The 55,716-nt window shown below is 72.1% G+C and carries 54 protein-coding genes and 1 tRNA gene (2 of these 55 running past the window's edge); 27 read left to right on the plus strand and 28 right to left on the minus strand.

Annotated elements, in window-relative coordinates; genetic code table 11:
* Window positions 1-114 carry the beginning of a MarR family winged helix-turn-helix transcriptional regulator gene (locus HCJ93_RS20125; RefSeq protein ID WP_167997141.1) on the minus strand. The gene continues 318 nt to the left of window position 1, outside the view, so the window shows 114 of its 432 coding nt (coding positions 1-114); its start codon is at window positions 112-114; its stop codon lies off the left edge, out of view.
* Between the two features lie 99 nt (window positions 115-213).
* Here HCJ93_RS20125 and HCJ93_RS20130 point away from each other — a divergent pair, with 99 nt between their 5' ends.
* Both HCJ93_RS20130 and HCJ93_RS20135 read left to right on the plus strand, forming a co-directional pair.
* Window positions 214-1,236 carry an NADP-dependent oxidoreductase gene (locus HCJ93_RS20130; protein WP_167997142.1) on the plus strand — a complete coding sequence of 341 codons (1,023 nt, stop codon included), beginning with the start codon at window positions 214-216 and terminating at the stop codon, window positions 1,234-1,236.
* A 93-nt stretch (window positions 1,237-1,329) separates the two neighbouring features.
* Entirely contained in the window at window positions 1,330-1,749 is a 420-nt protein-coding gene (locus HCJ93_RS20135) for an organic hydroperoxide resistance protein (protein WP_167997143.1), read from the plus strand.
* Window positions 1,750-1,785: 36 nt separating this feature from the next.
* Here HCJ93_RS20135 and HCJ93_RS20140 read toward each other — a convergent pair whose 3' ends face one another.
* Window positions 1,786-2,958, minus strand: a complete 1,173-nt coding sequence (locus tag HCJ93_RS20140) for a serine hydrolase domain-containing protein (protein WP_167997144.1) — start codon at window positions 2,956-2,958, stop codon at window positions 1,786-1,788.
* 71 nt (window positions 2,959-3,029) lie between these two features.
* Here HCJ93_RS20140 and HCJ93_RS20145 point away from each other — a divergent pair, with 71 nt between their 5' ends.
* Both HCJ93_RS20145 and HCJ93_RS20150 read left to right on the plus strand, forming a co-directional pair.
* The gene (locus HCJ93_RS20145) at window positions 3,030-3,824 is read left to right on the plus strand and encodes an EI24 domain-containing protein (protein ID WP_167997145.1); all 795 of its coding nucleotides are present in this window, start codon (window positions 3,030-3,032) and stop codon (window positions 3,822-3,824) included.
* Window positions 3,821-4,435, plus strand: coding sequence for a LysE family translocator (locus HCJ93_RS20150; protein WP_167997146.1), 615 nt, complete (start codon window positions 3,821-3,823; stop codon window positions 4,433-4,435). Before HCJ93_RS20145 ends, HCJ93_RS20150 begins: the two co-directional genes overlap by 4 nt.
* Here HCJ93_RS20150 and HCJ93_RS20155 read toward each other — a convergent pair.
* Entirely contained in the window at window positions 4,407-5,663 is a 1,257-nt protein-coding gene (locus HCJ93_RS20155; RefSeq protein ID WP_167997147.1) for a pyroglutamyl-peptidase I, read from the minus strand. The genes HCJ93_RS20150 and HCJ93_RS20155 overlap by 29 nt on opposite strands.
* A 375-nt stretch (window positions 5,664-6,038) precedes the next feature.
* Window positions 6,039-6,947: an SGNH/GDSL hydrolase family protein gene (locus tag HCJ93_RS20160; RefSeq protein ID WP_167997148.1), complete on the minus strand. Its 909-nt coding sequence runs from the start codon at window positions 6,945-6,947 to the stop codon at window positions 6,039-6,041.
* 256 nt (window positions 6,948-7,203) lie between these two features.
* Here HCJ93_RS20160 and HCJ93_RS20165 point away from each other — a divergent pair, with 256 nt between their 5' ends.
* Complete coding sequence (locus HCJ93_RS20165) at window positions 7,204-7,698, plus strand: DUF3145 domain-containing protein (RefSeq protein ID WP_167997149.1); 495 nt, start codon at window positions 7,204-7,206, stop codon at window positions 7,696-7,698.
* A gap of 170 nt (window positions 7,699-7,868) precedes the next feature.
* Here the strand turns inward: HCJ93_RS20165 and fabF are convergent, their stop codons facing one another.
* The 5 genes from fabF to fasR form a co-directional block, all read right to left on the minus strand.
* On the minus strand, window positions 7,869-9,140 hold the full coding sequence (gene fabF / locus HCJ93_RS20170) for a beta-ketoacyl-ACP synthase II (protein WP_167997150.1): 1,272 nt from the start codon (window positions 9,138-9,140) through the stop codon (window positions 7,869-7,871).
* 134 nt (window positions 9,141-9,274) lie between these two features.
* Window positions 9,275-9,523, minus strand: coding sequence for an acyl carrier protein (locus tag HCJ93_RS20175; RefSeq protein ID WP_004988657.1), 249 nt, complete (start codon window positions 9,521-9,523; stop codon window positions 9,275-9,277).
* Window positions 9,524-9,601: 78 nt separating this feature from the next.
* A complete protein-coding gene (locus tag HCJ93_RS20180; protein WP_167997151.1) occupies window positions 9,602-10,603 on the minus strand; it encodes a ketoacyl-ACP synthase III in 1,002 nt (333 codons plus the stop codon).
* Between the two features lie 21 nt (window positions 10,604-10,624).
* Complete coding sequence (locus HCJ93_RS20185; RefSeq protein ID WP_167997152.1) at window positions 10,625-11,539, minus strand: ACP S-malonyltransferase; 915 nt, start codon at window positions 11,537-11,539, stop codon at window positions 10,625-10,627.
* A gap of 89 nt (window positions 11,540-11,628) precedes the next feature.
* Window positions 11,629-12,834: a fatty acid biosynthesis transcriptional regulator FasR gene (gene fasR, locus HCJ93_RS20190; protein WP_167997153.1), complete on the minus strand. Its 1,206-nt coding sequence runs from the start codon at window positions 12,832-12,834 to the stop codon at window positions 11,629-11,631.
* A 155-nt stretch (window positions 12,835-12,989) separates the two neighbouring features.
* Here fasR and HCJ93_RS20195 point away from each other — a divergent pair, with 155 nt between their 5' ends.
* Window positions 12,990-13,655 carry a pirin family protein gene (locus tag HCJ93_RS20195; protein WP_167997211.1) on the plus strand — a complete coding sequence of 222 codons (666 nt, stop codon included), beginning with the start codon at window positions 12,990-12,992 and terminating at the stop codon, window positions 13,653-13,655.
* On the opposite strand, the gene HCJ93_RS20200 is transcribed toward HCJ93_RS20195, so the two are convergent.
* A complete protein-coding gene (locus HCJ93_RS20200) occupies window positions 13,656-14,480 on the minus strand; it encodes a serine hydrolase domain-containing protein (protein WP_167997154.1) in 825 nt (274 codons plus the stop codon).
* A gap of 122 nt (window positions 14,481-14,602) precedes the next feature.
* On the opposite strand from HCJ93_RS20200, the gene HCJ93_RS20205 reads away from it, so the two are divergent.
* Complete coding sequence (locus HCJ93_RS20205) at window positions 14,603-15,070, plus strand: MerR family transcriptional regulator (protein ID WP_167997155.1); 468 nt, start codon at window positions 14,603-14,605, stop codon at window positions 15,068-15,070.
* On the plus strand, window positions 15,067-16,083 hold the full coding sequence (locus HCJ93_RS20210; RefSeq protein WP_167997156.1) for an aldo/keto reductase: 1,017 nt from the start codon (window positions 15,067-15,069) through the stop codon (window positions 16,081-16,083). Before HCJ93_RS20205 ends, HCJ93_RS20210 begins: the two co-directional genes overlap by 4 nt.
* 85 nt (window positions 16,084-16,168) lie before the next feature.
* On the opposite strand, the gene HCJ93_RS20215 is transcribed toward HCJ93_RS20210, so the two are convergent.
* The 3 genes from HCJ93_RS20215 to HCJ93_RS20225 all read right to left on the minus strand — a co-directional run bounded on the left by HCJ93_RS20215 (window position 16,169) and on the right by HCJ93_RS20225 (window position 19,089).
* On the minus strand, window positions 16,169-17,017 hold the full coding sequence (locus HCJ93_RS20215; RefSeq protein WP_167997157.1) for a DUF4429 domain-containing protein: 849 nt from the start codon (window positions 17,015-17,017) through the stop codon (window positions 16,169-16,171).
* Window positions 17,018-17,083: 66 nt separating this feature from the next.
* On the minus strand, window positions 17,084-18,301 hold the full coding sequence (locus tag HCJ93_RS20220) for an alpha/beta hydrolase (protein WP_167997158.1): 1,218 nt from the start codon (window positions 18,299-18,301) through the stop codon (window positions 17,084-17,086).
* Between the two features lie 128 nt (window positions 18,302-18,429).
* Entirely contained in the window at window positions 18,430-19,089 is a 660-nt protein-coding gene (locus HCJ93_RS20225) for a TetR family transcriptional regulator (protein WP_167997159.1), read from the minus strand.
* Between the two features lie 112 nt (window positions 19,090-19,201).
* On the opposite strand from HCJ93_RS20225, the gene HCJ93_RS20230 reads away from it, so the two are divergent.
* The gene (locus HCJ93_RS20230) at window positions 19,202-20,821 is read left to right on the plus strand and encodes an MFS transporter (RefSeq protein ID WP_167997160.1); all 1,620 of its coding nucleotides are present in this window, start codon (window positions 19,202-19,204) and stop codon (window positions 20,819-20,821) included.
* 699 nt (window positions 20,822-21,520) lie between these two features.
* Here HCJ93_RS20230 and aceE read toward each other — a convergent pair.
* Complete coding sequence (gene aceE, locus HCJ93_RS20235; RefSeq protein ID WP_167997161.1) at window positions 21,521-24,268, minus strand: pyruvate dehydrogenase (acetyl-transferring), homodimeric type; 2,748 nt, start codon at window positions 24,266-24,268, stop codon at window positions 21,521-21,523.
* A gap of 412 nt (window positions 24,269-24,680) precedes the next feature.
* Here aceE and HCJ93_RS20240 point away from each other — a divergent pair, with 412 nt between their 5' ends.
* The 6 genes from HCJ93_RS20240 (at window position 24,681) to HCJ93_RS20265 (ending at window position 29,184) form a co-directional block, all read left to right on the plus strand.
* On the plus strand, window positions 24,681-25,118 hold the full coding sequence (locus tag HCJ93_RS20240) for a DUF3052 domain-containing protein (RefSeq protein WP_167997162.1): 438 nt from the start codon (window positions 24,681-24,683) through the stop codon (window positions 25,116-25,118).
* A 207-nt stretch (window positions 25,119-25,325) separates the two neighbouring features.
* Entirely contained in the window at window positions 25,326-25,784 is a 459-nt protein-coding gene (locus HCJ93_RS20245; protein WP_167997212.1) for a peroxiredoxin, read from the plus strand.
* 113 nt (window positions 25,785-25,897) lie between these two features.
* Window positions 25,898-26,473 (plus strand): TerD family protein, encoded by a 576-nt coding sequence (locus HCJ93_RS20250; protein WP_167997163.1) that lies wholly within the window; start codon window positions 25,898-25,900, stop codon window positions 26,471-26,473.
* A 98-nt stretch (window positions 26,474-26,571) separates the two neighbouring features.
* The gene (locus tag HCJ93_RS20255; RefSeq protein WP_167997164.1) at window positions 26,572-27,147 is read left to right on the plus strand and encodes a TerD family protein; all 576 of its coding nucleotides are present in this window, start codon (window positions 26,572-26,574) and stop codon (window positions 27,145-27,147) included.
* 50 nt (window positions 27,148-27,197) lie between these two features.
* Window positions 27,198-28,337, plus strand: coding sequence for a DUF475 domain-containing protein (locus HCJ93_RS20260; RefSeq protein WP_167997165.1), 1,140 nt, complete (start codon window positions 27,198-27,200; stop codon window positions 28,335-28,337).
* 109 nt (window positions 28,338-28,446) lie between these two features.
* Entirely contained in the window at window positions 28,447-29,184 is a 738-nt protein-coding gene (locus tag HCJ93_RS20265) for a TerD family protein (RefSeq protein WP_167997167.1), read from the plus strand.
* Window positions 29,185-29,242: 58 nt separating this feature from the next.
* Here HCJ93_RS20265 and HCJ93_RS20270 read toward each other — a convergent pair whose 3' ends face one another.
* The gene (locus HCJ93_RS20270; RefSeq protein ID WP_167997168.1) at window positions 29,243-30,103 is read right to left on the minus strand and encodes a TerD family protein; all 861 of its coding nucleotides are present in this window, start codon (window positions 30,101-30,103) and stop codon (window positions 29,243-29,245) included.
* Between the two features lie 155 nt (window positions 30,104-30,258).
* On the opposite strand from HCJ93_RS20270, the gene HCJ93_RS20275 reads away from it, so the two are divergent.
* The 3 genes from HCJ93_RS20275 to HCJ93_RS20285 all read left to right on the plus strand — a co-directional run bounded on the left by HCJ93_RS20275 (window position 30,259) and on the right by HCJ93_RS20285 (window position 34,831).
* The gene (locus HCJ93_RS20275; protein WP_167997169.1) at window positions 30,259-31,425 is read left to right on the plus strand and encodes an HpcH/HpaI aldolase/citrate lyase family protein; all 1,167 of its coding nucleotides are present in this window, start codon (window positions 30,259-30,261) and stop codon (window positions 31,423-31,425) included.
* Between the two features lie 74 nt (window positions 31,426-31,499).
* Window positions 31,500-34,019: a phosphoribosyltransferase gene (locus tag HCJ93_RS20280; protein WP_167997170.1), complete on the plus strand. Its 2,520-nt coding sequence runs from the start codon at window positions 31,500-31,502 to the stop codon at window positions 34,017-34,019.
* Window positions 34,019-34,831 carry an HAD family hydrolase gene (locus HCJ93_RS20285; protein WP_167997171.1) on the plus strand — a complete coding sequence of 271 codons (813 nt, stop codon included), beginning with the start codon at window positions 34,019-34,021 and terminating at the stop codon, window positions 34,829-34,831. The genes HCJ93_RS20280 and HCJ93_RS20285 overlap by 1 nt, the downstream gene beginning before the upstream one ends.
* A gap of 40 nt (window positions 34,832-34,871) precedes the next feature.
* On the opposite strand, the gene HCJ93_RS20290 is transcribed toward HCJ93_RS20285, so the two are convergent.
* From HCJ93_RS20290 to HCJ93_RS20300, 3 genes are all read right to left on the minus strand, one after another.
* Window positions 34,872-35,093: an FmdB family zinc ribbon protein gene (locus HCJ93_RS20290; RefSeq protein ID WP_167997173.1), complete on the minus strand. Its 222-nt coding sequence runs from the start codon at window positions 35,091-35,093 to the stop codon at window positions 34,872-34,874.
* 18 nt (window positions 35,094-35,111) lie between these two features.
* The gene (locus HCJ93_RS20295) at window positions 35,112-36,509 is read right to left on the minus strand and encodes a hypothetical protein (protein WP_167997175.1); all 1,398 of its coding nucleotides are present in this window, start codon (window positions 36,507-36,509) and stop codon (window positions 35,112-35,114) included.
* Between the two features lie 75 nt (window positions 36,510-36,584).
* Complete coding sequence (locus HCJ93_RS20300) at window positions 36,585-37,313, minus strand: DUF4097 family beta strand repeat-containing protein (RefSeq protein WP_240967725.1); 729 nt, start codon at window positions 37,311-37,313, stop codon at window positions 36,585-36,587.
* 305 nt (window positions 37,314-37,618) lie between these two features.
* Between HCJ93_RS20300 and HCJ93_RS20305 the strand changes: the two genes are divergently transcribed.
* Window positions 37,619-37,690: transfer RNA gene (locus tag HCJ93_RS20305), tRNA-Val, on the plus strand.
* 99 nt (window positions 37,691-37,789) lie between these two features.
* On the opposite strand, the gene HCJ93_RS20310 is transcribed toward HCJ93_RS20305, so the two are convergent.
* Window positions 37,790-38,149 (minus strand): DUF8825 domain-containing protein, encoded by a 360-nt coding sequence (locus HCJ93_RS20310; protein ID WP_167997178.1) that lies wholly within the window; start codon window positions 38,147-38,149, stop codon window positions 37,790-37,792.
* Between the two features lie 108 nt (window positions 38,150-38,257).
* Here HCJ93_RS20310 and HCJ93_RS20315 point away from each other — a divergent pair, with 108 nt between their 5' ends.
* Entirely contained in the window at window positions 38,258-38,491 is a 234-nt protein-coding gene (locus HCJ93_RS20315; protein ID WP_167997180.1) for a DUF2277 domain-containing protein, read from the plus strand.
* A gap of 79 nt (window positions 38,492-38,570) precedes the next feature.
* Here HCJ93_RS20315 and HCJ93_RS20320 read toward each other — a convergent pair whose 3' ends face one another.
* The 4 genes from HCJ93_RS20320 to HCJ93_RS20335 form a co-directional block, all read right to left on the minus strand.
* Entirely contained in the window at window positions 38,571-39,173 is a 603-nt protein-coding gene (locus HCJ93_RS20320; protein WP_167997182.1) for a DedA family protein, read from the minus strand.
* Window positions 39,174-39,430: 257 nt separating this feature from the next.
* On the minus strand, window positions 39,431-39,880 hold the full coding sequence (locus HCJ93_RS20325) for a DoxX family protein (RefSeq protein ID WP_167997184.1): 450 nt from the start codon (window positions 39,878-39,880) through the stop codon (window positions 39,431-39,433).
* Window positions 39,881-40,153: 273 nt separating this feature from the next.
* Window positions 40,154-41,809 (minus strand): alkaline phosphatase D family protein, encoded by a 1,656-nt coding sequence (locus tag HCJ93_RS20330; protein ID WP_167997185.1) that lies wholly within the window; start codon window positions 41,807-41,809, stop codon window positions 40,154-40,156.
* Between the two features lie 100 nt (window positions 41,810-41,909).
* Window positions 41,910-42,554, minus strand: coding sequence for an HNH endonuclease family protein (locus HCJ93_RS20335; protein ID WP_167997186.1), 645 nt, complete (start codon window positions 42,552-42,554; stop codon window positions 41,910-41,912).
* 421 nt (window positions 42,555-42,975) lie between these two features.
* Between HCJ93_RS20335 and HCJ93_RS20340 the strand changes: the two genes are divergently transcribed.
* Together HCJ93_RS20340 and HCJ93_RS20345 are read left to right on the plus strand one after the other, a co-directional pair.
* A complete protein-coding gene (locus HCJ93_RS20340) occupies window positions 42,976-43,557 on the plus strand; it encodes a TMEM165/GDT1 family protein (protein ID WP_167997187.1) in 582 nt (193 codons plus the stop codon).
* 181 nt (window positions 43,558-43,738) lie between these two features.
* Window positions 43,739-44,398, plus strand: a complete 660-nt coding sequence (locus tag HCJ93_RS20345) for an HAD-IA family hydrolase (RefSeq protein ID WP_167997213.1) — start codon at window positions 43,739-43,741, stop codon at window positions 44,396-44,398.
* Between the two features lie 169 nt (window positions 44,399-44,567).
* Here HCJ93_RS20345 and HCJ93_RS20350 read toward each other — a convergent pair whose 3' ends face one another.
* Entirely contained in the window at window positions 44,568-45,572 is a 1,005-nt protein-coding gene (locus tag HCJ93_RS20350; protein ID WP_309141459.1) for a peptidoglycan-binding protein, read from the minus strand.
* Between the two features lie 159 nt (window positions 45,573-45,731).
* On the opposite strand from HCJ93_RS20350, the gene HCJ93_RS20355 reads away from it, so the two are divergent.
* The 3 genes from HCJ93_RS20355 (at window position 45,732) to HCJ93_RS20370 (ending at window position 49,613) form a co-directional block, all read left to right on the plus strand.
* Window positions 45,732-47,837: an MDR family MFS transporter gene (locus tag HCJ93_RS20355; protein WP_167997189.1), complete on the plus strand. Its 2,106-nt coding sequence runs from the start codon at window positions 45,732-45,734 to the stop codon at window positions 47,835-47,837.
* A gap of 522 nt (window positions 47,838-48,359) precedes the next feature.
* Window positions 48,360-49,031, plus strand: coding sequence for a hypothetical protein (locus HCJ93_RS20365; RefSeq protein ID WP_167997190.1), 672 nt, complete (start codon window positions 48,360-48,362; stop codon window positions 49,029-49,031).
* A gap of 3 nt (window positions 49,032-49,034) precedes the next feature.
* On the plus strand, window positions 49,035-49,613 hold the full coding sequence (locus HCJ93_RS20370; RefSeq protein WP_167997191.1) for a hypothetical protein: 579 nt from the start codon (window positions 49,035-49,037) through the stop codon (window positions 49,611-49,613).
* A 58-nt stretch (window positions 49,614-49,671) separates the two neighbouring features.
* Here HCJ93_RS20370 and HCJ93_RS20375 read toward each other — a convergent pair whose 3' ends face one another.
* The gene (locus HCJ93_RS20375) at window positions 49,672-50,106 is read right to left on the minus strand and encodes a DnaJ family domain-containing protein (RefSeq protein WP_167997192.1); all 435 of its coding nucleotides are present in this window, start codon (window positions 50,104-50,106) and stop codon (window positions 49,672-49,674) included.
* Window positions 50,107-50,192: 86 nt separating this feature from the next.
* On the opposite strand from HCJ93_RS20375, the gene HCJ93_RS20380 reads away from it, so the two are divergent.
* Window positions 50,193-50,585 carry an FHA domain-containing protein gene (locus HCJ93_RS20380; protein ID WP_167997193.1) on the plus strand — a complete coding sequence of 131 codons (393 nt, stop codon included), beginning with the start codon at window positions 50,193-50,195 and terminating at the stop codon, window positions 50,583-50,585.
* Between the two features lie 27 nt (window positions 50,586-50,612).
* Here HCJ93_RS20380 and HCJ93_RS20385 read toward each other — a convergent pair whose 3' ends face one another.
* Together HCJ93_RS20385 and proP are read right to left on the minus strand one after the other, a co-directional pair.
* The gene (locus HCJ93_RS20385) at window positions 50,613-51,284 is read right to left on the minus strand and encodes an O-methyltransferase (RefSeq protein ID WP_167997194.1); all 672 of its coding nucleotides are present in this window, start codon (window positions 51,282-51,284) and stop codon (window positions 50,613-50,615) included.
* Between the two features lie 24 nt (window positions 51,285-51,308).
* A complete protein-coding gene (gene proP, locus HCJ93_RS20390; RefSeq protein ID WP_167997195.1) occupies window positions 51,309-52,739 on the minus strand; it encodes a glycine betaine/L-proline transporter ProP in 1,431 nt (476 codons plus the stop codon).
* A 426-nt stretch (window positions 52,740-53,165) separates the two neighbouring features.
* Here proP and HCJ93_RS20395 point away from each other — a divergent pair, with 426 nt between their 5' ends.
* Window positions 53,166-55,217: a bifunctional glycosyltransferase 87/phosphatase PAP2 family protein gene (locus HCJ93_RS20395; protein WP_167997196.1), complete on the plus strand. Its 2,052-nt coding sequence runs from the start codon at window positions 53,166-53,168 to the stop codon at window positions 55,215-55,217.
* On the opposite strand, the gene HCJ93_RS20400 is transcribed toward HCJ93_RS20395, so the two are convergent.
* Window positions 55,171-55,716: the end of a hypothetical protein gene (locus HCJ93_RS20400; RefSeq protein WP_167997197.1), read on the minus strand. It continues 1,137 nt past the right edge of the window; 546 of the gene's 1,683 nt are visible here — the last part of the coding sequence; the start codon falls outside the window, past its right edge; the stop codon is at window positions 55,171-55,173. The genes HCJ93_RS20395 and HCJ93_RS20400 overlap by 47 nt on opposite strands.

A 55,716-nucleotide genomic window follows, 5' to 3' on the forward strand; every position in this document is an offset into this window, starting at 1 on the left:
CAGCGCATGTCCGGCCGCCGCCGACTCGTACTCCTCGTGATAGCGGGCCACGACCGAGCCGATGAGGTCGACGACCTCCAGGGTCAGCGGATCGGGGGTGCGAGGTGTGGGCATGGTCTCCAGGGTACCCGTTTGCTTGACAGCCTGAAATATTCAGTCGCATGGTTGTTTCAGGTGCTGAAGTATTTTGCCGAACCCCGAGGAAGGCACTCCATGACCGACACCCCCGCACTCCCCGCCACCGGCCGTGAGTGGCATCTGCTGAGCCGGCCGGTCGGCTGGCCGAAGCCCGAGAACTTCGCCCTGGTCGAGGCGGAGGTCCCCGCCCCCGGCGAGGGCCAGGTGCTGGTGCGGAACAAGTACCTCTCGGTCGACCCCTACATGCGCGGCCGGATGAGCGCCGCCAAGTCCTACGCGGCCCCCTTCGAGCTGGGCAAGGTCATGCAGGGCGGGGCCGTGGGCGAGGTCATCGCCTCCGACGCGGAGGGGGTGGCGGTCGGCGATCACGTGCTGCACTTCTTCGGCTGGCGCGAGTACGCCGTCATGGCCGCGAAGAACGCCGTCAAGGTGGACCCGGACGCCGCGCCCCTGTCCGCGTATCTGGGCGTGCTCGGCATGACCGGGCTCACCGCCTACGCGGGCCTGCTGCGCACCGCCGCCTTCAAGGAGGGCGACTCGGTCTTCGTCTCCGGGGCCGCGGGCGCCGTCGGCAGTCAGGTGGGCCAGATCGCGAGGCTCAAGGGCGCCTCCCGGGTGATCGGGTCGGCCGGGTCCGACGAGAAGGTCAGGCTCCTGACCGAGGAGTACGGCTTCGACGCGGCCTTCAACTACAAGAACGGCCCGGTGTCCGAGCAGCTGCGGGCCGCCGCCCCGGACGGCATCGACGTGTACTTCGACAACGTGGGCGGCGAGCACCTGGAGGCCGCCATCGGCTCCCTCAACGAGGGCGGCCGCGTCGCGGTGTGCGGAATGATCTCCGTCTACAACGACACCGAGCCCGCGCCCGGCCCGCGCAACCTCGCCCGGCTCATCCAGACCCGCGGCCGCATCGAGGGCTTCCTCGTCGGCGACCACTACGACCTGCAGCCGCGGTTCGTGCAGGAGGTCGGCGCCTGGGTGCGCAGCGGCGAGCTGAAGTACCGGGAGACCGTGGTCGAGGGCATCGAGAACAACCTCGAGGCGTTCCTCGGTGTCCTGCGCGGCGACAACACCGGGAAGATGATCGTCAAGCTCTGAACGTTCCCGGCTCTTTCGTCATGCGGTAAGTTCTTTCCGAAACCGTCGTGATCGTGGGCGCGAGTCACGGCGGACCCAGGAGGAACGCACCGTATGCCCATTCAGCAGTCCGACGTTCTCTACACGGCCGTCGCCACCGCGCACGGTGGCCGGGACGGGCGGGTCGCCACCGACGACGGCAGGCTCGACGTGACCGTCAGCCCGCCGAAGGAGCTGGGCGGCAGCGGCACCGGCACCAACCCGGAGCAGCTGTTCGCCGCCGGGTACAGCGCCTGCTTCCAGGGCGCCCTCGGTGTGGTCGCCCGTCAGGAGGGCGCCGACGTCTCCGGCTCGACCGTCACCGCACGGGTCGGCATCGGCAAGAACGACGACGGCTTCGGGATCATCGTCGAGATCGAGGCGGAGATCCCGGACATGGACGCCGCGGACGCCCGCGCGCTGCTGGAGAAGGCGCACCAGGTGTGCCCGTACTCCAAGGCCACGCGCGGCAACATCAGCGTGACACTGCTCTGACCGCACGTCCCGTCCGCCGTGCGGGCCCGGCCCTTCCTAGGCGGCCCGCGCCGCGGACGCCTCCGCCGCCAGGGCGGCCCGGTGCACCGCCGGCACCAGGCGCTCGTTCTCGGGGGCCGGGCCGGGCGGGTAGGCGCAGCGGCGCCTGGTGTAGCCGTAGGCGACACCGGTGCGCGGGTCGGCGAAGCCCTGGGAGCCCGCCGTCCCGCTGTGCCCGAACGACCCGGCGCTCAGGCACGGGTACCAGGTCTCGGCCGTCGCCTCGAAGCCGAGCGCGTAGGCGCGGTGCGTGCCGGTCACCAGGTCGTGGCCGGCCGCGTGCAGCTGGCCCAGCTCCGCGATGGTGTCCGGCTTCAGCAGCGCCTGGCGCTCCCCGGTCTGCCCGATCGCCGCCGCGTACAGCTCGGCCAGCCCGCGCGCCGAAGCGACCCCGCCCACCGACGCCGGGCCGCGGGAGCGGATCAGCGGGTCGTTGGGCAGGCTCGCCACGTCGGTGGGGTCGGGCGCGTTGCGGTTGTGCGCGATCGCCCTCAGACTGCCCGGGCCGTCCGTGGCCGCCTCGAGCTCGATCCGCTGGGTCGGGGTGGGCTCCAGGAGACGCACCGGGCGGAAGCGGGGCTCGTGCGCGGCGGGCAGGCCCAGGAACAGGTCCAGGGCGTAGGGGGCCCGGATGCGCTCCTCGTAGACCCGCTGCAGCGTGTGGCCCGTGGCGCGGCGCACCACCTCGGCGGCGAGGGCGCCGATGACCAGCTCGTGCCGGCCGAAGGCGCTGCCGGGGCGCCAGAACGGGCGCTGATCGGCCAGCCGCTCGGCCAGGGCACGGTCGTCGGCCAGCTCGGCGAGGGTGAAGCCGCCGTCGGTGCCGACCACGCCCGCGCGGTGGGTGAGCAGGTCCCGCAGCGTCAGCCCGCCCTTGCCCTCCGCGGCGAACTCCGGCCAGTAGTAGGTCACTTTGCGGTCCAGCTCCAGGGTGCCGTCCTGCACGAGCAGGGCCACCGTGAGGAAGGCGGCACCCGCGGTCGAACCGTGCACGGCGTAGAGGGTGTCGGGGCCGCTGCCGGCCGACCACAGGTCGACCACCCTCCGGCCGCCCACCCAGACGCACAACTGACCCTCGTAGTCGGGGCGTTCCGCCGCCACGAGAGCCGCGAACTCCTCCCGTACCGCCTCGAAGCCGTCGGCCACGGTGCCATGGATCTCCTGCGTCATCCGCCACCTCCTGGGCTCTGTACAGAGCGGTACGCAGGCGACAGGGCGTTCGACTCACATATGGTTTCCCCATGCGCGATCTTGGGGTGGGTCTCCGGTTCCTGCTGAGGGGACAGCGGTGGGTGGTCCGGCACGGCAAGCAGTTCGGATTCGGGCTGCTGCCCGGGCTCATCACCCTCGTCCTGTACGCGGCGGCGCTGGTCGCGCTCGCCCTGTGGGGCGAGGATCTCGTCGCCTGGGCGACGCCGTTCGCCGACGACTGGCCGAGCCCGTGGCCGGGGCTGTTCCGGGGCTTCCTCACCGTGGTGCTGTTCGCCCTGGGCCTGCTGCTCTCGGTGCTCACCTTCACCGCGGTGACGCTGCTCATCGGGCAGCCCTTCTACGAGAGCCTGTCGGAGAAGGTCGACGAGGACGTCTCGCCCGACGGCCACGCGCCCGAGTCGGACCTGCCGCTGTGGCGGGAGCTGTGGATCTCCGCCCGGGACAGCCTGCGGATCGTGCTGCGGGCGCTGATGTGGGCCGTGCTGCTCTTCGCGCTCGGCTTCATCCCCGTCGTGGGCCAGACGGTCGTCCCGGTGATCGGCTTCTTCGTCACCGGCTTCTTCCTCACCGAGGAACTCACCGCCATCGCCCTGCAGCGCCGCAGCCTCGAACTGCGCGACCGGCTGGCCCTGCTGCGGTCCCGCAAGACGCTGGTGTGGGGCTTCGGCACCCCGCTGGGTCTTGCGTTCCTCGTCCCGTTCGTCGCCGTGTTCCTGATGCCGGGCGCGGTCGCCGGAGCAACCCTGATGGCACGCGAGCTGCTGGGTGAGGAGATCGCCGAGGAGGGGGCGGAGGAGAAGGACGAAGAAGAGGTCCCCCGGTGACCGAGGTGCTCGCGGTCGCCGCCATCACCGTCCTCGCCGTGATCGCGCCCGGCGCCGATTTCGCCATGATCGTGCGCAACAGCTACCTCCACGGCCGGCGGACCGGGCTGCTCAGCGCGGCCGGCGTCGCCGCCGGGGTGCTGGTGCACGTCACCTACACGATGCTCGGCGTCGGCCTGCTGATCGCCTCCTCCGCCTTCCTGTTCACCGTCATCAAGCTCACCGGCGCTGCCTATCTGGTCTGGATCGGCGTCCGCACCTTCCGCACCCGGGCCGAGGTCACCGTCGACCTGGAGCGGCGGGGCGGCCTCACCCCGTTCGCGGCGCTGCGCACCGGCTTCCTGACCAATGTGCTCAACCCCAAGACGACCCTCTTCGTCGTCTCCACGTACGCGCAGGTCGTCGGACCGGACACACCGGTCGTGCAGCAGGTGGGCTACGGGCTGTTCATGTCGCTGGCCCACCTGCTGTGGTTCGGCGTCGTCGCGGTGTTCTTCTCCCACGACCGGATGCGCACCCTGATGCTGCGCGGGCAGAAGGTCCTCAACAAGCTCATCGGATCCGCCCTGGCCGGCCTGGGCGTCAGCCTCGCGTTCGCGCCTTCCCACTAGCGGACGCCGCCACGGTCACGACGGCGCGCACCTGGGCGATGATGTCCAGCCGGTTGCGCACGAACACCGGGTCGGTCACCTCGGTGGTGTTGCCGGCGCCGAACTGCAGCACGGGCGTGTGCACATGGCCGCCGGGCAGCTGCCCGTGCAGGCCGAGACGGTCGCGCAGCAGGGTGGCCCGGTAGGCGATCTCGTTGGACAGGTAGTCACCGCCGCCGCCCGCGCGGGCCGTGGAGCCGGGCGTGGGCCCGTCGGGCCGGACGACCGGCTCGGTGCCGCCGGCCGGGATCTCGGTCACGCTGGTGTTGTCGTACACCGGGAAGCGCCCCGTGTCCGCGGCGACGATCTCCGCGTACGGCAGGGTGGTCGTGGTCCACTGGGGCTGCGCGGCCGGGTCGGTGACCGGGACGGTCCCGGTGCGGGAGACGTTCTCGTTGTCCGGGAAGCCGCCCCGCCAGGCCCCGTTGAAGCGCTCCACGTCGAAACGGCCCGGCCGGCCCTGGCTGACCGTGGTGAACAGGTCGACCCGCGGCAGATGCGGCGTCAGGGCCCGCTCCACCGTCTGCTCGGCGAAGTCCCGCCAGCGCACCGGGAACACGGCCGTCTCGATCCGCGCCGGACCGCCGGCGGTCTCGATCACGGTGCCGTCCAGGGCGAGTGCGGCGGCCCCCGACGGGTTGGAGATGCGGATGTCACGGTCCAGGGTGAACGGGTCGAACCCGGTGACCAGGATCCGCCGCAGCCTGCCCCCGTCCGGGTAGCGGATCGTGGTCTGGCCGCGCGAGGTGCGCTCCAGCCTTTCGAGCAGCCGCGCACGCTCGGCGTCGGCGAGCCGGAAGGACGGCTCCCAGGTCCGCAGCTCGCGCGTCATGCTCAGCCGCGCCCAGTACAGCGGCCGGTCGTCGTCCGCGCTGAGGTCGCCGCCCGCCGGGCCGCGCCCCTGCGCCCGCGCCACCGACCCGCGCCACAGCGCCGTGCCCTCCTGCTCCACGACCCGCCGGGCCTGCTCGAAGGAGGCCGCCCGGTGCAGCCGCCGGGTGAAGCCCGCGGCCACCGCGTCGAATCCGGAGCGCCGCAGGATCTCCTGCGGGGCGGCATGGTCCAGGCGCTGCTCCTCCACGGTGGGGGAGGGCACGGCCGCTCCGGCGGCGCTCGCGGTCACCGGCGCGGTGAGCGAGGTGAGCAGGGCCAGACCGAGAGCACCGACACCAACGCGTAAAGACAGCACTGCGGTCGGACCTTCCGTCGTCGTGGGATGCGTACCGGGGGCCCGCAGTATGCCAGCCGCCCGCCCGGCCCGGCAGAGGCCCGCAGGACGCCCTCGGCGGGACGTCGGGCGGTCTCCGGGCGACCTCGAACGACCACCGGACGCCAGAGTGCCGGCAGCGGTGCGCGTCTTCGGTCATGTGTGTGAAAACTTCGTACGAATTCCGGCCAGGGTCCCGATCGGAGGGCACGGGCCCGGCGGGACGGTTAACGTCGGTGGCCGGGGCGCCCAGGAGCAGCCCCGGTCCGGGACCCTGACCTCGGGCCGGGGCTCAGGGCTTCCCGGTCCGGGGCTTCCGCTCAGGACTTCGTCCGGACCTTCGTCCAGTACCTTCGTTCAGGGCTTCTTCGCCGTGACCGTCCGGTAGGCGATCTCCGCGAGCCGCGCCTGCCCGTCGATGCTCGGATGGAACCAGTCCCAGCGGCTCAGCTGCGCGGTCCCGAAGCGGTACGCGTGCACCGCGCCGCCGTCGAACCGGCACCGCGGGTCCTCGGCGCACACCTCGGCCAGCACCTCGTTGTAGTCCTCGACCCGCCGGCTCACCGTCTCCCGCCGCTCGACGGCCGCCGCGTCCAGCGCGTCCGGATCGCCCAGCATCGACGGGCAGATGCCGAGCTTCCACACCTGCTTGCCCAGCGTGCTGGTCCGCCCCGTCGACCACAGCCGCTTCAGATCCGGCACGCTCGCCACATACACCTGCGCCTTCGGCAGCGCCGTGCGCAGGGTGCGCAGCGCCTCCTCGAAGTCGGCGCGGAACTCCTCCACCGGGGTCATCTTCGAGGTGCTGGACCGGCAGGCGTCATTGGCCCCGGCCATCACCGCCACCAGTTGCGGCTTGCGCCGCACCGCGCGGGCCATCTGACCGGGCAGATCCGCCATCCGGGCCCCGGTCACCGCGTAGTTCCAGCTGCGCTCGGCCGCACCCGCCTTCCCGAGCAGCCGCACGGCCAGGCTGTTCACCTTCTCGCTGCTGCCCGTCGCCCAGGACACCTCGGGGCAGTCCGTGAGCACAGCGCAGGCGTCGAAACCCGTGGTGATGGAGTCCCCGACCGCGGCGATCGAGGACGGGCTGGTGTCCCACACCGGAGGCTTCGGCCTCGGCGACGGCCCGCCCAGCCTCCCCTCCGTACCCGAGGGGGCCGGCTCGCCGCCGCCGGACGCGTCGCACCCCGCCACGCCGAGCAGACCGGCCGTCAGTACGGCCGCGACAGCCCGTGCGCCGCGCCTGAGCCTGCCCCGGTGCATGCTCGCCTCCCCGCGCGTCGTGACAACACCGTCCCCCACCCATTAACAACGCACGGGGGTTCCCGCTCGACCGGAGGGAACGCCCGGCACCCGTACAAGCGTCCTGCCGGGTGAATGGTGAACGTTTCCCGGCGCCGGGACCGACGGTACGTCACACTCCTTGCGCCGTCGCAGGGTAGCCTCGCCATCAACGTGGCCCGCCCGGCCACCGCCGCCAGCCCGTTGTCAAGATGTCCCGCTCAGCCCGGAGGTTCCGGTGACGACACGTGGAGTTCTGTACGTGCACTCCGCTCCGCGCGCGCTGTGCCCGCACGTCGAGTGGGCCGTCGCCGGTGTGCTCGGCACGCGCGTCAGCCTGGACTGGATCCGCCAGCCGGCCGCCCCCGGCACCTGGCGCTCGGAGTTCTCCTGGCAGGGCCAGCCCGGCACCGCCTCCAAACTCGCCTCCGCCCTGCGCGGCTGGCAGCTGCTGCGCTTCGAGGTCACCGCCGAACCGTCGGCCGGCGCCGAGGGCGAGCGCTACAGCTGCACCCCCGACCTGGGCATCTTCCACGCCGTCACCGGCATCCACGGCGACATCCTCATCCCCGAGGACCGGCTGCGCGCCGCCCTGCAGCGGGCCAGAACCGAGGAGACCGACCTGGAGGCGGAGATCGCCAAGCTCCTCGGCAAGCCCTGGGACGACGAGCTGGAGCCCTTCCGCTACGCCGGCGAGGGCGCCCCGGTCCGCTGGCTGCACCAGGTGGTCTGACGCCCCACCGGACGACCCCGCCGGCCGAGGACGCCCGTCACCGGCCCCGTGGAACGGCCGCCCCGGCGGCCCAGGGCACCCCCGTCACCGGCCCCGCGAACGCCCCATGGCCCGGCCTCCGCACGGAGACCGGGCCATGATCAGTCGGGCAGGCCGTCACACGGCCGTGCTCACACGGTACGGAACGCCAGCACCACGTTGTGGCCGCCGAAGCCGAACGAGTCGTTGAGCGCGGCGATCCGCCCGTCGACCGGCAGCTTGCGCGCCTCGCCCCGCACGACGTCCGCGTTCGCCTCGGCCTCGGGGTCGATGTTCTCCACGTTGATGGTGGGCGGAGCCACCCGGTGGTACAGCGCCAGCACGGTGGCGACCGTCTCGACACCGCCCGCGCCGCCCAGCAGGTGACCGGTCATCGACTTGGTCGCGGAGACCGCGATGTGGTCGGTGTCGTCGCCGAACACCTTCCGCAGTGCCTTCAGCTCGGCGATGTCACCGGCCGGCGTGGAGGTGGCGTGCGCGTTCACGTGCACGATCTCCGCCGGGTTCAGGTCGGTGCGCTCCAGCAGGTTCTGCAGCGCGTGCGAGATGCCCCGGCCCTCCGGCTCCGGCTGCACGATGTCGTGGCTGTCGGCGGAGATGCCCTGCCCGACCGCCTCCGCGTACACCCGGGCGCCGCGCCGGGCGGCGTGCTCGGCGGACTCCAGGACGATCACACCGGCGCCCTCGCCGAGGACGAAGCCGTCGCGGGCCACGTCGTAGGGGCGGGAGGCGCCCTGCGGGTCGTCGTTGTTCTTCGACATCGCCATCATGTTGCCGAACGCGGCGATGGGCAGCGGGTGGATCGCCGCCTCCGTGCCGCCCGCGACGACGACGTCGGCACGGCCGGTGCGGATCATCTCGATGGCGTAGCCGATGGCCTCCGCGCCCGACGCGCACGCCGAGACCGGCGTGTGCACGCCCGCGCGGGCGCCCACGAACAGGCCCACATTGGCGGAGGGGCTGTTCGGCATCAGCATGGGCACGGTGTGCGGGGAGACGCGGCGGACGCCCTTCTCCTTCAGCACGTCGTACTGGTCCAGCAGGGTCGTCACGCCGCCGATGCCGGAGGCGATGACCGCGCCCAGCCGGTCGGGATCGACGTCGGCGCCCTCCCCGGCCTTCGCCTCGAAACCGGCGTCGGCCCACGCCTCCTTCGCCGCGACCAGCGCGAACTGCGCCGAGCGGTCCAGGCGGCGGGCCTGCGGCCGGGGGATGACCTCGGTGGGCTCCACGGCCACGGGGGCCGCGATACGGACCGCCTGCTCGGCGGCCCACTCCTGCGTCAGGGGCTTGACACCGGAACGTCCGGCGACCAGGCCCTCCCAGGTAGAGGCTGCGTCGCCACCCAGCGGTGTGGTTGCGCCGATACCGGTGACGACCACGGTGCGATTGGTCGAGCTCACGGGAATTCTTTCTCCAACGGATACGAGGATTCGTACGGCGCCACCGCCGGGTGGCGGGGCCGGGGCTCCCGGCCGCCTCGGGCCGTGCCGCGCGGATCCGCGCGGACCCGGGCGGACGGAAGGCCCGGCAGGGCTCAGGCCTGGTGCTTGAGGATGTATTCGGTCGCGTCGCCGACGGTCTTGAGGTTCTTGACGTCGTCGTCCGGGATCTTGACGTCGAAGCGCTCTTCGGCAGCGACGACGACCTCGACCATGGACAGCGAGTCGACGTCCAGGTCGTCGGTGAAGGACTTGTCCAGCTGGACGTCCTCAACCGGGATGCCGGCGATCTCGTTCACGATCTCCGCGAGACCGGCGACGATCTCTTCCTGAGTGGCGGCCATGATGGCGCTCCTTCGTTGTGATTCCAGAGGGTGTGGCGTTGATGTCCGTGCCGGACCATCCGGTCCGGCACGGAGTGCCTAGGGGAGGGTAACGACAGTCGCGGCGTAGACGAGACCCGCCCCGAAGCCGATGACGAGCGCGGTGTCGCCGCTCTTCGCCTCGCCGGTCGCCAGGAGCCGCTCCATCGCGAGCGGGATCGAGGCGGCCGAGGTGTTGCCGGTGGTGCGGATGTCACGGGCGACCGTGACGTGCTCCGGCAGCTTGAGGGTCTTCACCATCGAGTCGATGATCCGCACATTGGCCTGGTGCGGGATGAAGACGTCCAGGTCGTCCGGCGAAAGCCCGGCGGCGTCCAGCGCCTCCTTGGCGACCTTCGCCATCTCGAACACGGCCCAGCGGAACACCGCCTGGCCCTCCTGCGTGATCGCAGGGAACTTGTCCACCGTGCCGTCGCGGTAGTCCGTCCACGGCACGGTCTGCTTGATGGTGTCGGACTTGTCGCCCTCGGAGCCCCACACCGTCGGGCCGATCGCGGGCTCCTCGGAGGGGCCCACCACGACCGCACCCGCGCCGTCGCCGAACAGGAAGGCCGTGGCCCGGTCCTCCAGGTCGGTCAGGTCGCTCAGGCGCTCCACGCCGATGACGAGGACGTACTGCGCGGAGCCCTCGGAAATCATGCCCTTGGCGAGGGTGAGGCCGTAGCCGAAGCCGGCGCAGCCGGCGGAGATGTCGAAGGCGGCGGCCTTGTCGGTGCCCAGCTTGTCGGCGATCTCGGTGGCGACCGCGGGGGTCTGCCTGAAGTGCGAGACCGTGGAGACGATCACGCCGCCGATCTGCTCGGCGGAGATGCCCGCGTCGGCGAGGGCCTTGCCGGACGCCTCCAGCGACATCGCGGTGACGGTCTCCTCGGGACCCGCCCAGTGCCGGGTCTCGATGCCGGAGCGGGAGCGGATCCACTCGTCGGAGGAGTCGATGCGCTCCAGGATCACCTCGTTGGGCACGACCCGGGTGGGCCGGTAGCCGCCCACGCCGAGGATGCGCGCGTACGGGGCGCCCTTGCTGGGCTTGATCTTCGCCATGCGGGAGCTCCTTAAGGGCGATCAGGCGGTGTGCTCGGCGATGAGCTCGCGGGCCGCGTCGAGGTCGGCGGGGGTCTTCAGGGCCAGCGTCCTGACGCCGGGCAGCGCGCGCTTGGCGAGACCGGTCAGGGTGCCGCCCGGGCAGACCTCGAGCAGCGCGGTGACGCCCAGCTCCTTGAAGGTCTCCATGCACAGGTCCCAGCGCACCGGGTTGGCCACCTGGCCGACCAGGCGCTCGAGCACCTCGGCGCCGGACGTGACGGCCTTGCCGTCCTTGTTCGACACGTACGTGACCCCCGGGTCGGCCGGGGTGAGGTCCGCGGCGGCCTTGGCCAGCGTGTCGACCGCGGGGGCCATGTGGTGCGTGTGGAAGGCGCCGGCGACCTTCAGGGCGACGACCTTGCGCACGCCCTCGGGCTTGTCCGCCTCCAGGGCGGCCAGCTGCTCCTTGGTGCCGGCGGCCACGATCTGGCCCGCGCCGTTGATGTTCGCCGGGGTCAGGCCCAGCTTCTCCAGGTGCGGCACGGTCACCTCGGGGTCGCCGCCGAGCAGCGCCGCCATGCCGGTCTCGGTGATCGCGGCGGCGTCGGCCATCGCCAGACCCCGCTTGCGGACCAGGCCGAGGGCGGCCTTGTCGTCGAGGACACCGGCGAACGCGGCGGCCGTGATCTCACCGACGCTGTGACCGGCGACCGCGCCCGGGGTGATGTCACCGAGTGCCGCGGCGGACAGCAGTCCGGCGGCGACCAGCAGCGGCTGGGCGACGGCCGTGTCGCGGATCGCGTCCGCGTCGGCCTTGGTGCCGTAGTGGGCGAGGTCGAGGCCGATGGCATCGGACCAGGCGGCCACACGGTCGGCGGCACCGGGAAGGTCGAGCCATTCAGTCAGGAAGCCGGGCGTCTGAGCGCCCTGGCCGGGAGCGACGAGTACGAGCACTCTCACACTCTCTCTTGGGGACGGCCGAAGCCGCCCGTGAGGACAGGGACGAAGAACACGAAGGGGTTTTGTGGAGCCCCGACAAAAGACTAGAGCTGGAGATCGCTATCGGCCAGACGCCCCAGGATCAGGGCGATGCGCAGCGTGAACGCGGAGCGTACGTCGGAGGGCGACCAGCCGGTGACATCAGTCACACGTCGGAGCCGGTAGCGCACGGTGTTGGGGTGCACGAACAGCATCCGCGCGGCGCCCTCGAGACTGCTCGCCTGCTCCAGGAAGACGCTCAGCGTCTCCAGCAGTGCGGCCCCGGCCTCCTCCAGCGGTCTGTAGATCTCCTCCACCAGCTGCTCGCGGGCGCTGGGGTCTCCGGCGATCGCGCGCTCCGGCAGCAGATCGTCCGCCAGCACCGGACGCGGGGCGTCCTGCCAGGCGGAACACGCCTTCAGACCGGCCGCCGCGGCCTGCGCCGACCTGGTCGCGGCCTGCAGATCCGGCACCACCGGGCCCGCCACCACGGGGCCCGGCGCGAACGGGCCGATCAGCGACTTGGCCACGGCCAGCGGGTTGTCGCTGCCGCCCGCGATCACCACCAGACGGTCGCCGAGCACCCCGGTGAGCACCTGGAGCTTGGCGTGCCGGGCGGCCCGCCGGATCGCCTCCACGGTCAGCTCGGAGTCGCCGTCCGGCGCGGTGCCCAGCACCACGCAGACGTGCTCGGGCGAGTTCCAGCCCAGCGCGGCGGCCCGCGAGACGGCACCCTCGTCGGCCTCGCCGCTGAGCACGGCGTTGACCACCAGCGACTCCAGGCGCGCGTCCCAGGCACCCCGTGCCTCGGCGGCCTGCGCGTACACCTGTGCGGTGGCGAAGGCGATCTCCCGCGCGTACACCAGCAGCGCCTCGCGCAGCACGCTCTCGTCGCCGGGCGCCGCCACCTCGTCGATGGCGGACTCCATCACCTCGATGGTGGTCCGCACCATCTCCACGGTCTGCCGCAGCGTGATCGCCCGGGTCAGCTCGCGCGGGGCGGTGCCGAAGACGTCGGTGGAGATCGCCTGCGGCGCGTCCGGGTGCCGGAACCACTCCGTGAACGCGGCGATGCCGGCCTGCGCCACCAGTCCGATCCAGGAACGGTTCTCCGGTGGCATCGCCCGGTACCAGGGCAGCGTCTCGTCCATCCGCGCGATCGCCTGCGCGGCGAGCGAGCCGGACGACTTCTCCAGCCGCTTCAGCGTCGCGGCGTGCGGATGGGCGGGCCGTGCGGACGAATGGGGCTTGCTGGTCTCTGGTTCGGGCACGGGACAAGACTGCCTCATCAGGACGGGTGCGTGTCGTGCCGGGGCCGGAGAAGGGCCGGAGAAGACGGTGCCGGGTGCGGGCCGGCACACCCCGCGGCACACCCGGGGGGCCCGGTCCTGGGCGGGCGCCGGCGGGGACTACCGTGGGGCGTGTGATGGACGTGCGGAGGGCCGGTGAGCGCTACCGGGGCGGGGACCCCGAGGCGGGGATCGAGAGCCTGCACGCCTTCTCCTTCGGGTCCCACTACGACCCGGACAACCTGCGCTTCGGGGCCGTGATCGCCTGCAACGAGGAGCGGCTCGCCCCCGGGGCCGGCTTCGGCGAGCACCCGCACAGCCACACCGAGATCGTGACCTGGGTGGTGCGGGGCGAGCTGACCCACCGGGACTCGGCGGGCAACGAGAGCGTGGTGCGCCCCGGGGACGTGCAGCGGCTCAGCGCCGCCTCCGGCGTCCGGCACGTGGAGCGCAACGACGGGCCGGAACCGCTGACCTTCCTGCAGATGTGGCTGGCCCCGCTGGAGCCCGGCGGCGAGCCGTTCTACGAGGTCGTCCGCGGCATCGCCGACGCCACCCCCTACGCCGTGCCGGAGGCGGGAGCCATGCTGCATGTGCGGCGCCTCGCGCCCGGCGAGCGCACCGCGGTCCCCGACGCCGCCCACGTCTACGCCCACGTGGTGCGCGGCGAGGTGACCCTCGGCGGCGAGCTGCTGGGCGCCGGCGACGCCGCCCGCATCACGGACGCCGACGGCCTCGAGGCGGTCGCCGCGGGCGCCCCCGCCGAACTGCTCCTCTGGGAGATGCAGCCCCCTGGGCGCTGATCAGTCCGCTCGCAGCTCCGCCAGCACCGCGTCGGTGAACGGCGGCCAGGCCTCGATCGCCCAGTGATCGAAGGCCCGGTCGGTCAGCGCCGCACAGGCCACGCCCGCGTCCGGGTCGATCCACAGGAACGTGCCCGACTGCCCGAAGTGACCGAAGGTGCGGGCGCTGGAGGAGGCACCCGTCCAGTGGGGGGACTTGCCGTCGCGGATCTCGAAGCCCAGACCCCAGTCGTTGGGGTTCTGGTGGCCGTAGCCCGGCAGCACGCCCTTGGTGCCCGGGTACTGCACCGTCATCGCCTCGGCGACCGTGCGCGGGTCGAGCAGCCGCGGCGCCTGCACCTCCGCCGCGAACCGCAGCAGATCCCCGACCGTCGACACGCCGTCCTTGGCGGGCGAGCCCTCCAGCGACGTCGAGGCCATCCCCAGCGGCTCGAGCACCGCCTGCCGCAGATACTCGGCGAACGGGATCTCCGTCGCCTTCGCCACATGGTCGCCGAGCTGCTCGAACCCGGCGTTGGAGTACAGGCGCCGCTCCCCGGGCGCGGAGGTGACCCGGTGCTCGTCGAACGCCAGGCCCGAGGTGTGCGCCAGCAGATGCCGCACCGTCGAGCCCTGCGGACCGGCCGGCTCGTCCAGCTCGATCGCGCCCTCCTCGTACGCCACCAGCACCGCGTACGCCGCCAGCGGCTTGGTGACCGAGGCCAGCGGGAAGGGCCGGTCGGCCGGGCCGTGGGTGCCCAGGACGGTGCCGTCCGCCCGTACGACACCCGCCGCAGCGGTGGGAACCGGCCAGTTCTCGATCGACGCCAGACTCTTCAACGACATGGCGTCGAGCCTAAGCGCTTCCGGCGCGCACTCCGGCAAGGGGGCCACCGGCCGTCGTCCCGGCCGATTTCCCGCCGGTCTCGCTTGCCTGGAGTGCACTCCAGGGTTCTAGCGTTGAGCTCATGACGGTGACGGAGACCACGGGCCCCACGACCGACACCTGCGCCGGACCACCGGAACACGGAGACCGGCGGCCGGACGGCGCGGACAGGTACACGATCAGCGAGGTCGCCGCCCTCACCGGGCTCTCGGCCCACACCCTGCGCTGGTACGAGCGCATCGGCCTGATGCCGCACGTCGACCGCTCCCACACCGGCCAGCGACGCTACACCAACCGCGACCTGGACTGGCTCGCCCTGGTCGGCAAGCTCCGGCTGACCGGGATGCCGGTCGCCGACATGGTGCGCTACGCCGAGCTGGTGCGCGCCGGCGACCACACCTACCGGGAGCGCTACGAACTGCTCAAGGCGACCCGCGAGGACGTCCTCGCCCGGATCGCCGAACTGCAGGGCACGCTCGCCGTGCTCGACCGGAAGATCAGCTTCTACGCGGACGCCGGGCAGCCCCCGGCGCTGGAGAGGACCCGATGACCGCCGAACGGATCACCACCGCACCCCTCGGCACCGACGGAACCCGGGCGGGCGTCCAGGGCCTCGGCTGCATGGGCATGAGCTTCGCCTACGGCCCCGCCGACGCGGACGCCTCCCGCGCCACCCTGGAACGCGCCCTCGAACTCGGCGTCACCCTCTACGACACCGCCGACATGTACGGCTCGGGGGAGAACGAGCGCTTTCTCGCGCCCTTCTTCAAGGCCCACCGGGACGAACTGCTCGTCGCGACCAAGTTCGCCCTGGTCCTCGACCCCGCGGACCCCGCCCGCCGCATCATCCGCAACGACGGGCCCTACATCCGCCAGGCCGTCGAGGCCAGCCTCGAGCGCCTCGGCGTCGATGTCATCGACCTCTACTACATGCACCGGCGCGACGTGAACGTGCCGATCGAGGAGACCGTCGGCGTGATGGCCGAGCTGGTGCGGGAGGGCAAGGTCAAGCAGCTGGGCCTGAGCGAGGTCACCGCCGACGAACTGCGTGCCGCCCACGCCGTCCACCCCATCGCGGCGGTGCAGTCGGAGTGGTCGCTGTTCAGCCGCGACATCGAGGCCAAGGTCGTCCCCGCGGCCCGCGAACTGGGCGTCACCCTCGTCCCGTACTCACCCCTCGGCCGGGGCTTCCTCACCGGCTCCTTCGCCGACGCCGACAAGGACCTGACCCCGGACGACTTCCGCCGTACGATGCCGCGCTACACCGGCGAGAACGCGGCCGCCAACCGGGCGCTCCTCGCCCCCCTGCGCACCATCGCCGACTCCCGCGGCGCCACCCCCGCCCAGATCGCCCTCGCGTGGGTCCACCAGCAGTCCCGGATCCACGACGTCCCCGTGATCCCCATCCCGGGGACGCGCAAGCCGGAACGCGTGGAGGAGAACACGGCCGCGACCCGCATCCACCTCACCGAGGAGGAGCTGGACCTCCTGGCCCCCATCGCCGCCCAGGTGGCAGGCACTCGCTACGCGGACATGTCCTTCACCTCCGCGGGCAGGGAGTAGCGCGACGTCCCCTCAGGGGCGCGGGGAACCGCGCGACCAGCCACCACGCACCCGCACGGGCCGCTGCACCGGACCCGGCAGCGGCCTACAGCTCCGCCAGCAACTCCGCCTTCTTGGAGGCGAACTCCTCGTCCGTCACCAACCCGGCCTGGTGAAGCTCCCCCAGGTGACGGATCCGCTCGGCGATGTCCGCCGGATCGCGCCGCGCCTGCGGCGCGATCCCCACCGGCACCGGCTCACAGGTCCGCACCGCGGCCAGCACCGCCGCCGCGAACGGCAGTGACTCGTGCACCGGCCCGTACCCGAGCCCGAACACCACTGCCGCCGGGTCCTGGTCCGGCTGCGCCGGACTCGCCCCCGCGTTCCTGCGGAGCAGCCGCAGATGCCCCTCGAACACCTCCGGGGACCGCCACTCCACTCCGCTCAGCTCGCCGACCGGGAAGCGCTGGTCGCCGGCCTTCCACTTCGCCGACGAGGCCCCCGTCCAGAACCACCGGAAGGAGACGGCGGAGCCGTCGAACGAGGCCTTTCCGTCGTACGCCTTGAAGCTCAGCGGCGGCTTGGGCGCGTCCACCAGATGGCGTTCCGCGGGGCCCGACTCGGTCAGCGCGGAGCGCAACTCGTCGGCGTAGTACTCGGCGAGTGTCTCCCGTTCGGCGGGCAGCACCAGGCGGTACGGGTCGCTGCTCTCCTTCAGCTGCCCGGCCGCCGCCTCCATCAGCGGGTCCGCTCCGGGCCGTGGCTCCATCCGCAGGACCACCGTGCCGCGTCTGCCCGGCGTGAGAGTCACTCCCTCGACCGCCTCCAGCGGCACCCGCCGCTCCCCGAGCGCCTGGAACAGCTTGGGTGTTCGAATCCCCCGTTCGTAGCGGATGAGCACGGAGTCGGACTCGAACTCCCAGGCGGCATGAAATCCGGCCAGTACGTCACCCATGCGGCTCATCGTATGCGGCACGTGCTTCTTCGTCCCCTCCCCGCGCAGACCGCAGTTTCTCCGTCTCTACGCGCGTCCGGATGCCGTCGTGGTGGACAAATTCGCCCGGCAGTCCCCGCTTTCGTCGGCGCAGTCCACCGAGCGATATGCGCCAACTCCGATTTCTGCAAAATTGCGCAGACTGTCCGTGTTCGGCTCGAAATATCCGCCGTGTCCCTTGGCTTGACGGGCCGACAGCACCCGCGCCCCGAAGGCGGGGGACACCGGATCGGCACCGTGGCCCAGACCGCCGACCTCCAGGTACGGCACGTCCTGCACCCAGTCGTCGGCGTCCCGCATCGCCCACACCTGCGCGGAGGTGCGCAGCTGGGAGGCGCGCTCCACGCGCATGCCGGGACTGCCGGCCACCGCGATGTCGGCGACCCGCGAGGGCAGCTCGGGGGCGGCCAGCCCGCACACCACGGAGCCGTAGCTGTGGCAGAACAGCGAGACGGGGGACCTGCCGGGCAGTCCGCGCAGCATCGCGTTCAGCCGCACCGCGCCGTCCTGCGCCCGCATCGCGGTGGCGGCGTCCATGCCCAGGCCGCTGGGCGCGGTGTAGTCGGCCCAGGCGATGACCGCGGTGCGGGTGCCCGGGGCCGCGTCGCGCTGCGCGGCGTAGAGGGACCTGGCCATGCCGACGGGGGCCGAGTACTTGCGGTGGGTGCGCTGGAAGGTGAGCAGATCGGTGTCGACGCCGGGGACGACCACCGAGACGCGTTCCGCCTTGCGGAGATTGCCGATGACCTCCGCGACCCGGCCCGGGCCGGAGGGGTCGAAGGCGAGGATGTGGCGGCCGGGGCGCATCAGCGCCTCCAGGCGGTTGAGCCTCCGGGCGGCCTGGCGCTTGCCCTCGGCTGTCAGGCGCTCGTCGTGGAGGCGTTCACGCTCGACCTCGCGGGCCTTGGCCAGGGCGAAGCGGTTGGCGCGGTAGCGCAGATCGACGGGTGCGCCGTTCATGTTGCCCACGGCGAGCGGGTAGCGGCGGGCGAGGGCGCTGCGCTGTCCGTCCGTGAGCGAGGCGAAGAAGCGGGACAGCCGGGACGGCGCCGAGTCCGGGTCCGGCAGCTGCCGCCCCGCTATCCGGCCGCGCTCCCAGGCGAGCAGCGATTTCTCCAGCTCCGTGGCCTCGCGGTGATGGCGCATGACGGTCCAGCCGGTGGTCGTCAGCATCACGAACACGACGGCCAGCGCCAGCAGTGCGCGCCAGACGTTGAGTTGCGGGGTGGTGTCGAAAGAAGTCACTGGGAGGACACACTAGGAGAACGAGACGGTCTCTCGTTAATCAAGTGACTGGTATCACGTTTCAGTGTGTCGGTACGGGGACCGGTGCGGGGCTCACCATGGAATCGCCCCCCTGTGCCCGCTCCCGGTCAGCCCGTACGCCAGTCCCCCGCGAGGGCGGGGCCCACCTGGTCCAGGTAAGTCGCCATCAGATCGCGCATGGCGGCGAGGCTCAGGTCCTCGCCCGCGGACCACACCCGCTCGGTGACCCGAAGCACTCCGCCGAACGCGGCGACCAGGATGCGCGGCCGGGGGTCGGCGTCCACGTCGAGTCCCTCACGCCGGGCGATGATGCGGGCCAGCTCCTCCTCCAGCTCCGCCGAGCGGCGCAGATGCGCGGCGAACAGCGCCGGCGTCGACTCGATGACCCGGTACACCCGCAGATGCAGCTCCAGCGGGACGACCTGCTCGACGGCGGCGTTGATCTCGTCCCAGCTGTCCAGCACGGACCGGCGCAGCGCCTCCAGGGGCGGCTCGGCGGGCGGGCGGGAGCGCAGCGCCTCCGCCACCCGGGACTCGGCGAGCCGCGGGACGAAGAAGGCCACCTCCTCCTTGCTGGCGAAGTAGCGGAAGAAGGTGCGCTGCGAGACGTCCACGGCCGCCACGATGTCGTCGACCGTGGTGCCCTCCCAGCCGCGGGTGGCGAACAGCTCGAGGGCGGCCCGCACCAGGGCGTCCCGGGTGCGCTGCTTCTTGCGCTCCCGCAGACCCGGCCGCGGCACCGCTTCGACGGCCCCGACCGTCTCCATGTGTTCCTCCTCGAACTGTTTCCCCAGCTCAGGCTAATCGGGTGTGGCGTGTCAGTTACCGACAGCTGAATTGGTTTGTCAACTGTCAGTCGCTGACATTAGCCTCTTCCGCATGACGAGTCAGACCACCATCGACAAGGCGGGGCCGGGAGACGGAGCACCGGCAGCCCCGTCGGAGGCGAAGCCGGGCGGGGGGCTGCGCGGCCACCCCTGGTTCACGCTGATAACCGTCGCCGTGGGGGTCATGATGGTGGCCCTCGACGGCACCATCGTGGCCATCGCGAACCCGGCGATCGGCAAGGACCTCGGCGCCAGCCTGGCGCAGCTCCAGTGGATCACCAACGCCTACTTCCTCGCCCTCGCGGTCGCCCTGATCACCGCGGGCAAGCTCGGTGACCGCTTCGGCCACCGCCAGACCTTCCTCATCGGCGTCGCCGGCTTCGCCGCCGCCTCGGCCGCGATCGGCCTGTCCGACAGCATCGCGCTGGTCGTCACCTTCCGGGTCTTCCAGGGCCTGTTCGGCGCGCTGCTGATGCCGGCCGCGCTCGGTCTGCTGCGGGCCACCTTCCCGGCCGAGAAGCTCAACATGGCCATCGGCATCTGGGGCATGGTCATCGGCGCCTCCACGGCCGGCGGCCCGATCCTCGGCGGCGTCCTCGTCGAGCACGTGAACTGGCAGTCGGTCTTCTTCATCAATGTGCCGGTCGGCATCCTCGCCGTGCTGCTCGGCGTGTGGATCCTGCTCGACCACCGGGCCGAGAACGCCCCGCGCTCCTTCGACATCGCCGGGATCGTGCTGCTGTCGGGGGCCATGTTCTGCCTGGTGTGGGCCCTGATCAAGGCCCCCGAGTGGGGCTGGGGCGACGGTGAGACCTGGCTCTACATCCTTGCCTCGGGCGTCGGCTTCCTCCTCTTCGCCCTCTGGGAGACGAGGGTCAAGGAGCCGCTCGTCCCGCTGACCCTGTTCCGCTCCGTGCCGCTGTCCGCCGGTGTGGTCCTGATGGTCCTGATGGCCATCGCGTTCATGGGCGGGCTGTTCTTCGTCACCTTCTATCTGCAGAACGTGCACGGCATGGGTCCGGTGGACGCCGGTCTGCACCTGCTGCCGCTCACCGGCATGATGATCGTCGCCTCGCCGCTGGCGGGCGCACTGATCACCAAGGCGGGCCCGCGGATCCCGCTGGCCGGCGGCATGGCCTGCACCGCGATCGCCATGTTCGGCATGTCGACGCTGGAGAAGGGCACCGGCAGCGGTCTGATGTCGCTCTGGTTCGCCGTGCTCGGCCTCGGTCTCGCCCCGGTCATGGTCGGCGCCACCGAGGTCATCGTGGGCAACGCGCCGATGGAGCTGTCCGGTGTCGCGGGGGGTCTGCAGCAGTCCGCCATGCAGATCGGCGGCAGCCTCGGCACCGCCGTTCTCGGTGCGGTGATGGCCTCCAAGGTCGACTCCGACCTGGAGGGCAACTGGACGAAGGCGGGGCTCCCGCCGCTCGGCCCGGGACAGGCGGACCAGATGGCGGAGGCCGTCCAGGTCGGTGTGGCGCCGGTCTCGCCGGACATGCCCGAGGCGATCGCCGCCAAGGTCACGGGCGTCGCCCACGACACCTTCATCTCCGGCATGCACCTGGCCTCCCTGGTGGCCGCCGGGGTCGCCGTGGTGGCGGTGCTGGTCGCGTTCCTCACCAAGCGGGGCGCGAACGCGGAGGCCGGCGCAGGGGTCGGCCACATCTGACGGACCCTCGGGACCGAGTTCGCTCGTCCGGGTGAACGCTTGCGGTGATCCCTCCTCGGGGAGGGCCCGCGGGTCACAGTGGGTCACGTCCTCCGCAAAGCCGGGGGGCAACGGCTGCGGCGCGCTGCTGGAGGGGGGCAGCGCGCCTCGCAGCATTCCGGCCGCCGTCTCCCGGCGGGCCGGCAGGCGGGCATGCACCGCCCGGTCCGGGCACCCGCCATGTCGAACACCGCGACATGCCAACGGATCACGGACGTCAGGGAGTTGACGACGGCGAACCTCGGCGGCGGCACCCGCGGGCATCCCCGTTCACTCGGTCGTGTCACTCGGTCGTGTCTGGTCACGGAGGGCGGAAGGGGACCGGGCGGCGATCGGCGCCGCCGGCGTCGTCTGCGCCCTCGCCGGATTCCTCACGCTCGGCATCGTGCTCGCCCCGGCGCCATGATCTGCGGCCGGCTCGCCATGGGGCAGCGGCTGGTCCGGCGCCCGCCCGGGGCCCGCGCCGGCCGCCCTCGTCCTGGGCACCCTCGACACCTCGCCGGCGTTTCTCCGGCTCGCCGGCACGGCCCCGCAGGGCGCCGGACTCCGCTGACTCCGGCCGCGGGCCGACGGCGGACAGCTCCGGACAGCACGAAGGGGCGGGCCCCGGCGCACTGCCGGGGCCCGCCCCTCGTCCGTCGCCGTCCCGGCCCCGCGGGGTCAGGCGTCGCCGCCCGCGGCCCCCGGATCGGCCGCGGAGACGTCCAGCAGCTGGTAGCGGTCGATGGCCTGCTTGAGCACCGACCGGTCCACCTTGCCCTCCCGGGCCAGCTCGGTGAGCACCGCCACCACGATCGACTGCGCGTCGATGTGGAAGAAGCGCCGGGCCGCACCCCGCGTGTCGGCGAAGCCGAAGCCGTCCGCGCCCAGCGACTGGTACGTCCCCGGCACCCAGCGCGCGATCTGGTCCGGCACCGACCGCATCCAGTCGGACACCGCGACCACCGGGCCCTGCGCCCCGCTCAGCTTCCGCGTCACATACGGCACCCGCTGCTCCTCCTCCGGGTGCAGCAGGTTGTGCTCCTCGCAGGCCACCGCCTCGCGCCGCAGCTCGTTCCAGGAGGTCGCCGACCAGACGTCGGCCCTGACGTCCCACTCCTCGGCGAGGATCTTCTGCGCCTCGATCGCCCACGGGACGGCCACGCCGGAGGCGAGGATCTGCGCCGGCGTCGAGCCCGAGGTGCCCTCGCTGAAGCGGTACAGGCCCTTGAGGATGCCCTCCACGTCCACGTTCTCCGGCTCGGCCGGATGCTGGATCGGCTCGTTGTAGACGGTCAGGTAGTAGAAGACGTCCTCGCCGTGCGGGTGCTCCTCGTCGCCGCCGTACATCCGGCGCAGACCGTCCTTGACGATGTGCGCGATCTCGTAGGCGAAGGCCGGGTCGTAGGCGACGCAGGCCGGATTGGTGGAGGCCAGCAGCTGCGAGTGGCCGTCCGCGTGCTGCAGACCCTCACCGGTCAGCGTGGTGCGGCCCGCGGTGGCGCCCAGCACGAAGCCGCGCGCCAGCTGGTCCGCCATCTGCCAGAACTGGTCGCCGGTGCGCTGGAAGCCGAACATCGAGTAGAAGACGTACACCGGGATCAGCGGCTCGCCGTGCGTGGCGTACGCCGAGCCCGCGGCGATCAGCGAGGCCGTGCAGCCCGCCTCGGAGATGCCGTCGTGCAGCATCTGCCCGTTCGGCGACTCCTTGTAGGCGAGCAGCAGGTCCCGGTCCACCGACTCGTACTGCTGGCCGAGCGGGTTGTAGATCTTGGCGCTCGGGAAGAACGAGTCCATGCCGAAGGTGCGGTACTCGTCCGGCGCGATCAGCACGAACCGCTTGCCGATCTCCTTGTCCCGCATCAGGTCCTTCAGCAGGCGGACGAACGCCATGGTGGTGGCGATCGACTGCTGGCCGGAGCCCTTCTTGACCGTCGCGTACACGGGGTCGCCGGGCAGCTTCAGCGGCTTGGAGCGGACCACCCGCGTCGGCACATAGCCGCCGAGCGCCTTGCGGCGGTCGTGCATGTACTGGATCTCCTCGCTGTCCCGGCCCGGGTGGTAGTAGGGCGGGAGGCCGGACTCGAGGTCCTTGTCGGGGATCGGCAGGTGCAGGCGGTCCCGGAAGCGCTTGAGGTCGTCGACCGTCAGCTTCTTCATCTGGTGGGTGGCGTTGCGGCCCTCGAAGTTCGGGCCCAGCGTCCAGCCCTTGACGGTCTTGGCGAGGATGACCGTCGGCTGGCCCTTGTGCTCGAGGGCCGCCTTGTACGCGGCGTAGATCTTGCGGTGGTCGTGACCGCCGCGGCCCAGGTGCAGGATCTGGTCGTCGGTCATGTTCTCGACCATGGCGCGCAGCCGGTGGTCGTCGCCGAAGAAGTGCTCGCGGATGTAGGCGCCGGTCTCGGTGGCGTACGTCTGGAACTGGCCGTCCGGCGTGATGTTCATCTTGTTGACCAGGATCCCGTCCCGGTCCTGCGCCAGCAGCGGGTCCCAGGAGCGGTCCCAGATCAGCTTGATCACGTTCCAGCCGGCGCCCCGGAAGACCGACTCCAGTTCCTGGATGATCTTGCCGTTGCCGCGTACCGGGCCGTCCAGGCGCTGCAGGTTGCAGTTGACCACGAAGGTCAGGTTGTCCAGGCCCTCCCGCGCGGCGAGGGTGAGCTGGCCCAGGGACTCCGGCTCGTCCATCTCGCCGTCGCCGAGGAACGCCCACACGTGCGACCTGGAGGTGTCCGCGATGCCGCGGGCGTGCATGTAGCGGTTCATCCGGGCCTGGTAGATCGCGCCGATCGGGCCGAGGCCCATCGACACCGTCGGGAACTCCCAGAACTCCGGCATCAGCCGCGGGTGCGGGTACGAGGACAGACCGTAGGGCGACTTCGACTTCTCCTGGCGGAAGCCGTCCAGGTGCTGCTCGGTCAGCCGGTCCAGCAGGAAGGCGCGGGCGTAGATGCCGGGGGAGGCGTGCCCCTGGAAGAAGACCTGGTCGCCGCCGTCGCCCTCGTCCTTGCCGCGGAAGAAGTGGTTGAAGCCCACGTCGTACAGCGAGGCGGAGGAGGCGAAGGTGGCGATGTGGCCGCCCACGCCGATGCCGGGCCGCTGGGCCCTGGACACCATCACGGCCGCGTTCCAGCGGGTGGCGTTGAGGATCTTGCGCTCGATCTCCTCGTTGCCGGGGAAGAACGGTTCCGCGCTGGTGGGGATGGTGTTGACGTAGTCCGTGCTGCGCATCTCGGGCACGGCCACGCGCTTCTCGCGGGCCCGCTCGATCAGCCGCAGCATCAGGTAGCGGGCCCGCTCCCTGCCGCGTGCGTCCACCGCGGCGTCCAGGGAGTCGAGCCACTCCTGCGTTTCCTCGGGGTCGAAGTCAGGAACCTGACTCGGAAGGCCGCCAATGATGATCGGGTTGCGATCGGATGCGGAAGCCACGCTGTTCCTTACCTGTCGAAGGGCCGTAAGGACGGCCGCTGCTTCGCTCTTGTCGCCGGACATGGCCGGGTCTGCGCCGCTCCCATGGTCCACCTCGGCGCGGTGTACGTCATCTCTACTGCGAGGTAACCCGTGGCCGGACCGGTGGGGGAACGTAAGGGGCGAACTCATTCGAGTCTCGTACCCGCAGACGGTTCCCAAACGCGCAAACTGGGCACAAAGGTGTGGTGTATGTCACCGCGAGCCATGATGGTGTGCCTGGAGTTGCGGCGACCCGGCCGCAAACGTCACCGTTTCGGCGGTCCGGACGGCCGGGTACTTGCGTGATCCGTCCCGCCCGTGTGGACTACGGCCAATGCTTCGCGCACGCGCGTGGCTGAGTTATTCCCAAGACATGATCAGGAGGCAACCCGTGAGCGCGACCGCGGACCACGCGGAGGAGCGGACGAACCCTGCCGCCAGGCTGGGGTTCCAGCCCGGGCAGGTGGTCCAGGAGATCGGCTACGACGACGACGTCGACCAGGAGCTCCGCGAGGCCATTGAGGGCGTCATCGAGAGCGACCTCGTCGACGAGGACTACGACGACGTGGCCGACGCCGTTGTGCTGTGGTTCCGCAACGACGACGGCGACCTGACGGATGCGCTGGTGGATGCCACCACGTACATCGAAGAGGGCGGCTCGATCCTGCTCCTCACGCCGAAGACCGGCCGTGCGGGGTACGTGGAGCCGAGCGACATCTCGGAAGCCGCGACCACGGCCGGCCTGACGGCGTCCAAGAGCGTCAGCGTCGGCAAGGACTGGAGCGGCAGCCGCCTCGCCACGCCGAAGGCAGCCAAGTCCAAGCGGTGACCCGGCGTCGCCGCCCGGCCGCCCGCCGTGGCGGCCGGCCCCGCCGGCGGCCCCGACGGCGCCGCCACGAGTTCCATGCGGCCTGAACGGCCATGACGTACCCGACGGCGGACGGGCTGACGAGGTCAGCCCGTCCGCCGGTCTTCTGCCGGCCCTGCGTAAGGTGGCCGTCGTCCGAACGGCCCACCGAAGGGGATGAACACCACGATGGCGATCCAGGTCGGCGAAAAGGCTCCCGACTTCGAGCTCAAGGACAACCACGGCGCGAGCGTGAAGCTCTCCGACTTCCGCGGCAGGAAGAACGTGGTGCTGCTCTTCTACCCCTTCGCCTTCACCGGCGTGTGCACCGGGGAGCTGTGCGAGCTGAGGGACAACCTGCCGCAGTTCACCGACCGCGACACCCAGCTGCTGGCGGTCTCCAACGACTCCATCCACACCCTGCGGGTCTTCGCCGAGCAGGAGAACCTGGAGTACCCGCTGCTGTCGGACTTCTGGCCGCACGGCAACGTCTCCCGGGCCTACGGCGTCTTCGACGAGGACAAGGGGTGCGCCGTACGGGGCACCTTCATCATCGACAAGGAAGGTGTGGTGCGGTGGACGGTCGTCAACGGCCTCCCGGACGCCCGTGACCTCGGTGAGTACGTCAAGGCGCTCGACACCCTGTAATTCTTCGGGTCGCGGCCCTGCGGCGGCCGGGAACCCCTCACTAGGATCGACTCGTTGATCCGACATCCACGCACGACGGGGCATCCCGCCCCAGGACACCATATGGAGGACTCGTGGGAGTCAGCCTCAGCAAGGGCGGCAACGTATCGCTGAGCAAGGAGGCGCCGGGTCTGACCGCCGTCATCGTCGGACTGGGGTGGGACGTCCGCACCACGACCGGTACCGACTTCGACCTGGACGCCAGCGCGCTGCTGCTGAACAGCTCCGGAAAGGTCGCGAGCGACCAGCACTTCGTCTTCTTCAACAACCTCAGGAGCCCCGACGGCTCCGTCGAGCACACCGGTGACAACCTCACCGGTGAGGGCGAAGGCGACGACGAGCAGATCAAGGTCAACCTCGCCGCGGTCCCGGCCGACATCGAGAAGATCGTGTTCCCGGTCTCCATCTACGACGCCGAGAACCGTCAGCAGTCCTTCGGCCAGGTGCGCAACGCCTTCATCCGCGTCGTCAACCAGAACGGCGGCACCGAGATCGCCCGCTACGACCTCTCGGAGGACGCCTCCACCGAGACGGCCATGGTCTTCGGCGAGCTCTACCGCCACGGCGCGGAGTGGAAGTTCCGCGCCATCGGCCAGGGCTACGCCTCCGGCCTGCGCGGCATCGCGCAGGACTTCGGCGTGAACGTCTGAGCCGAATCATCCTCGTTCCGTCCGGCGCCGCACGGTTTACGTGCGGCGCCGGACGCGCAGGACCACCTGAGAGAAGAACGCACCCCGGGGAGGGACTCATGGGCGTCACGCTCGCCAAGGGAGGCAACGTCTCCTTGTCCAAGGCCGCACCCAACCTCACACAGGTGATGGTCGGGCTCGGCTGGGACGCTCGCTCCACCACCGGAGCCCCCTTCGACCTCGACGCCAGCGCCCTGATGTGCACCGGCGGCCGGGTCATGGGCGACGAGTGGTTCATCTTCTACAACCAGCTCAAGAGCCCCGACGGCTCGGTGGAGCACACCGGCGACAACCTCACCGGCGAGGGCGAGGGCGACGACGAGTCCCTGCTGGTGGACCTGACCAAGGTGCCGCCGCAGTGCGACAAGATCGTCTTTCCGGTCTCCATCCACATGGCCGACGAGCGCGGCCAGACCTTCGGGCAGGTCAGCAACGCCTTCATCCGCGTCGTCAATCAGGCCGACGGCCAGGAGCTGGCCCGCTACGACCTCTCGGAGGACGCCTCCACCGAAACGGCGATGATCTTCGGAGAGCTCTACCGCTACCAGGGCGAGTGGAAGTTCCGTGCAGTAGGCCAGGGGTACGCATCGGGGCTGCGGGGGATCGCTCTAGACTTCGGAGTCAACGTTTCGTAAAGCCGGGTACGGCAGCGGGGGATACCCGTGATGACACGATGGGGTAGCCAGTGGTTCTGAAAACCTTCGGCTGGTCGTTCGCGATCACCGCGCTCGGCCTGGTCGCAGCGGTCTTCTACGGGGGGTGGACCGCCTTCGGCATCGTGGCGATCCTCTCCGTCCTGGAGATCTCGCTGTCCTTCGACAACGCGGTGGTCAACGCCGGGATCCTGAAGAAGATGAATGCCTTCTGGCAGAAGATCTTCCTCACCATCGGCATCCTGATCGCCGTCTTCGGCATGCGGCTGGTCTTCCCCGTCGTCATCGTCGCCATCAGCGCTCAGCTCGGTCCGATCGAGGCCGTCGACCTCGCGCTCACCGACAAGGACCGCTACCAGGAACTCGTCACCGACGCCCACCCGGCGATCGCCGCGTTCGGTGGCATGTTCCTGCTGATGATCTTCCTCGACTTCATCTTCGAGGACCGCGACATCAAGTGGCTGAGCTGGCTGGAGCGCCCGCTGGCCAAGCTCGGCAAGATCGACATGCTGTCGGTCTGCATCTCGCTGATCGTCCTGCTGATCGCCGCGATCACCTTCGGTGCCAACGCCCACCAGCACGGCGGCGTCCACGTCGACAAGGCGCAGACGGTGCTGCTCGCCGGCATCGCCGGCCTGATCACCTACATGATCGTGGGCGGGCTCTCCGGCTACTTCGAGGACCGCCTCGAGGAAGAGGAGGAGCGCGAGCACGAGGAGGAGGAGCAGGCCGCACGCGAGGGCAAACCCAAGTCGGCCATCGCCCTGGCCGGCAAGGCCGCGTTCTTCATGTTCCTCTACCTCGAGGTGCTGGACGCGTCCTTCTCCTTCGACGGTGTCATCGGCGCCTTCGCCATCACCAACGACATCGTCCTGATGGCGCTCGGCCTCGGCATCGGCGCCATGTACGTCCGTTCGCTCACCGTGTACCTGGTCCGCCAGGGCACCCTGGACGACTACGTCTACCTGGAGCACGGCGCCCACTACGCCATCGGGGCCCTGGCCGTGATCCTGCTGGTCACCATCCAGTACGAGATCAACGAGATCATCACCGGCCTCATCGGTGTGGTGCTCATCGGCTGGTCCTTCTGGTCCTCCGTGCGCCGCAACCGGGCGCTCGCGGAGGCCGAGGGGGACGCCGGCACCAAGACGGAGGTCACCTCCGGGGTGTGACAGCCCTCCGGGTGAGGAACGCTTCCCAGCGGGGCGGTCGTCGAGGACTCTCCTCACGGCCGCCCCGCCGGTCGTACAGCGGGGTTCGACAAGCGGATCTGGGGCGGGAATGGGCTTGCTGGACGGACTGCGGCGCGGTCGCGGAACGGACTTCGACTCGGGCAACGCGGCCACCAACGCCATCGAGCTGACCAAACGGCACGGGCATATCTCCCTGACCAAGCAGGGCGCGGCCACCGGGCATCTGCGCATCAACCTCAGCTGGCGGATGCGCACCTCCGACATCGGCGGCTCCCAGCGCGAGAGTCTGCTGCGCCACCCCTTCCGGGCGCTCAAGCCGCCGGAGGTCGTCGGGCACAGCCAGAGCATGGTCAATGTCGACCTGGACCTGGGCTGCCTGTACGAACTGCAGGACGGCACCAAGGGCGTGGTGCAGCCGCTCGGCAACTACCTCGGCGACGTCAACGCGCCGCCCTACGTCAAGCTCAGCGGCGACGACCGCTTCGGCTCGGCGTCCGGGGAGACGATGTACGTCAACCTCGATCACCGCGAGGAGATCAAGCGCCTGCTGGTCTTCGCCTACATCTACGACCAGACCCCGGCCTTCGACCGCACCCATGCGGTGGTCACGCTCTACCCCAGCAACGGCCCCCGCATCCAGATCGGTCTCGACGAGCGCGCCCCCCAGGCACGCTCCTGCGCCGTGGTCCTGATCGAGAACGTCAAGAACGAGATCATCGTGCGCCGCGAGGTCAAGTTCGTCTACGGCTTCCAGGCGGAGCTGGACCGCCTCTACGGCTGGGGCCTGCAGTGGGGCCGCGGCTACAAGTCCAAGGCGACCCGTTAGCGGGTGCGGGCGGCGGACGAAGGGCGCCTGGCGGCCCGGGCGCCCCGTCCGGCGGGCCCTAGCGCCCGATGAACTGCGGCCCCTGGGGCGGCAGGCGGAAGTCGGGGTCCGGGGCGGCGGCCGCCGCCGCGGGCGGGTAGCCGTGGGCGGGCGGGCTGGTGGGCTGCGGGTAGCCGTAGGCCGGCTGGGTGGCCGGGGGCTGCTGGGGGTAGCCGTAGGCGGGCTGTGCGGGCTGCGGCGGGACCTCCGGGGGCAGCGGGGCGGCGACCGGGGGCTGGGCGGGCGGCGCGGGCGGTGGTGACGGGGGCTGGGCCGGGGGCGTTGGTGACGCGGCCTCCGGGGCCGGCGAGGGTGTGGCGGGCTCCTGCTCCGGCTCGGACTCGTCGACCGAGATGCCGAAGTCGGTGGCCAGGCCCTTCAGTCCGTTCGAGTAGCCCTCGCCGAGCGCGCGGAACTTCCAGCCCTCCCCGCGGCGGTACAGCTCACCGCAGATCAGCGCGGTCTCCTGCCCCGTCTCCGGCTTGACGTCGAAGTAGGCGATGGGCTCGCCCTCCGGGTCCTGCGCGTCGTGCAGCAGGATCCGCAGCGCCCGCACCTGGTCGAAGGTGACACCGTCCGCCGAGGCGACCAGAAGTATGCGGCTGACGCCGGCCTCGACCCCGGCGAGGTCTGTCTGAATCGTGTCGGTCAGGCCCTCGGCCACCCGCTTCTTGCCGAGCCGCCACACCTTCCCGGAGGGGTGCCGGGGCTGGTTGTAGAAGACGAAGTCGTCGTCGGAGCGCACACGGCCGTCGGGGCCGAGCAGCAGCGCGGAGGCGTCGACGTCCGGCACCCCCTGCCCGGGTGACCAGCGCAGCACTGCGCGTACCGTGGTGGCCTCGAGCGGGATGTTGGACCCCTTCAGCATCGCGTGCGTCATGCGGTCATCCTGCCTTCTCCGTCCTGATCACGACAATGCGGGGTGCGCGCCCGGCACCGTGGGATTACGTGAAGTTCATGCCCCGCGGGAACCCGGGACATCGATTGCTACGTACTATTACCGGCCACCTTCCGACACTTCACACGGGGAGTTCCATGCGTCATTTCGGGCACGTCGCCCCAGAGGTGCGGAAACGTCTCTTCTATCAGGAACCCGCAGAATTCACGCCGGACTCCCCGGCCCGGCTCCTCTCCGCGGCACTCGGCGCGACCCTCTACAGCCCCGCGACGCGTCCCCGGCTGGCCGACGACATCGTCAAGCAGGCCGGACGCGGCGTGGTCTCGATGGTGCTGTGCCTGGAGGACTCCATCGACGACGCCGAGGTCCTCGCCGGCGAGGAGAATCTGGTCCACCAGTTCACCGACCTCGCCGGGCGGCCCGGAGCGGAGCTGCCGCTGCTGTTCATCCGCGTCCGCATCCCCGAGCAGATCCCCGACCTGGTGCGCCGCCTGGGCCCGGCCGTCCGGCTGCTGTCCGGATTCGTGCTGCCGAAGTTCACCGAGGAACACGGCATGCCGTTCCTGGAGGCGCTCACCCTCGCCGAGGCGGAGACCGGCCGGCGGCTGTTCGCCATGCCGGTCCTGGAGTCCCCGGAGCTGCTCTACCGCGAGTCCCGCGTGGAGACCCTGGAGGGCATCGCCCGCGCCGTCGGCAAGTACCGCGACCGCGTGCTCGCCCTGCGCCTCGGCGTGACCGACTTCTGCTCCTCCTACGGGCTGCGCCGCGGCCCCGACATGACCGCCTACGACGTGCAGATAGTCGCCTCGGTGATCGCCGACGTGGTGAACATGCTGGCCCGCGCCGACGGCACCGGCTTCACCGTGACCGGCCCGGTGTGGGAGTACTTCCGCGTCCAGGAGCGCATGTTCAAGCCTCAGCTGCGGCAGAGCCCGTTCCTCGAGGTGCAGGCCGTCGAACTGCGCCAGAAGCTCATCGAGCACGCCATGGACGGCCTGCTGCGGGAGATCTCCCTGGACCAGGCCAACGGCCTGCTCGGCAAGACCTGCATCCACCCCTCCCATGTGCTGCCCGTGCACGCGCTGTCCGTGGTCAGCCACGAGGAGTTCAGCGACGCCCGGGACATCCTCCGGCCGGAACGCGGCGGCGGGGGAGTGCTGCGGTCCGCGTACACCAACAAGATGAACGAGGTGAAACCGCACCGCGCCTGGGCGGAGCGGACCCTGCTGCGCGCCGAGGTCTTCGGCGTGGCCAACGAGGACATCGGCTTCGTGGAGCTGCTGGCGGCCGGTCTCGCCCAGTGACCACGGGCCACGCCCGGACACCGGGCCGGGACAATGACGGAGTAGGCACTGTGAACGAGGGGGTGCACCGCGGGGTGCGTCGTCGAACACGGACCGGCGAGGTCTGGTCCGGCAGCTGGGTCGCCGAGCGGCTCGGAGTCGAACTGGCCGGGGACGGGCACCTGACCGAGCTGCTGGGGCTCGCGCTGCGCCGCAACCCCAGGCGGGCCCATCTGCTCGTCTCCAACGTGCTCGGCAAGCACGTCCCCCAGACCCCGTCCGTGGTGCACGGACACGGCGTCCGCCTGGGCCGCCGGGTGCGCGAGCTGCTCGGCGAGCAGGCGCACCGGGCCGTGGTCCTCGGCTATGCGGAGACCGCGACCAGCCTCGGGCACTCGGTCGCCGACGGCCTGGCCGTCGCCCCCTACCTGCACTCCACCCGCCGCCCCGTCCCGGGCGTCGCCTCCGCGGGCGGCTTCGAGGAGTCCCACTCCCACGCCACCTCCCATCTGCTGCTCCCGGAGGACCCCGCGCTGCTGGCCGGGGACGGGCCGCTGGTCCTGGTCGACGACGAGTTCTCCACCGGCAACACGGTGCTGAACACCGTGCGCGCCCTGCACCAGCGCTATCCGCGGCACTGGTACGTGGTGGTGGCCCTGGTGGACATGCGGTCGGCCGAGGACGCCGCGCGCCTTGCGGACTTCGCCGAGGAGATCGGCGCCCGCGTCGACCTGGTGGCCGCCGCCTCCGGGACCGTGCGGCTGCCCGACGGCGTGCTGCGCAAGGGCCAGGAGCTGGTCGCCCGCCATGAGGCGGAAGCCGCCGCGCAGCCGCCGGCCCCGGCCGCGCCCGGCCGCATTACCCGCGTCGGCCTGGGCTGGCCGGAGGGCCTGCCCGACGGCGGCCGGCACGGCTTCACCCCCGCACAGCGCGACCGCCTCGAGCGGGCCCTGCCCGGCATGGCCGCCCGCATCGCCGGCGCCCTGCCCGCCGGTGCCCGCCGCGTCCTGGTGCTCGGCTTCGAGGAGCTGATGTACGCCCCGCTCCGCCTCGCCGGCGAGCTGGAGCGCTCCACCGACGCCGACGTCCGCTTCTCCACCACCACCCGCTCGCCGGTCCTCGCGGTCGACGACCCCGGCTACGCCATCCGCACCCGCCTGGTCTTCCCGGCCCACGACGACCCCGCCGACGGCCCCGGCGAGCGCTACGCCTACAACGTCGCCGGCGCCGGCTTCGACGCCGTCGTCGCGGTCGTCGACTCCGTCGCCGACACTCCCGCCCTGCACGCCCCCGACGGCCTGCTGGCCCGGCTCGCCGAGCACACCCCGCAGGTGCTGCTCGCCGTCGTACCGTCGTACGTCCCGCCCGCCGGGCGCACCGGCCGGTCCCCCGCGCACGACCCCCTGGAAAGGCCCGCCTCCATGCTGCCCGAGCCCCTACGCGGCCCCGACTTCTCCTCGTACGCGCCCGAGGAGGTCGGATGGCTGCTGCAGGACCTCTCGCACGTGATGCTGGAGGCGCCGACCGAGGAGCGCGAGGAGGCCATCCAGAGCGGCGGCGCGCACTACGCCGAGTCGCTGCCGGTGGAGTACCAGCCGACCCCGCAGTACCAGGAGCTGTACCACGCGGCCCTCGAGGCCTCGGCGGCCCGGATCGCGCACGCGGTGGGCGTGGTCACCGAGACCGTCCTCGCCGAGCTCCCCCGCTCCCGGGGCCACCAGGGCGGGGGGACCCCCGTGCCCCGCCCGGTCCTGGTCTCCCTGGCCCGCGCCGGCACCCCCATCGGCATCCTGATGCGCCGCTGGGCCCGGCACCGCCACGGTCTCGACCTGCCGCACTACGCGGTCTCCATCGTCCGGGGCCGGGGCATCGACGCCAACGCGCTGCGCTGGCTGGCCGAGCACCACGACCCGCGCGACGTCGTCTTCGTCGACGGCTGGACCGGCAAGGGCGCCATCACCCGCGAACTCGCCCAGGCCATAGCGGAGTTCGAGGAGAAGTACGGCATCACCGGTTTCCACCCGGAGATCGCGGTGCTGGCCGACCCCGGCTCCTGCGTACGCACCTACGGCACCCGCGAGGACTTCCTCATCCCGTCGGCCTGCCTCAACTCCACCGTCTCCGGCCTGGTCTCCCGCACCGTGCTGCGCGCCGACCTGGTCGGCCCGGACGACTTCCACGGCGCCAAGTTCTACCGCGAACTCGCCGCGTCCGACGTCTCGGTGGCCTTCCTGGACGCCGTCTCCGCCCGCTTCGACGAGGTCACCGACGCCGCCTGCGCCCAGGCCGAGGAGCTGCTCGCCGCCGACCGCACCCCCACCTGGGAGGGCTGGGCCGCGGTGGAACGCATCAGCGAGGAGTACGGCATCCACGACGTCAACCTGGTCAAGCCGGGCGTCGGTGAGACCACCCGGGTGCTGCTGCGCCGGGTGCCGTGGAAGGTGCTGGCCCGCAAGGGAGCCGGCCGCGACCTCGACCACGTCCGGCTGCTGGCCGAGCAGCGGGGAGTCCCGGTGGAGGAGGTCGACGAGCTGCCCTACACCTGCGTCGGCCTGATCCACCCCCGCTACACCCGCGGCGCGACCGGCGCCGACGGCAAGGCGGTGAGTGTGTGATGCCCGCACTCGTCGCCAGCGACCTCGACCGCACGCTGATCTACTCGGCCGCCGCGCTCGCCCTGACCATGCCGGACGCGCGGGCGCCGCGCCTGCTGTGCGTGGAGGTCCACGAGAGCAGGCCGCTGTCCTACATGACGGAGACCGCGGCGGAGCTCCTCACCGACCTCGGCGACGCGGCCGTCTTCGTCCCCACCACCACCCGCACCCGCAAGCAGTACCAGCGCATCAACCTCCCCGGCCCGCCGCCGAGGTTCGCGATCTGCGCCAACGGCGGGCACCTCCTGGTCGACGGGGAGACCGACCGCGACTGGCACGCCCGGGTGCTCGCCCGCCTGGCCGACGAGTGCGCGCCGCTGTCCGAGGTGCGGGAGCATCTGCTGCGCACCGCCGACCCGGTGTGGGTGCGCAAGCAGCGCGTGGCCGACGACCTGTTCGCCTACCTCGTCGTCGAGCGGGAACTGCTGCCCGAGGAGTGGGTGAAGGAGCTGGCCGCCTGGGCGGAGAACCGCGGCTGGACGGTGTCCCTCCAGGGCCGCAAGATCTACGCCGTGCCCGCGCCGCTGACCAAGAGCGCGGCCGTGCACGAGATCGCCCGGCGCACCGGGGCGGACCTCACGCTGGCCGCGGGCGACTCCCTGCTCGACGCGGACCTTCTGCTGGCGGCCGACCGCTCCTGGCGTCCCGGCCACGGCGAACTCGCCGACGCCGCCTGGACCGCTCCCGGCGTCCATGCCCTCCCGGAACGGGGCGTACTGGCCGGCGAACGCATTCTGCGGGAACTGCTGCGCACGGTGCGCACCCCGCGCTGAGGTGCTCCGCGCCGGGCTGCTCCGCGGTGGGTGCCTGCCGTCAGCCGCCGCAGCAGCCGCCGCCGCAGCAGCCGCCGCCGGCGCTCGGCTGCGGGGCGGGGGAGGCGGACTGCGCGGTGCCGCCGACCGCCACCGTGGAGAGGAGCTTCACCGTGTCGTCGTGGCCCGCCGGGCAGGTGGCGGGCGCGGAGGACTCGGCCATGGGCCGGCTCAGTTCGAAGGTGTCGCCGCAGGTCCGGCAACGGTATTCGTAGCGAGGCATGGGCAAAGGTTAACCGGCTCAGGGGGCGCCGGCGCCGCGTTCCTCGCGGATCCGGGCGACCACCTCGGCCGCGGTGGCCCGCACCGCCTCCGTCTCCGTCAGGAAGCGCCAGTAGTCGGGGTGGCGTCCCTCGAGACCGGCGATCGCCTGCTCCAGGCGGGCCACGGCGGCGTCCAGGGGCCCGGCGTGGCGCGGATCGGGCGTGTTGCGGCCGGCCATGGCCAGACGCTGGGCGTCGCGCAGGGCGAACCGGGTGCGTTCGATCTCCTGCTCGGGGTCCTTCTGCACGGCGTTCAGCCGGTTCAGCCGCTCACCGGCGGCGGAGACCGCCTCGTCGGTGGTGTTGAGCAGCGCCCGCACGGTCGAGAGCAGGGCGGTGGCGTCGGCCCAGCGCTGCTCGTTGCGCGCGGCCTGCGCCTCGGCCAGCTTGGCCTCGGCCTGGCGGACGTTGTCCACGGCGACCTCGGGGACGCGCTGCAGGTCCTGCCAGCAGGCGACGGTGAAGCGGCGGCGCAGCTCGCTGAGGATCGGCTCCACCTGCTCCGAGCGGGTGGTCAGGGCCTGGGCGCGGGTGCGCAGGGAGACCAGGCGGCGGTCGATCTCGGCGGCCCGCTCCGGCAGCCGTTCCGCCTCCACCCGGATCGCCTCGGCCTCGCGGGTGACCCGTCCGGCCCGCTCCAGGGTCTGCGGCACGCCGTGCCGGCCGGCGCCCTCGTTGAGCTTGGTCAGCTCGGGGGAGAGGGCGGCCAGCCGGGCGGCCAGGTCGTCGGCCTTCAGCCCGCCGCCGCGCGCCGTGTCCAGCGCGGTGGAGGCGGCGAGCAGCGCCTGCCGGGCGCGTTCCACGGCGGGCGCCAGCCGGGCCAGCTGGGTCTCCGCCTTGTCGAGCAGCGGCCCGAGGCTCCGGGCGAAGCGGTCCAGCTCCTGCTTGACCCGGGTGAGCTCGTCCTTGGCGGCGGTCAGCTCGCTGCGGGCGCGGGAGGCGGAGGAGGCGTCGAGGTCGTCGCGGTCGAGGTCGTGGGCGTCGACGGCGCCGATGTAGCGGTGGCTCGCCTCGTCGATGCGCCGGCCCAGCGCCTCGAAGTCGGCGATGGCGCGCCGGGCGGCGGGCGAGTCGTCGACCGCGTTGATCGTCTCGATGGAGATGCGCAGATCGCGCTGGGCGCTGTCCAGCTCGTAGAAGGCGGCCGCCGCCGCGTCCTTGGCGGCCTGCGCCTCGGCGCGCTGGTTCTCCGCGCGCCCGCCGAACCAGCGCCGGGTGCCGCCGCCGGCGAACGTGGCCGGCAGGGCCAGCGCGGCGATGAGCGGCAGCATCGTCAGTGTGAGAACGTCGCGCGCCGCCCGGAGCGGAATGCGGCCGCGCGCACGGCGCGCGCGCGGCTTCGACGGCGAGTACGGCTGTGCTGGTGTCGCCGTCACATCCCTCTCCCGTACTGTCGTTCGCCCTGCCCGGTTGTCATTCTCCCACCGGTACAGGACGAACACACGGGCCGGTCAGTTCGCCGTACGGATCACGAGTCCTCCGTCGCGGGTGCGGGCGGTCACCCGGTGCGGGCTCGAGTCGTCGCGCGGCACGGACACGCGCTCCGGTCCGTCGCCGGTCTCGGTGTCCACCCGGTAGGAGGCGCGGGGCAGTTCGACGGTCAGAAAGCCGTCCTGGGTGCGGGCGTCCACCCGGTCGGGCACGGAGCCGAGCGTGAGGCGCACCGAGCCGTCGCCGCTGTGCACGCGCACCGAGCGGGAGGAGACGTCGGCGCGCACCGAGCCGTCGCCGGTGCGCAGCTCCAGGGGCCCCGAGGTGTCCGTGACCTTCACGGAGCCGTCGCCGGCGCGGATGCTGAGCGGGTCCTCGAAGCCCTGCGCCCGCACACTCCCGTCGCCGTCCTCCACCTTCACCGCGAGCCCCCGCGGCACCTCGACGCGGTGCCGTGCGGAGCAGTCGACGACGATCCCGGAGCACTTCAGGCGCAGCGTCAGCCGGTCGTTCTTCATGCTCCACGTCACCTCGGGGTCCGAGCCGATGGCGACCTTTCCCACGAACCACCGCGTGACCTCGACCTTCCCCTCCTCCTGCTCGTCGGTGGCGACGAGTTCGAGCTCGGAGTCGTCCGAGTCGACGGTGAGGGTGCCCCCCCGGACGTCGAACGTCCGGTGCTCGGGGGTGTCGTCGGACGCGGCCGAGCTTCCGCAGGCGGTGACCCCGGCGAGGAGCACCACCGACATCCCGGCGAGCGCCAGCCGGGCAGGGACGCTGCCGCGGCCCTTCCCGGCACGGCGGTCCTGGGACCTGCGGAACGTACGGCTCTTGCTGCTCATCACAATCTCCCCCTGGAATGGTCGAGGCGCGCCTTCCAGCGCTCTTCGACCGTAGGGAGCCCGCGTCCGGCGGACGATCCGGCCGACTCCCGTCTCCGTGGTGGGGATATCCCCCGCAACCGGTGGCGCCCGCCCACCGGTACGGGTTTGCGGGACCGCGCCCGGGGCAAGGTAGGCTGTCGGCTCGTCCTGGGTGCACAACACCCGGGCCCGGGTGCGTAGCTCAGGGGTAGAGCGCCTGCCTTACAAGCAGGATGTCGGCGGTTCGAAACCGTCCGCGCCCACGCGCAGGTCAGAGGCCCCTCACCGGATCGGTGAGGGGCCTCTCGCTGATCGTTCAGGAGACCCTCAGGAGATCCTCAGGAGATCAACTCCCCGCGCGGTCACTTCCCGTCCTCCTTCGCCGCGTCCTCCGCCGGCTTCTCGTGCGCGTGCTTCAGGGCGGAGCGGGCGCGCATGCGGTCGGCGCCGGTGAGCTCGGACCAGTAGCGGTGGGTGCTGATGAACACCGCGAGTTCGTGCTCGCGGCGGCGCAGCTTCTCCACCTCGGCCTGTTCGTCCTCGGTCCAGCCGGGCGAGGCCGGGCGTTCCACCTTGCGCCAGCCGTTGTCGTCGCTGAAGCCGTCGAGAGGTTCGACCGACCAGGGGAGACGCTTCAGCAGGGCCGACAGCTCGGCCCGGACCTGATGCAGTTCCTCCTGACCGGCGAGGAGGTCACTCGGAAAGTCATAGGTCTCAGCCACGGTCCAATGATACGCCTGTTCGATTCTGTGGGGCGGGTTGTACGGGAGTCCGGACCCGGGGTTCACCCGATCGTGGAAGCGGCGGCCGGCAGGGGTCAGACTGGGGGCATGTGCCGGAGCATCAAGACCCTGCGTCCGCCCGCGTTGCCCGAGGAGGCGACCGAGGAGGAGATCAGGGCCGCAGCCCTGCAGTACGTCCGCAAGGTGTCCGGTTTCCGGGCGCCGGCCGCCCACAACCGCGAGGTCTTCGACCGGGCCGTGGACGCCGTCACCGAGGCCACCGCCGAACTCCTGGCGGGTCTGGAGGTGCGGGGCGCGCCGGCCCGCAGGGCGGCGGGTTAGACACCTTCCGGCCCGGTCCAGGGGCGCCTGCCCTGCCTTCAGGGATCAGGACGCCTCGGAGGGGCAGGGGCCTTCGGGGTCAGGACGCCTCGGAGGGGCGGGGGTGGCGGCGCATCAGGAAGGCCGCTCCCGCGCCCGCACCGAAGAGGGCGCCGACGGAGACGGCCGTGGCGACCCAGGTGGCGCCCAGCCAGTGGGCGCCGAAATAGCCGAGGGCCACGCTGTACGCGGCCCAGGTCAGGCCCGCCAGGGCGGACCAGGGGAGGAAGTCGCGCGGGCGGCGGTGCGCGGCGCCCGCGCCGAGGGAGACCACCGAGCGCCCCGCGGGCGCGAACCGGGCGAGCACGACCAGCGCGCCGCCGCCGCGGGCCAGTGCCGCGCCGAGACGTTCCTGCGCACGGGTCAGCCGCCGGGAGCGGGCTATCGCCCGGTCCAGCCGGGGACCGCCGCGCCAGGCGAGCCGGTAGGCGACGAGGTCGCCCAGCACGGACGCGGTGGCGGCGCACAACGTGAGCACGACGATGTCGGGCACGTCGGTCGCGGTGCTCGCGGCGGCCGCCGTGGCCGCGGTGATCACCAGGACGCCGCTCGGCAGTACCGGCAGAAAGACGTCGAGCAGGACGGAGAGCGCCACCACCACATAGATCCATGGGCTCCCGACCAGCGACGCGAGACTCTCCACCCGATACTCCCCATGGCTCCCCCGTGGGCCAGACCGTGCCGGGCCGTCGCGGGGGAGCGGCAGATGAGGCAGGAGTGGCCGATGACAGCCATACAGCGTACGCGTCAAGGGTGACAGAAGGGTCACGGGGGGTTCGCGCGTCGGACGAGGAAGGCCGTCGGGGAAGGCGCGCGCACCGGGCGGGGAAGCCGGGAGGGGAGTGACTGGGAGGTAAGTCGCCGGGCGGTGAGAGACCGCGAGGCGGACGGCCCGGCGGCTCAGGCCGCCACCGGTGACCGTTCGGGCCGGTCCTCCTGCGCGGAGGTGCGCCCGGCGAACAGGCGGTCCAGGCCGAAGGCGCCGGAGCCGGTGAAGATCAGCAGGAACATGGCCCAGCAGTACAGCGCCGCGCCCTCGCCGTCGTTCTGGATCGGCCACAGCGCCTCGGGCTGGTGCACCGTGAAGTACGCGTAGGCCATCGCACCGGAGGCGATGAACGCCGCGGCGCGGGTGCCGAGGCCGAGCAGCACCAGGCTGCCTCCGGCCAGCTCGATGGCGGCCGCGTACCAGTCGGGCCAGGCGCCCGCCTCCACGGTGCCGCCGTTGCCGTCCGCACCGCCGAACGCGCCGAGCAGGGCGCGGGCACCGTGGCAGGCGAACAGCAGGCCGACGGCTATCCGGAACAGCCCGAGGGCGTACGGCTGCCAGCTGTTGAGGCGTTCGGTCATGTGCGGGGTCTCCTTCGGTCAGGCCGGCCCTGTCGGCCGGTCCGGGGGAACACCGGATCGCCAACGTTAGGTTGGCCTAACCAATGCTTGCAAGTTCAAGTTTCGGCCATGAGGTCACGCCGATGCGGCAGAACGGCCCTCGCCGCTGCCCTCGGCGTCGCCGGTGATCAGTACGTGAATCAATACGTGCCGCCCCCGGGGCCGGTGCTCAACGCCGTGACGCACTCCACACCCCGGGCGGTCTCGAGCCGCCGTGCACCTCGCCGCCGGGGCTCAGTCGCTCAGTCTGGTCTCGCTGACGGTGTGCAGCCGAGCCGCCGCCCCGTCGCGGCCCCTCGTGCGGGCGTGCTCCAGCCGCAGCACCGCCGAACTCCCGTGCGTCGACAGCGTCATGAGCTGATTGCCGAACCAGGGCCCGCCGGTCTTCCGCCAGCTCACCGGCGGCCGCCCGCAGCGGCCGTGCCGGAGGAAGAGGCGGCCCAGGCGGCGGGCCGGAGCGCTCCAGCCGAAGCGGAAGCCGAGCCTCATCGACTGCGGAATGGAGTTGTGCACCGGCGAACAGGTCAGCTGCAGCACCCGCGCCCGCGGCTCGCGTCCATCCGGCCAGTGCGGCTCGGCGACATAGGCGTGGTGGACGTCGCCGGACAGCACGCACACGGTGGCCGGCGCGTCCGGGCCCGAGGCGGCCTCGGCGATCACCTCCGCCAGCTCGGCGAACGAATCCGGGAAGGCGGGCCAGTGCTCCAGATCGGCCGCCCGCCGCAGCTTCTCGCCCAGGCGCGCCCAGCGCGGACCCTTGCCCCCGCCGCACAGCACCGAGCTCCACACCTCCACGTCGTGCACCAGATGCGGCAGCAGCCAGGGCAGGGAGGTGCCGATGAGCAGGTGGTCACAGGCGCCGCGGGCCTCGCGGACCTCGGTGCGCAGCCACTCCCACTCGCCCGGATCGAGCATGGAGCGCCGTCCTTCCTCGAGGACGCGGGCGGCGCGGCTGTCCACCATCAGCAGCCGCACCCGGCCGAAGTCGCGCCGGTAGCTCCAGCGCGCGGCGGTGGCGTCCGCCTCGGCGGCCGCGGCGAAGGCGCGCAGCGCGTCGGTGCCGTCGGAGGACTCCCGCACGGCCGCGTACACCGGGTCGGCGGCCAGCTCCGCGGGGGAGAGGTTGCCGATGTGCTGGTGCACCCAGTACGACATCAGCCCGCTGAGCACCCGCTCCCGCCACCAGGAGGTGGTGCGCATGTCCTCGACCCAGGACGCGGAGGTGTTCCAGTCGTCGATCACGTCGTGGTCGTCGAAGATCATGCACGAGGGCACGGTGGACAGCAGCCAGCGCACCCGCGGGTCCAGCCAGGACTCGTAATAGAGGTGGGTGTACTCCTCGTAGTCCGCCACCTGGTCGCCGGGCGGGTCGTTCAGATCGCGGCGGGCGGCGAGCCAGGCGCGCGTGGCGTCGGAGGTCTCGTCGGCGTACACCTGGTCGCCGAGCAGCAGCAGGACGTCGGGCCGCTCACCGGCGGGGTCGGCGGCGAGCCGCGCCGCGAGGGCGTCGAGGGCGTCCGGGCCGACCGGGTCGGGCTCGCCGGGCGGGGGCGAGGCCCAGCGGCAGGAGCCGAAGGCGATACGGGTGCCCGCGCCGGGGCCCGGCGGGGCGATCACCGAGGGCGGCAGGGAGGCGTACGGTTCCTCGGCGAGCGGCCAGACCCGGGTGCCGTCGAGGAGCACCTCGTACTCGGTGGGCGAGCCCGGGGTCAGCCCGCTCACCGTGACCAGCGCGTAGTGATGGCCGGCGATACGGAAGGTGGGGGCGCTGCCGCCGCTGCCGTCGGCGCAGCGCACCTCGGCGGTGGCCGGACGGCTCGTCTCGACCCACACGGTCGCCGACGAGCCGTCCAGATGGCGCAGCAGCGGTCCGAGGCGCAGTCCGGTCATGGTGACCCCTTCCTCTCCGTCGCTGCGTACGGTACGCAGCGACGGAGGCGGGCGGGGAGATCCCGGCGGTCACGCGTGGTGCGTCTCCGGGTTCGCCGCGTCAGCAGGTGGCCAGCCCGCTCTGCAGCGCGGACTTCTCGGCCGAGTCGACGGACAGGTCGTAGTAGTACTTCACCTGCACCCAGGCCCGCAGGTAGATGCAGTGGTACGCCGAGCGCGGCGGCATCCAGCTGGCCGGGTCCTGGTCGCCCTTGGACTGGTTGACGTTGTCGGTGACGGCGAGCAGCTGCGGGCGGGTCAGGTCGTTGGCGAAGGCCTGGCGGCGCGCGGTGGTCCAGGAGCCGGCGCCGGAGTCCCAGGCCTCGGCGAGCGGCACCAGGTGGTCGATGTCGACGTCGGAGGCGGCGCTCCAGGTGGCGCCGTCGTAGGGCGAGTACCAGCTGCCGCTCGTGGCGGCGCAGTTGGCGTCGGTGACGACGTCGCTGCCGTCGCGCTTGAGGACGGTCTCGCGGGTGTTGCAGGTGCCGGACTGGGTGATCCAGTGCGGGAACAGGTCCCGGTCGTAGCCGGTGCGGTCCTCGGGGGCCACGGTGAGCGTGGCGAGATAGCTGCGGGCGGTGGAGGCGCTGACCGGGGTGGGGAGGGCGGCGGAGGCGGTGGGGCCGTTGAACAGCCCGACGGAGGCTATGAGCCCGGTGAGCGCGGTGAGGACGCTCAGCCGTCGACGCGCGTAGAACTTCGGCATGCGAACTCCCTTGTGGGGTAGGGGCGTTGACACACGAGCAGGGGCATGCTCGCCACGCCGCATGACGGAGAGGGATCTCTCCGGTAAGAAGCTAGAGACGTGTTCATGACACGTCTATGGATGCGGTGTGGTTGAGCTGTGAAATTTCTCGCCCGGGGTCCGGCAGGGCCGTCCCGTACGATGGGGGGCGCAGAAGGGGAGTAGCTCTTCGCCGGACCGTCGACATACTGCTCAGCCCGCCTGAGCCGGCGCCCGGAGGCGGCCCCCGGGCACGTTCACGTGCTCAGGTCCGCCAGCGAGACCTTCGGCAAGCAGTGCATGCCCGCGCCGTACGGCACGGGCGCCGAGTGCGCTGCCGTGCCGAGGTGTCCGCTGTCGCACAGCACTCTCGGTGGGGCAGCCCCGACCGATTGAGGAACCGTTGATCAGCCTGACCGTGACGGCCGTCGTCTTCGGCGTCGTCTTCCTCGCCGAACTGCCCGACAAGACCGCGCTCGCCGGTCTCGTCCTGGGCACCCGCTACCGCGCCTCCTACGTCTTCGCCGGTGTCGCCGCCGCGTTCGCGCTGCATGTGGCGCTCGCGGTGGCCGCGGGCAGCGTGCTGACGCTGCTGCCGCAGCAGATCGTGCACGCACTCACCGGGGTGCTGTTCCTGGGCGGCGCGGCCATGCTGCTGCTGAAGAAGGACGAGGGCGAGGAGGAGGTGCGCAAGCCGGAAAACCAGGGCTTCTGGAAGGTGTCCGGGGCCGGGTTCACGCTGATCCTCGTCGCCGAGTTCGGTGATCTGACGCAGATCATGACGGCGAACCTCGCTGCTCGTTATGACGATCCGCTCTCCGTGGCGGTGGGCGCGGTGCTGGCGCTGTGGGCGGTGGCCGGACTGGGCATCGTGGGGGGCAGGGCCCTGATGCGGCGGGTGCCGCTGCGGTTGATCACGCAGGTTGCCGCGGTGCTGATGCTGGGGCTCGGGGTGTGGAGTCTCTGGGAGGCGGTCGCGGGGTGACGTCGTCGTCCGGTGCCCCGAGCCGGCGTGGGGGGCCTTGGTGGCGCCGGGGCGGGATCGTTTTGTATCGTGGGTGAACAAAGTGGCTCCCGCCCGTTTCCCCTGACCGGCGGGCGGGGCCGCCTTGTCCTCCCGGGGGAGCGCCGCCGAGTTCCTCCGCCTCAAGCGACTGGAGCTGCCGATGCCGGCCACCGCCGTACTCACCGCCCGGGCCCTCCTGCTGGACATGGACGGCACCCTCGTCAACTCCGATGCGGCCGTCGAACGCGTCTGGCGCCGCTGGGCCGAGCGCAACGGGCTCGACGGGGACGAGGTGATGAAGGTCGTGCACGGGCGCCAGGGGTACGCCTCGATGGCGCTGCTGCTGCCGGACCGGCCGATGGAGGAGAACTACGCGGACAACGCGCGGATGCTGGCGGAGGAGACGGCTGACACCGAGGGTGTCGTCGCCATTCCGGGTGCCCCGCAGTTCCTGGCTTCTCTGCGGGGTGTGCCGCATGCGCTGGTGACGTCGGCGAATGTCGCGCTGGCGACGGCCCGGATGGCGGCGGCCGGCCTCGAGATGCCCGAGGTGCGGGTGACGGCGGAGTCGGTGGGGGCCAGCAAGCCGGATCCGGAGGGCTTTCTGAAGGGTGCGGCCGAGCTGGGGGTCGATCCGGCCGAGTGCGTGGTGTTCGAGGACTCGGGAGCCGGGATCGAGGCGGGGCGCTCCGCGGGGATGCGGGTGGTGGGGGTCGGACCCCGGGCCGGGGCGTACCGGCCGGATGTCGTGGTGCGGGACCTCACGCAGCTGCGGGTCGACGTGTTCGACGGCGGGGTGCGGCTGCACGTGGGGGAGTGAGCGCCGGGGCCGTGGGGGCGGTCTCCGTGCCTTGCCGGGTGCGGGGCGGGCCGTGGCTGGTCGCGCGGTTCCCGGCACCCCTGGGGGCTGCCCCGTCTGCCCGGCGGTTTGCTGCGAGCCGTGGGGGGCGGGTGTGCAGTGCCCGCGCCCCTGGAGGGGTGCGCTGGTTTCAGGGTTCGCGGGTCTCGGACTCCAGGAGCCGGCGGGTCGCGGGACCGTAGACGCCCAGCTCGTCGCGGAGGCCGCGGGACCACTGGTAGGCGCGCAGGGCGTCCTCGGTGCGGCGGTTGAAGTTGCCGTGGATCTCGTCGTTGTAGAGGTGCAACTGGGCCAGGCGGGACTGGAGTTCGGCCACCTCGTCGCCGCGGTCGCCACGGCGCAGCACCGGGGGCGGGGCCGCGCGGCGGGCGCCCTCGTCCTCCTCGGCGGTCTCGGCCGGCTCGGCGGCGCTGGTCGACGGGCGGGCGGGCGGGGACGTCCGGGTCGGGGACGGGGTGGCGCTGGAGGCCGACGGGGAGGGGGAACCGGAGGTGCTCGCGCTCGCTGAGGCAGAGTCCGAGGGGGACGAGGAGGGGGAGGCGGAAGGTGCGCCGGAGCTGGGGGCGGGGGTGACCTCCGACGGGGTGACGTCGGGGACGCTGGCCCTGGTCTCGTCCGGGAGGGACTCGTCGCGGGACGGGGGCTCGTAGGAGAAGAGGCCGCTCGCCCAGCCGGCCGCGCCGACGACGGCGACCACCGTCCCCGCTGCCGCGAGCAGCGCGGTGCCGCGACGCCGGCGCGGGGGCGCGGTGTCGTCGGGGGAGACCGGGGCGGGTCCGCCCGGTGCGGGGGTGGCCTCGAAGAGGTCCAGGTCCTCGGGGCTGGGCCCGGCGGGCGCCGACGGGGTGGCCAGGGCCGCGGTCTCTGGGGGTACGGCACGAAGCGGCATGGTCGCGTCGGCCGGGGTACCGGGGGTGCCGTTCTCCTCGTCCGGCGTACCGGACGCGGGGCGGCCGTCCAGCTCCACGTACGGGCGGATGCGCAGCGGGTCGAAGTCCTCGGCGGCGGCCGCCTCCGCCGTCCGGGCGTCGCGCAGGGCCTCGGCGGCGCGGTCGGAGCAGGCGCAGGACGGGGTGTTGTCGCTGTTTCTGGGCGTGCCGCACTCCGGGCACGGGTTGCCCCTCGGCTGATCCACGCGTCGTCCCTCCCCTCGCGAACTCCAAGGATTATGCAGATCTTCTCCACACCTGCCGTGGGGCGCCCCCGGAATGTGAACTTCCGGCAGGACTCGACAGGCCATAACGGGACACACCGATCACGATGGAGAGGAACCCGGGATTCTGTGGAGGTCTCCATGGCCGATGACGCGCACCGCGGCACGCCGGACGCGAGCGCCACCAGAACCGCGCCCGGCACGGGACCGCAGGCCGGGCCGGACGGCGCCGGCGAGCAGGTGTCCGGCAATGTGCTCGTCTCCATCGGCGCCCTGCTGCTCGGTCTGCTGCTCGCGGCACTCGACCAGACCATCGTCTCCACCGCGCTGCCCACCATCGTCAGCGAGCTGGGCGGCCTGGAGCACCTGTCCTGGGTGGTCACCGCCTATCTGCTCGCCTCGACCGCCGCCACTCCGCTGTGGGGCAAGCTCGGCGACCAGTACGGGCGCCGGCGGCTGTTCCTGACCGCCATCGTGATCTTCCTGATCGGCTCGGCGCTGTGCGGGGCGGCGCAGGACATGGCGCAGCTGATCGCGTTCAGGGGACTGCAGGGGCTGGGCGGCGGCGGTCTGATCGTGCTGTCCATGGCGATCGTGGGCGATCTGGTGCCGCCGCGCGAACGGGGCCGGTACCAGGGTCTGTTCGGGGCGGTCTTCGGCGCGACCAGCGTGCTGGGGCCACTGCTGGGCGGGCTGTTCACCGAGCACCTGAGCTGGCGGTGGGTCTTCTACATCAACCTGCCGGTCGGTGTCGTCGCGGTCGCCGTCATCGCCACCGTCCTGCACATCCCGCGCCGCGCCACCCGGCACGTCATCGACTACCTCGGCACCTTCCTCATCGCCGCCGTCGCCACCTGCCTGGTGCTGGTCGCCTCCCTCGGCGGCACCACCTGGGCCTGGGGCTCCACGCAGATCGTGGGGCTCGCGGTGCTGGGCGCGGTGCTCGCCGTCGCCTTCGTGGCGGTGGAGCGGCGGGCCGCCGAGCCGGTGCTGCCGCTGAAGCTGTTCCGCATCCGCACCTTCACGCTGTCCGCCGTGATCAGCTTCGTCGTCGGCTTCGCGATGTTCGGCGCGATGACCTATCTGCCGACGTTCCTCCAGGTGGTCCAGGGCGTCACCCCCACCATGTCCGGCGTGCACATGCTGCCGATGGTGGCCGGCATGCTGATCGCCTCCACCGGCTCGGGGCAGATCGTCAGCCGCACCGGCCGCTGGAAGGTGTTCCCGATCGCCGGCACCGCCGTCACCACCCTCGGGCTGCTGCTGCTCCACCAGCTCGACGAGAACAGCTCCACCGGGGAGATGAGCGCCTTCTTCTTCGTCTTCGGCCTCGGTCTCGGCCTGGTGATGCAGGTCCTGGTGCTGATCGTGCAGAACGCCGTCTCCTACGAGGACCTCGGCGTCGCCACCTCCGGCGCGACGTTCTTCCGCTCCATCGGCGCCTCCTTCGGCGTCGCCGTCTTCGGCACGATCTTCGCCGCCCGGCTCGGCGACGAACTCGCCGCCGCCTTCCGCGGCGCCCAGCTCCCGCCCGGCGTCACCCCCGCCGCCCTGGAGGCCGACCCGCGCGGCATCGACGCACTGCCGGCCGCGCTGCGCCCGGACGCCGTCCACGCCTACGCCGTCGCCATCACCGATGTCTTCCTGTACGCGGTGCCGGTCGCGCTCGCCGGATTCGTGCTGGCCTGGTTCCTGCGGGAGGACCGGCTGCGCGCCTCGGTCACCGCGCCCGACGCCACCGAGACCCTCGCCAGCAACCCCGTCGAGCGGTCCTCCTACGACGAGGTGTGCCGCGCGCTGTCCCTGCTCGGCACGCGCGAGGGGCGCCGCGAGATCTACCGGAAGATCACCGCCCGCGCCGGCTACGACCTGCTGCCCGCCTCCAGCTGGCTGCTGCTGCGGATCCGCCGGCACGGCTCGGTGGAGCCGGCGCTGCTCGCCGAGCGCACCGCCATCCCGCTGAGCGTGGTGATGGACGCCGCCCGCGAGGTCGAGTCCCGGCACCTGGCGGCGCGGCGCGGACCCGACCTGGTGCTCACCGAGGAGGGCCGGACGGTCGCCGAGCGGCTGGCGCAGGCCCGCGAGGAGTCCCTGGCCGAACTGCTCGGCGACTGGTGGGGGCCCGACCGGCCCACCGACCTGGTCCAGCTGGTGCACGACCTGTCCGGCGAGCTGTGCGGCTCCAGCAGCGAACGCCCGAGGGGCGGGAGCCCACGGGGAGAGCGGCCGGTCACGCGCGCGGTCTGAGGGGGCACGAACAGGGTCCGGGGCGGCCGGCCGAGGACTCGGGCGAGCGGGCGGGCCGGCCGGGCCCGGGCGAGCGGGGTGAGCGGCTCGGTGAACCAGTGCCCGGCGTACGGGTCGGTGCTGTGCGGCCCGGTCTCCGGGTGGCCGGGCCGGGCGTACAGGGTGCGGGCCCCGACCGGGTCGCTGCGGGCGTCCAGGATCGTCCGGCGGGCCCCGCGAGCCCGTGCCGCCTCCCCGGCGGGCCGCACCAGCAGCGCCGGGTCGGCGCCGTCGTACGCCGCGATCCCCCGCTCCAGCTCCCCGGCGTCGGTCCTGCGGCCCCCGCGCAGCAGGCACCAGCGGTCGCAGACCTCGGTGCGGCAGGGGCAGGCGCGCCAGAGTGCGGCGGTCGGGGAGGCGGGCGGCTCGGGGCAACGGTCCAGGTCATCCCCGCATTCTGTTTGCGGACGCCGTTCGGGGCTACCCGCTTGGCGAACCGGCTCGCCAGGAGTGCCGGTTGGACGAGAACCCCGGAAGGCATACATGTCCACTGGACTGATCATTGCGTTGATCGTGATTGCTGCCGTCCTCGTGGCCGTCGCCGCCGTCGTCGCCCTGCGCGCCCGCGGACCCCGGCACGGCATGAGTCTCAAGCGGCGCTTCGGGCCGGAGTACGAGCGGGCCGTCGCCCGCCACGACGGGGACACCCAGGCGGCCGAGCGGGAGCTCGCCGACCGCGTCGAGCGCCATGGATCCCTGCGCATGCGGGAGTTGGAGCCCACCGAGCGGCACGGCTTCGAGGCGCGCTGGACCGCCGCCCAGGAGCGGTTCGTCGAGTCGCCGCGCGAGGCGCTCGCCGAGGCCGACCGGCTGATCTCGGATCTCGCCGGCGCCCGTGGCTTCCCCGACGGCGGCCAGTACGAGGAGCAGTTCGCCGCCCTGTCCGTGCACCACGCCCACCACGTCGACGGCTACCGGCGCGTGCACCGGGTGACCCGGGCCCGGGCGAACGGCGCGGCCGACGGCGGCGCCGGAACCGAGGAGATGCGCGAGGCGATGGTCGAGGCCCGTGCCCTGTTCGACGAGCTGCTGCGCCCGTCAGGCCCCGACGGCGGACGCCACCGCGCCACCCCGGGACGCGAGCACGAGACCCGGTCCGCGCGCGGCTCGCACACGCCGTCGCTGCTGCACCGGCGCCAGACGAAGGAGAGCTGAATCATGACCGACACCACCCGGCACCCCGAGAACCCCACGGCCGGCGGCACCCCCGCCGACGACGGCAGCGACAGCCCGCTGGTCGCCGCCCACCCGCAGTCCACGGAACCCCCGGCCACCTCCGGAAGCTCCCAGGACGCCCCGGCCACGGACACCGCAGGACTGGCCGCCGAGCGGGACCGCCTCAGGTCCGAGGACGCCCGACGGGACACCGGCCACGCCGGTGACACCGGCGCCGAGCACGGCGCCCACGACAACCGGGACGACCGGCTCCACGGCTCCGGCTCCGGGCAGCAGCTGCTCGCCCGGGACGACAGCGACAAGCTCACCGCGCAGCTCCAGCACGCCGTGGCCGGCTTCGTCGACACCCCGCGCGAGGCGGTGGCCGAGGCCGACCAGGTGCTCCAGGAGCTCACCGAGCGCGTCACCCACGCGGTGACCGAGCGCCGCCGCACGCTGCGCCGGTCCTGGCAGGCGGCCGAGACCGGTGAGGGCGGCGGCACCGCGGCCACCGACACCGAGCAGCTGCGCCTGGCCCTGCGGGACTACCGGCAGCTCGCCGAGCGGCTGCTGCACGTCTGAACGGCGCCACCGCTCTCCGGTACGACCCACGACCACCGCTGCGAGGAAGGATTCCGGCCTACGCCCGCGAAGAAGGGCCCCGGCCGCCGGCCGCCTCCCGGCGCTCCCGCCACTGCCGTACGACCTCCTCGACGTCGAACGGCTTCCTGCCCAGCGGGGGCCCGGGCGGCGGCTTGAACATCATCTCGCGGATCCTCGCGTTGATCTCCGTGAGGATCTTGCGCACCATCCGCTCCGAGGGCGCCGCGAGCGCCGCCTCCAGCGCGTCCTCGGCCTCCTTGCGCAGCGCCAGCGCCGGCGGCAGCACCGACAGGCCCTCGCGGGACATCTTGCGCTTGACCCACCACAGGTCGTCGTAGGTGGTCTCGATGTCGCGGGGCAGGGGCTTGCCCGCACCCTCGAGCCGGTCGAACTCCCCGCGGGCCTCGGCGTCGCGGATCTGCTTGTCGGCGAAGGACTCGAAGCTCACGCCGGGGGGCTTGCGCTCCGTCATGCACCCATTGTGCCGGACGGAGTACAGCCGGGCGTTCTATCATGCGGCGGATCTCAGCCAGCCGGATCGTCACAGGAGGAGCGCACGTGCTCGAACTGACCATGGCCGCCGTGACCGCGGCGGAAGAGGGTGCCACGGCCGGGATGCAGATGGCCGACGCACCCAGCGAGCCGGGCGCCGTGCTGCGAGTGGGACGCGACCGTTCGGTGTGCCGGCTGGTCACCCCGGACGACTGGCTGTTCGTCTCCCGCGTCCATCTGGAGTTCCAGTGCGGGCAGGACGGCACCTGGCATCTGACCTGGCTGCGCGGCTCCCTGCCGGAGCCGTCCTCCGAGGTCCGCATCACCGCCGGCGAATACGCGGGCCCGGTCGCCTACGGCGGCACCGTCGCGCTGCCCAGGGGCGGCAACGGCGAGATCGTGATCCACGACCGCACGGCCCCGCGCAGCGTCAACGTGGGCTTCTACCACGAGGTCTGAGGCACTTCCGGGGCTGCCCGCGGCGGCTCAGGCCAGCACCCGCGCCAGCGCGAACCCGTCGTGGCCCTTGACGCCGACCGTCTGGACCGCCGTGCCGCTCAGCCGCGGATGGCCGGCGATCATCTCCAGCGCGGCGCGGGTGCCCGCCACGTCCGGATCGTGGTTGTCCTGGTCGGCGATCCGGCCGCCGCGCACCACGTTGTCCAGGACGATCAGGCTGCCGGTGCTGGTGAGCCGGAGCGCCCACTCCAGGTAGCGGGCGTTGTTGGCCTTGTCGGCGTCGATGAAGACCAGGTCGAAGGGCGGCGGGTTCTCGTCGGCCAGCCGCGGCAGCGACTGGAGCGCCGGACCCACCCGCACCTCGACCTGCTTCTCCAGCCCGGCCCGGGCGAGGTTGCGGGTGGCGACCTCGGCGTGCTTCGGCTCGTACTCCAGGGTGATCAGCCGTCCGTCCGGCGGCAGGGCGCGGCCCAGCCAGATGGTGCTGTAGCCGCCGAGCGTGCCGATCTCCAGGATGTGCCGGGCGCCCTGGATTTGGGCGAGCAGCTGCAGCAGCTTGCCCTGGTTGGGTGCGACGGCGATCGGCGGCAGCCCGGCCGCCGCACTGTCCCGCAGCGCGGCCTCCAGGACCTCGTCTCCCGGTGCGAGGCGGGCCGTGAAGTAGTCGTCCACCTCGTGCCAGAGCTGCTCGTCGCTCATCCGCCGCGCCTTTCGTCCGGTGGGTCAGGCGGATCCGGTGGTCCCGGCCGCCCCGCTCTCCAGTGTCTCCGCCTCGAGCGACGGCGGAGAACCGGGCAGCGGCCTTCCGGCCGACTCCGCCATCCGCCAGACGGCGAAACCGCCGATCACGGCCGCGGCCATCATGTAGTAGGCGGGCATCATCACATCGCCGGTGGCTCCGATCAGCGCGGTGACCACCAGCGGGGTGGTGCCGCCGAACAGGGACACCGAGACGTTGAAACCGATCGACAGGGAGCCGTAGCGCACCCGGGTCGGGAACAGCGCGGGCAGCGCGGACGGCATCGCCGCCGTGAAGCACACCAGCAGCAGCCCCAGGGCGCCCATGCCGGCGGCGACCGCGAGCAGCGAACCGTCCCGGATCAGCAGCAGCGCCGGAACGGACAGCAGCAGGAAGCCGGCGCAGCCGGCGGCGATCACCGGACGGCGGCCCACCCGGTCGGTCAGCGCGCCCACGAACGGCTGGGCGAGCATCATCAGCGCCATCACACCGAGCACCACCAGCAGACCGTGCGTCTCGTCGTAGTGCAGCTCGCCGGTCAGGTAGCTCGGCATGTACGACAGCAGCATGTAGTCGGTGACGTTGAACACCAGCACCAGGCCCACGCACAGCAGCAGTGCCCGCCACTGGCCGGTGATCATCTCGCGCAGCGGTACCTTCGGCCGGTTCTTCTCGGCCTTCTCCACCTCGGCGGCGAACGCCGGGGTCTCCTCCAGGCGCATCCGCAGATACAGGCCGATGACGCCCATCGGGCCCGCGATCAGGAACGGGATGCGCCAGCCCCAGGAGAGCAGGTCGCCGGAGGAGAGCAGCGCGGTCATCAGGGTGACCAGGCCCGCGCCCGCGATGTAGCCGGCGAGCGTGCCGAACTCCAGCCAGCTGCCGAGGAAGCCGCGCCGCTTGTCCGGGGCGTACTCGGCGATGAACGTGGAGGCACCCGCGTACTCGCCGCCGGTGGAGAAGCCCTGCACCAGGCGGGCCGCGAGCAACAGGATCGGGGCGCCGACACCGATCGTGGCGTAGGAGGGGATCAGGCCGATGGCGAAGGTGCCCGCGGCCATCATGATCATGGTGAGGGCGAGGACCTTCTGCCGGCCCACGCGGTCGCCCAGCGGGCCGAACACCATGCCGCCCAGCGGGCGCACCAGGAAGGCCGCCGCGAAGGCGCCGAAGGTGGACAGCAGCTGTGCGGTGGGGTTGCCCGACGGGAAGAAGACCTTGCCCAGGGTGACCGCGATGTAGCTGTAGACACCGAAGTCGAACCATTCCATCGCGTTGCCGAGCGCGGCCGCCTTCACGGCGCGCCGGACCAGCGCGGGGTCGGTCACGGTGGGTGCGGCGTCCCGGGCGCCGGGCGCCTCGGGCCGCGTGGCCGGGTGCGGGGACGGGGGAGCGGCGACAGGAGCAGTCGACAAAACGACGCTCGCCTACCTTTCGACGGGGACAGGGACGGGCTCCGCACGGCGGCGCTGTCGGGCGGGCCAAGTAAGCGACGATAGGCGCTGCTTGTCCCTTTACGGGCGGTACGTGCATCGTTGCAGGATGCACAGAAATGTGCGGTGTCCAGGCACGCAGCACCCCTCGCGGCCCCGTACCCGGCCGACCCGGTGTGATCCTTCTCGCCCCCTCAAAGCGCAACCCGGCCGCCCGGCGTCTATCGTCAACCGGACAGCAAGGTCGACCGGACAGCAAGGCCGACCGGTACAACAAGAAGAAGGCGGTCAGGCGAGGAGGGGGTTGTCTGCGTCTTGGCTCTGGGGCGGTGCGAACTCATAGAGTGCGCAGAGTGACCTTCCACGCACGCAGCGCGTGGAACGACCGGGGCGGGAGGCCGACCAGGCGTGGCGAATGCTGAGCACAGCGGGCGACCGGCGGAGATTCTCGGGGCGACGGCCGTGGGCGGCACCCAGGCACGGCTGCGCGCGGTGCGCCTGGTGCTGTGGCTGGTCGCCGCCGTGCTCGCGGTGCGGCAGGTCGCCGTCGTCCTGACCACCCCGCGCGGGGAGCGGCTCACCGACCTGGAGACCTGGCTGGGCCCCCAGGGCGTGCTGCACGTCAGCGGCTCGCTGTACGACTCCACCCGCTTCACCGGCACGCCCTTCGGCGGCCTCGTCCTCAAACCCCTCACCCGCTCCGCCGAGCAGGCCCTCGGCTGGGGCTGGACCTTCGGCTCGCTGCTGCTCGTCGTCGCGCTCGGCCTGGTCGCCGCCCGCGCCCTGCCCCGGCCCGTGGGCCGCCGCACCGCGCTGCTCGCCGCACCGGTCGCCGTCAGCCTGCTGATGCTGTCCCTGCCGGTGCGCAACGCCCTCTGGCTCGGCCAGACCAGCATCATCCCCGTCCTGCTGGTGCTGCTCGGCTGCTTCGTCGCTCACGGGCAGCGCGTCAGCGGTGCCCTCATCGGCCTCGCCGCCGCCTTCCAGCCGACCCTGCTGCTGTTCGCGCCCCTGCTGTGGCTCACCGGCCGCCGGCGGGCCGCCGTCTCCACCGGCGTCACCTTCGCCGCCCTCACCGGGCTCGCCTGGGCCGCGATGCCCCGCGACTCCTACACCTACTGGGTGCACCACATGGCGGGCGTCGGCCTCGGCGGACCCGCCGACGACCTCGCCAACCAGTCCCTGCACGGCGCCCTGCTCCGCCTCGGCCTGCACGGGCCCCTGGAGATCGGGCTGTTCCTGCTGCTCGCCGCGGCCGTCGCCGTGCTCGCGCTGCGCCGCGCCGTGCGCTACGCCCGCGACGGGCAGCTGCTGCTCGCCGTCGGCATCACCGGCTGCGCCGTCATCGCCGTCTCCCCGACCGCCTGGCAGCACCAGCTCCTGTGGGTGCTGCTCACCGTCGTCGGCCGCGCCGGGCGGCGCGCCTCCGACCGGCCGGTGTGGCCCGTCGCCGTGATCCTGGTGATGACGCTGCCCGCCCGGATGCTGCTGCCCAACATGGCGTTCCTGTACCCGGTGCGCGACAACATCGTCCTGCTCGCCGCGCTGGCCGCCGCCATCGGCGTGCCCTTCCTGACGCGTACCTCGCCCCACTACCGCTCCCCGGTGCCCACCCGGTACGCCGACCCCGTCCCGGCCCGCTTCCGCCGGGTGCCGCTGGTGCCGTTCCTGCGCCGGGTGCTGACCCGCCCCAACCTGCTGCTCGAACTGCTGCTCATCCGCGTCACCTACGCCGCCTACGCGAAGGTCCGGCTCGCCGCGACCGGGGGCAGCAACTCCGCCGGACGCGCCCGCGCCGAGGAGCACGGCCGGCAGATCCTCGACCTGGAACGCCTCCTCCACCTCGACATCGAGTACGCGGTCAACCACGCCGTGGTGAAGATCGGCTGGCTGCGGGAGTTCTTCGACTTCTACTACACCTCGTTCCACTTCGCGGTGCCGCTCACCGTGCTCGGCCTGCTCTACTGGCGCCGCCCCGCCGACTACCGCTGGGCCCGCACCAGCCTCGGCTTCGCCACCCTGCTCGCCCTGGTCGGCTTCTGGCTCTACCCGCTCGCCCCGCCGCGCCTGATGCCCACCCTCGGCATCATCGACACCGTGCACGGGGTGCAGGACTTCACCAAGCCCGACTACGGCACCCTGACCCACCTCACCAACCAGTACGCGGCGATGCCCTCGCTGCACTTCGGCTGGTCCCTGTGGTGCGGTGTGGTGATCGCGATCGTCGCCCCCAGGATGTGGATGAAGGCGCTGGGGCTGCTCCATCCTCTGTTCACCTGCGCCGCGATCGTGGCCACCGGCAACCACTGGATCCTGGACGCGGCCGGCGGCGCGGTCGTGGTCGGCGCCGGCCTGGCCCTGACCTACCTGCTGCAGGGCCCGCGCGCCCGGACGGTCACGGCCGCCGCCGAGGTCAGCAGCGAGCGGCCCGCGCCGGAGAAGGACCGTACTCCGAGCTGATCCGGTACTCGCCCGGCGCGGACACCGTCAGCCGGGTGAACTCGCCGGCCCGGCTCAGACACCCGCCGTCGCTGCGCAGCCAGGGCGACCAGGCGATCCGCACCGTCACCTCGCCCGGCCCGGCCACCCGCAGCACGACACCGGCGCCGTCGGTGCGCACCACCGTGCCGGGGGCGGAGACCAGCGGCACGGCGTCCCGCACCCGGAACACCTGCCAGTGCTCGTCCCGCCACACCGGCTCCAGCCAGTCCGGCCGGGTGCGCGGATCCCGGATCAGCCGCGCCTCCTGGGCGGCGAACCCGTCCGGTCTGCCGTCCGCCAGCACCACGAACCCGACCGCCCAGCGGTCCAGCCAGCTCCGGTAGGCGGCGGGGGAGAAGCTGCCGTCGTAGAAGAGCCGGGCGCGTTCCATGTCGAGCTGGCGGTTCCAGCCGCGCGCCATGTGCACATACGGGGCCAGCGCCGTCGCCTCCCGGTGATTGCGGGCGGGCACCACCTC

It is taken from the genome of Streptomyces composti (genome assembly GCF_012034205.1).
Classification (GTDB): domain Bacteria; phylum Actinomycetota; class Actinomycetes; order Streptomycetales; family Streptomycetaceae; genus Streptomyces; species Streptomyces composti.

Excerpts from the sequence above, each read along its gene's own strand:
- HCJ93_RS20140 (WP_167997144.1), bottom strand. The coding sequence starts at position 2,958 with ATGACGCAGGAGATCCATGGCACCGTGGCCGACGGCTTCGAGGCGGTA.
- HCJ93_RS20300 (WP_240967725.1), bottom strand. The coding sequence starts at position 37,313 with ATGTCGGTGGTGCTCCTCGCCGGGGTCACCGCCTGCGGAAGCTCGGCC.
- HCJ93_RS20270 (WP_167997168.1), bottom strand. The coding sequence starts at position 30,103 with ATGACGCACGCGATGCTGAAGGGGTCCAACATCCCGCTCGAGGCCACC.
- HCJ93_RS20355 (WP_167997189.1), top strand. The coding sequence starts at position 45,732 with ATGGCCGATGACGCGCACCGCGGCACGCCGGACGCGAGCGCCACCAGA.
- HCJ93_RS20285 (WP_167997171.1), top strand. The coding sequence starts at position 34,019 with ATGCCCGCACTCGTCGCCAGCGACCTCGACCGCACGCTGATCTACTCG.
- HCJ93_RS20255 (WP_167997164.1), top strand. The coding sequence starts at position 26,572 with ATGGGCGTCACGCTCGCCAAGGGAGGCAACGTCTCCTTGTCCAAGGCC.
- HCJ93_RS20325 (WP_167997184.1), bottom strand. The coding sequence starts at position 39,880 with ATGACCGAACGCCTCAACAGCTGGCAGCCGTACGCCCTCGGGCTGTTC.
- HCJ93_RS20160 (WP_167997148.1), bottom strand. The coding sequence starts at position 6,947 with ATGCACCGGGGCAGGCTCAGGCGCGGCGCACGGGCTGTCGCGGCCGTA.
- HCJ93_RS20210 (WP_167997156.1), top strand. The coding sequence starts at position 15,067 with ATGACCGCCGAACGGATCACCACCGCACCCCTCGGCACCGACGGAACC.
- HCJ93_RS20215 (WP_167997157.1), bottom strand. The coding sequence starts at position 17,017 with ATGGGTGACGTACTGGCCGGATTTCATGCCGCCTGGGAGTTCGAGTCC.
- HCJ93_RS20180 (WP_167997151.1), bottom strand. The coding sequence starts at position 10,603 with ATGGCGAAGATCAAGCCCAGCAAGGGCGCCCCGTACGCGCGCATCCTC.
- HCJ93_RS20135 (WP_167997143.1), top strand. The coding sequence starts at position 1,330 with ATGCCCATTCAGCAGTCCGACGTTCTCTACACGGCCGTCGCCACCGCG.
- HCJ93_RS20265 (WP_167997167.1), top strand. The coding sequence starts at position 28,447 with ATGGGCTTGCTGGACGGACTGCGGCGCGGTCGCGGAACGGACTTCGAC.
- HCJ93_RS20145 (WP_167997145.1), top strand. The coding sequence starts at position 3,030 with ATGCGCGATCTTGGGGTGGGTCTCCGGTTCCTGCTGAGGGGACAGCGG.
- HCJ93_RS20275 (WP_167997169.1), top strand. The coding sequence starts at position 30,259 with ATGCGTCATTTCGGGCACGTCGCCCCAGAGGTGCGGAAACGTCTCTTC.
- HCJ93_RS20335 (WP_167997186.1), bottom strand. The coding sequence starts at position 42,554 with ATGCCGAAGTTCTACGCGCGTCGACGGCTGAGCGTCCTCACCGCGCTC.
- HCJ93_RS20130 (WP_167997142.1), top strand. The coding sequence starts at position 214 with ATGACCGACACCCCCGCACTCCCCGCCACCGGCCGTGAGTGGCATCTG.
- HCJ93_RS20345 (WP_167997213.1), top strand. The coding sequence starts at position 43,739 with ATGCCGGCCACCGCCGTACTCACCGCCCGGGCCCTCCTGCTGGACATG.
- HCJ93_RS20365 (WP_167997190.1), top strand. The coding sequence starts at position 48,360 with ATGTCCACTGGACTGATCATTGCGTTGATCGTGATTGCTGCCGTCCTC.
- HCJ93_RS20175 (WP_004988657.1), bottom strand. The coding sequence starts at position 9,523 with ATGGCCGCCACTCAGGAAGAGATCGTCGCCGGTCTCGCGGAGATCGTG.
- HCJ93_RS20230 (WP_167997160.1), top strand. The coding sequence starts at position 19,202 with ATGACGAGTCAGACCACCATCGACAAGGCGGGGCCGGGAGACGGAGCA.
- HCJ93_RS20200 (WP_167997154.1), bottom strand. The coding sequence starts at position 14,480 with ATGTCGTTGAAGAGTCTGGCGTCGATCGAGAACTGGCCGGTTCCCACC.
- HCJ93_RS20385 (WP_167997194.1), bottom strand. The coding sequence starts at position 51,284 with ATGAGCGACGAGCAGCTCTGGCACGAGGTGGACGACTACTTCACGGCC.
- HCJ93_RS20315 (WP_167997180.1), top strand. The coding sequence starts at position 38,258 with ATGTGCCGGAGCATCAAGACCCTGCGTCCGCCCGCGTTGCCCGAGGAG.
- HCJ93_RS20375 (WP_167997192.1), bottom strand. The coding sequence starts at position 50,106 with ATGACGGAGCGCAAGCCCCCCGGCGTGAGCTTCGAGTCCTTCGCCGAC.
- HCJ93_RS20330 (WP_167997185.1), bottom strand. The coding sequence starts at position 41,809 with ATGACCGGACTGCGCCTCGGACCGCTGCTGCGCCATCTGGACGGCTCG.
- HCJ93_RS20195 (WP_167997211.1), top strand. The coding sequence starts at position 12,990 with ATGGACGTGCGGAGGGCCGGTGAGCGCTACCGGGGCGGGGACCCCGAG.
- HCJ93_RS20370 (WP_167997191.1), top strand. The coding sequence starts at position 49,035 with ATGACCGACACCACCCGGCACCCCGAGAACCCCACGGCCGGCGGCACC.
- HCJ93_RS20225 (WP_167997159.1), bottom strand. The coding sequence starts at position 19,089 with ATGGAGACGGTCGGGGCCGTCGAAGCGGTGCCGCGGCCGGGTCTGCGG.
- HCJ93_RS20205 (WP_167997155.1), top strand. The coding sequence starts at position 14,603 with ATGACGGTGACGGAGACCACGGGCCCCACGACCGACACCTGCGCCGGA.
- HCJ93_RS20290 (WP_167997173.1), bottom strand. The coding sequence starts at position 35,093 with ATGCCTCGCTACGAATACCGTTGCCGGACCTGCGGCGACACCTTCGAA.
- HCJ93_RS20245 (WP_167997212.1), top strand. The coding sequence starts at position 25,326 with ATGGCGATCCAGGTCGGCGAAAAGGCTCCCGACTTCGAGCTCAAGGAC.